Genomic DNA, 57,049 nt, shown 5'->3' with positions numbered 1-57,049 from the left:
CCTGATCACGGCAAGAGCTCGATAGCCCGGCCGGCAGCCGGAGACCCCGGAGAGCTCAGGTTCTACGACCGGGGCGCCGCCACACGAAGCGCGTCGGCGGCGGCATCCATCGTGTCGGCGTTGAGCGAGAAGTACGCCCACTTGCCGCGCTGCTCGCGGGTGACGAGGCCGGCGTCCGCCAGGAGCTTCATGTGGTGGGAGACCGTGCCCTGCGAGAGGCCGACGGGCTCGGTCAGGTCGCAGATGCAGGCCTCGCCGCCGGCGCCGGCGGCGATGAGGGACAGCAGCCGGACTCGCGTGGGATCACCGAGCGCCTTGAAGACCCGCGCGACGCGCTCCGCATCCTCGACCGTCGGCGCGGCCGTGACACGCGGCACGCAGCAGGCGGTCGCTTCGATGGTCGTCGGCAGGCTCATGCATCCATCCTGACACGTATTGACAAACTTCGATAGATCAGCGACAGTCATCGTATTGAAGATCATCGATCTGAGGAGATGTGATGTCCGAGCTTCCCGTCGTCGTCATCGGAGCGGGCCCGCAGGGTCTGGCAGCAGCGGCACACCTCGTCGAACGCGGCGAGCACGTGGTCGTAGTCGAGCGCGGGAATACGCCGGCCGCGGCCGTCTCGGAGTGGGGGCATGTGCGCCTGTTCTCGGCATGGCCGGAACTCACCGATGCAGCCGCCCGCCGCTTGCTCGAGCCGACGGGGTGGACTGCACCGGCGAAGGGCTATCCGACCGGCGCGGAGTGGGTGAACGAGTACCTCGCGCCGCTCGCGGATGCTCTGGGCGAGCAGATCCGCTACGCGACGACCGTGACCGGCGTCGCCCGGCAGGGTCGAGACAAGGTCGTCGACGGGGGACGCAGGAGCCAGCCCTTCGTCGTCCACACCGTCGATGGGGCAGGGCACGAAGCCCGCCTCCTCGCCCGCGCGGTCGTCGATGCCAGCGGCACCTGGGATGTTCCGAACCCTGCGGGGGCGGATGGCTTCCCGGCGCTCGGCGAGGCCGCGGCATCGGACCGGATCTCGTACCGCATCCCGGCCGACGTGTCCGAGCTCGCGGGCCGGCATGTGGTCGTCGTGGGCGCCGGGCATTCCGCCACGCACGCCGTGCTGCGCCTGAGCGAGCTGGCACGACGCACTCCGGGAACGCGCGTGACCTGGCTGCTGCGTCGAGGAAGCGCCGCCAACGTCTTCGGTGGCGGGATCGGGGACGAGCTTCCCGAGCGCGCCGCACTCGGTTCCCGCGCCCGGAAGGTCATCGACGAAGGGGTCGTGGAGCTGGTGACGGGGTTCCGCGTCGCCGAATTCCGGCAGGGCGGCGACGGGCTGACGATCGTCGCGGAAGACGGCCGGGAGGTGACCGACGTCGGGCACGTGTTCGCCCTCACCGGCTTCCGCCCCGACACCGGGATGCTGAGGGAACTGCGGATCGACCTCGATCCCGCACTCGAAGCGGTCGCGGGCATCGCCTCTGAGATCGACCCGAACATCCACTCCTGCGGCTCGGTGGGCGCGACAGGGGCGAGGGAGCTCGCCCAGCCCGAACCCGGGTTCTTCATCGTCGGCGCGAAGTCCTACGGGCGCGCCCCGACCTTCCTCGCCCTGACCGGATACGAGCAGGTCCGCAGCGTCGCCGCGCACCTCGTGGGCGATCACGAGGCCGCGGGCCGCAACGAGCTGAGCCTGCCCGACACCGGCGTGTGCGGCGGAGCCGGCGGGTTCGACGACTCGGCCGGCAGCTGCTGCGCTGCCCCGGCGACGATCCAGATCGGCGCGCGCCCGGCCGCCGTCGGCTGATCGCGGCCCGCCCACCGCGGGCATCCGACTGTCAAGATAGATGCAGGTCACCCACCCCCCTCTCAGGAGCACCCATGACCGACACGACCACCAAGCCCTCCGTGCTCTTCGTCTGCGTGCACAACGCCGGACGCTCGCAGATGGCGGCCGGATTCCTCCGCGACATCGCCGGCGACCGCATCGAGGTCCGCTCGGCCGGTTCGATGCCCGCTGATCAGATCAACCCGACCGCCGTCGCGGCGATGGGCGAGCTCGGCATCGACATCACCGCCGAGCAGCCCAAGGTGCTGACCACCGAGGCCGTGCAGGCCTCCGACGTCGTCATCACCATGGGCTGCGGCGACGCGTGCCCGTTCTTCCCCGGCAAGCGCTACGAGGACTGGACGCTCGACGACCCGGCCGGCCAGGGCATCGACGCGGTCCGGCCGATCCGCGACGAGATCCGTGCGCGCATCGAGCAGCTGGTGAGCGAACTGGTCTGAGGGTCCCCCGCGCCTGCATCGGCCGGCCAGCCTGCCTCCTCGCGGGCGGTAGAGGGTCATGCTGCCGCGCCTGGACGCGTCACCGGCGCCCGGGTGACGAACCGTTGACATCCGATGTTTGTCGCGCCATGATCAGAAAGGTCCGGTGGCCCTACCACTGGCTCCTGATCGACAGCGAAGACTGGAGAAGGTCATGACGAAGAAGTCACTGCAACCCCTCAGTTCCACCACACTCTCGCGCCGAACGTTGTTCAAGGCGGGCCTGATCGGTGGCGCCGCCATCGCGATGGGTACGAGTCTCACCGCGTGCGCGCCGGAGGTATCCACGAAGGGAGCCAAGACGCTGCGCATGGTCATGCCAGACGCCTACCCTTTCGAGGATGTCCTCACGACGACGACCGAACCGGCGGCGGACGGCACCGCCGACAGAGGGCTCTGGCGCCTTCTGCAGTCATGGAAGGAGACCCATCCCGACGTGACCCTCGAGATCGAGACCGTGCCCTGGGACACCATCACTCAGCGGGTCATCCTGATGGGCCAGGCCGGCACTCCCGCTGACCTGGTGCTGGTCAACGATCTCAACATCCCCAAGCTCGCGAAGGGAGGGTTCCTCGCGCCGCTCGATTCCCTGCCCGGCGAATGGGACGACTACAACCAGAACCTGCTCCGCGGCATCGCCTCCGATGCCGGGAAGATCTACGCACTCCCGTGGATGACCGACTGCCGTCACGAGATGTACTGGAAAGAGGACTGGGCGAAGGCCGGCATCACCGAGCCCCCCGAGACGTGGGCGGAGTTCGCCGAAGCGATGGCCGCGCTCAAGGATGCCGGCATCGCTGACCCCTACTCGTTCTGGGCAGGGAACACCGTGCACACGCCGACCCAGTCCCTCTTCTCCCAGACGTGGATGCTCGGCGGAGACGTGATCGACGCCGATGGTCGCGCGACCCTCAAGACCGACGAGATGCTCGAGGTCTTCGAGTTCTACAACTCGCTCATGAACGAGCAAGGCGTCTCGTCGACCGGGTTGCTGTCCGTCTCCAAGGACGACGAGTACGACGACATGCTGCTGTCGCATAAGACCGCGACGATGAAGGGCGGCTCGTGGGTGGGGCTCAAGCTCGACGACGGCGGCCTGGCGGACGAGATCGGCTACTTCCGCACGCCGCGTCCGACGAAAGAGGCGAAGGACGCCACCCTCTCGGGCTTCTGGGCATTCGAGCTTCCTGCGCAGAAGACGCCGGACGAGGCGAAGCAGGAGCTCGCGTTCGAGTTCGCGATGCACATCACCGGTTCGAAAGGACAGGCCGAGTACCTCGTCGATGCGCCGGGCAAGCTGCCCACACGCCCGTCGGCATCCGCAAGCCCTCAGGCGCAGGCTCAGAACGACGCGTGGAAGTTCCAGGCGGACTACGCATCCGACGCCGGCCGAGGCATGCCTGCCGCCGCTGATGCGGGACTGCTGTTCGACCAGCTGCGCATCGCATTCCAGTCGTACCTCACGGGCACCTCTCCCGCGAACGAGGCACTCGCGTCCGCCGAGAAGGCGTACAACGAGCAGGTCGCGTCGTAGGGGTCGGACCGATGCCCCCGGAAACGATGACCGTCTCGCCGGTTCCCTCCGCTCCTGATCCCGGCCCTGCTCGTCCTCGCGTCGCGGCATCCCCTCGAAAGGTCCGCCGCGACTTCCTGCCCTATGCGCTGATCGCCCCCGGCGCTCTGCTCGTCGTCGGGTTCACCGTCATCGCGCTGGGATTCACGCTCATCAGCAGCTTCACCGACTGGGATGTGGGGCGGCTCAACACCACTTTCATCGGAATCGACAACTATCTTCGCGCCTTCCGCGATCCGGAGATGGTCGCCAGTCTCTGGCGATCCGGGATCTTCGTGCTCAGCGTCGTCGCGCTGTCGACCGCGGCGGGCTTCCTCCTCGCGGTGGCACTGAACCGGCGTTTTCCGGGGCGGGGCGCGGTTCGCGCGCTCGTCGTCCTGCCGTGGGTCATCAGCGAGATGGCGTCAGGCGTGTTCTGGGCGCTGATCCTGAAGAACGACGGAATCCTCTCCGCCTTCGGCTTGGAGCAGAGCCCGCTGGAGTCTCCTGCGGGCGCAATGACCGCGCTGATCCTGGTCGAGTCCTGGCGGAGCATCGGCTTCGTGACGGTGATGGTTCTCGCGGGTCTGCAATCCATCGATCCCGGCCTCTACGAGGCCGCGAAGATCGACGGAGCGACCGCTGGGCGGATCACCTGGAGCATCACGCTTCCGCTCGTGAGCCCGACGGTGCTGATCGCGGCGATCCTCCTGATGATCGGAAACTTCAACCTGGTGACGATGATCATCGCGCTCACGGCGGGTGGCCCGATCACCGCGACCACGACGACGGCCCTCTACATGTACAACCAGTCGTTCACTTATTTCCACCTCGGATACGGTGCGGCGATCGCGATGATCATGTCCGTGTTCAACGTGATCGCGATGTTCGCCTTCATCCTGCTCCAGCGCGGACGGGGGGCTCGCTCATGAGCGTCCTCGCCGCCCCACCGCGCGCTCGGACGCGCGCTCCCCGCGTTGCTCTGCCACTCATCACGACGGTGATGGTGGTCATCGTGTTCGCCCTGCCGATGCTGTGGATCCTGCTGAAGTCGTTCGGACCGGAGGATGAGATCTTCTCGGCGGCTCTCCTCCCGTCTTCCTTCCACCCGGAGAACTACGCTCGCGCCGTCCAGACCGGCATGCTCGTCTCCTACACGCTCAGCACGATCGCGATCAGCTTCTTCACCTGCCTCATCGTGCTGCCACTCGGATTCATGGCCGGCTACGGGCTGGCACGGTTCTCCTTCCGCGGTCGGGGTCTGGTCCTCTTCCTCTTCATGTTCTCGCTGACGATCCCGGGGCTCGTGAACCTCCTCGCGATCTACCAGGTGTTCAGCCTGGCCCAGCTGATCAATAATCCGGCAGGCCTGGTGATCGTCTACGCGGCGTCGAATCTGCCCCTGGCGACCTGGCTGATGCGAGCATTCATCCAGTCGCTGCCGTCAGAGCTGGAGCAGGCCGCTCTCGTCGACGGCTGCACCCGCGGCGGAGCGATCCTCCGCATCGTGGTCCCCTTGACCTCCCCCGGACTCGCCGCCGTCGCCGTCCTGGTCGTCGTGAACGTGTTCCAGGAGTTCATCGTCGCCCAGACGCTCATCTCCACGCGGGGCATCGGTGTCGTCAGCCAGGGCCTGCGGGCGATGCAGGGGCAGTTCGATCTCGACTACACCTCACTCGCGGCGGGATCGGTTCTCGTGAGCGTCATTCCCGTTCTGCTCTTCCTTCTGCTGCAGAAGCAGTTCATCGCGGGCATGACGACGGGGGCGACGACAGGGTGAAGACGAACGGAGCCAGGTGCGGGATGCTGGGAACAGAATGCCACGAAGGGGAGGCAACATGATCGACACGGTCGCCGATGGACTCGACCACCCCGAGTGCGTCACGGTGGGACCTGACGGCACGATCTTCGCCGGAGGCGAAGCCGGTCAGCTCTATCGCCTGGATGGGGAGAGCTTCGAGGTGACGGAAGTCGGGAGCTCGGGAGGCTGGCTGCTCGGCCTGGCCGTCGACGGACACGGCAATGTCGTGGCGTGCGATCCTCAGCGCCGGCAACTCGTCCGGTTCGACGGCGACGGTGCGATGACGGTGCTCTCCTCGGGCACGCCCGAACGACCGATGATCACCCCGAACTTCCCGGTGTACGGTGCGAGCGGAGTCCTGTACGTCTCCGATTCAGGCACCTGGCCGGCCGGCGGTGGCTGCATCTACCGTGTGCTCCCCGGCGGATCCACAGAACTCTGGTCGTCCGACGTGCCCCATTTCACGAACGGGCTGGCGCTCGACCAGGACGAGAAGCACCTGTACGTGGTGGAGTCGACGCTGCCCGGCATCACACGGATCCCGATCCTCGAAGACGGATCGGCCGGCCGGCCAGAACTCGTCGTCTCGATGCCGGGAACCGTACCGGACGGCATCGCCTTCGACAGCGAGGGGCGACTCTACATCGGCTGTTACCGCCCTGACAGGCTCTACACCCTCGAGCCGGACGGCACGCTTCTCATCCTTCGGGACGATTTCCAGGGCACCGATCTGGCTGCCCCGACCAATATCGTGTTCTCCGGCGCCGACCGGAGAGATCTGCTCGTCGCGAGCCTCGGACGCTGGCACATCGCGCGCATCCGCACCGAGGTTCCGGGTGCTCCGCTCCACCACCCCACGGAGGTATGACCGTGCCGCAGGCAACGAACGAGAACAGCATGTACGCGTCGGTGGCGCGTCACAGGACGATCGACTCCGTCGTGGACGCGCTCCAGGCACTCATCCTCCAACGCAAGCTGAACCCCGGCGATGCGCTGCCCGCCGAGCGCGAACTGGCCGTGATGCTCTCCGTGAGCCGCAACGTCGTCCGCGAAGCGTTGGGAATCCTGGGCCAGCGCGGGCTCACCACCTCGCGTCACGGATACGGGACCTTCGTCGCCTTGCCGTCCGGCGAACAGGCGCGCGCCGCCTTGCAGCTCCTGCTCGAACTGGAGCGGGTCGGTCTGGTCGAACTGTGTGACGCCCGCCTCCTGATAGAACCGGAACTCGCCGCACTCGCCGCCGCGCGCGTGACGCCCGCCGGCGCCGCGAAACTGCGAGATGCGTTCGCCGCACTCGCCGCGGCGAGCGCAGATGGCGAGGCCCACGTCCAGGCTGACCTCGCGTTCCACGGAGCGATCGCGGAGATGGCCGACCACACGGTCCTCCGCGCCCTGGTCGATGCCGTCCGGGAGCCGGTGACCCGCGGCATGGTCTTCGGGACGAAGGTTCCCCGCGCGATCGATCACAGCGACGTCCAGCACGAGGAGATCATGCTCGCGATCCTCGCCGCAGAGCCGGAACTCGCGCGCGAGAGAATGCGCGAGCACCTCAGCTATGTGCGCGGCTACCTCATCGAACACGATGTCCGGATCACGCATTGGAGCGCAGATGACTAGCAGTCTCGTCACCCTGCGCGAGAAGGGGTCGTGGGTGCTGTCCGATGGAGTGCTGGAGGTCACTGTGGACCCGCTGCGCGGCGCCGACATCCGCAGCATCCGTTACCTGCCGCGCGCGGTCGAGATGCTGTGGTCGCCGGAGGGGATGCCGAATCCCGTCGCAGGAGCCGGGCTCCCGTCGGGGAGCGCGGCGTTCTACGACGACTACCGGGGCGGGATCCAGGAACTCTTCCCGAACGCGGGACCCGACTGCGTGGTGGAGGGGGCGCCGCTGGTGTTCCACGGTGAGAGCTGCCGCATCCCGTGGGTGGTCGATGCTCAGGAAGACGCTGACGGCGCGTTCCTCCGATGCCGTGCGGCGCTGCGGCGTTACCCGTTCATCGCCGAGCGACGGATCTCACTGCGCGAGGGCGCGATCGTCGTCATCGAGTCGACCGTCACCAATGCGTCTCCCCACGACCTGCCCGTGCACTGGGGCTTCCATCCGGTCTTCTCGGAAGCGCTCACCGAAGAGCCCGCCGTTCTGCTCGGCGACTTCTCCGGTCTCGTCGCCGACCCGTCGCCTTTCGGCCGCGTCCAGTCCTGGGACGTCGGGACCGCCGTCCCCACAGAGGAGCGCCACGGCGCGACGGCGCTCCTACTGGAACCCGGCGACCGTGGCTCTGCGGACCTCGGCTATGCGGCGGCACACGACGGGTGGTACGTCGTCGCATCCGAATCCGCCGGATTGGCCGTCGGAGTCACCTGGCCCGTCGACATCTTCCCGCGACTGTGGGTCTGGCAGGAATGCCGTGACCCCGCCGGGTATCCCTGGTGGGGTCGCCACCACATCGTCGGAGTCGAACCGCACACGGCGGCCCCCTCACGCGCCCTCACCGAGGATGTCGCGGCGGGTCAGGCTCTGATGATCGGGCCGGGCGAATCCCAACGGGCCGAGTTCCGGATTCAGATCGCCGACCTGGCCGAGAGGGCGATCGATGACTTCGTCCGCTCGACGGCCGATTCGAGCGGGAGCAGGAAGAAGGAGATCGCATGAGATTCGCTGAGCAGGTCGCCGTCGTCACCGGAGGCGCTTCGGGCATCGGGAGGGCGACGGCGGAGAGGCTGGCGAGCGAGGGAGCCCGCGTCGCGATCCTGGACATCGATGAGGCCGGCGCCGTCGCGACGGCCGATGCCATCACATCCACCGGGGCGATCGCCTTCCCCGTCGTCGTCGACATCGGCGACGAGTCGGCGGTCGAGGACGCACTCGATCGGGTGGAGGGTCTGATCGGGCTTCCGACGATCCTCGTCAACTGCGCGGGCGTGCTCCATGTCGCTCCGGCGCTGGAGACGAGCCCCGAAGCCTTCGATCGCATCGTCCGGGTGAATCTGCGCAGCGTGTTCGTCCTCTCGGTCTCCGTCGCACGGCGGCTCAGAGCCGCGGAAAGAGGAGGCGCGATAGTCAACGTGTCCTCCATCCACGCCGTGCTGTCGGAGCCGAACGCGTCCGCCTACACGGCGACGAAAGGCGGCATCGAAGCCATGTCGCGGACGTTCGCCTCGGAGTGGGCACCCCTCGGCATCCGAGTGAACTGCGTCCGCCCGGGGGCGACCGTGACCGCGCTCACCGCGACCCTCTACACGCCCGAGATCCTCGACGCCCTCGCCAGCCGGGTTCCGCTCCGGGTGCCCGCGCAACCCGAGCAGGTGGCGGCCGGAATCTGCTTCCTCGCATCAGCCGATGCGGACTACTGCACAGGCACGACTCTCGATGTCGACGGCGGCTACATCATGGACGGCAGTCTCCCCCGGACGGAGTATCGATGACTCGCCGGCTGGCCGTCTCCGACACCGCGCGGTGGGCGACGGCTGTGCTGCAGCGCGCAGGCCTCACCGACGAGGATGCAGATGTCGTCGCGCAGAACCTCGCCTACGCGGAGTCGCGCGGCACCGCGAGCCATGGGTTCATCCGTCTCCCCATCTACCTCGAACGGGTGGAGAAGGGCGGGATCAATGCGTCGCACGCACCGTCGACGCTCTGGGATCTGGGTTCGGTCGTCGCCCTCGACGGCGACGCGGGCCCGGGTGCGGCCACCGCCGTGCATGCGGTCCGTCTGGCCATCACGCGCGCCCGCGAGTCGGGAATCGGCTGCGTTCTCGTCAGCAATGCGAACCACTTCGGCGCGGCCGCCTTCTACTCGGAGATGATCGCGGACGAAGGGATGATCGGGATCGTGTGCTGCAACACCGATCGTGCGATGTGCGCGCCGGGCGGAGGCGAGGCGGTGCTCGGAACGAATCCGCTCACCATCGCGCTCCCGCTGAGCGCGGAAGATCGACCGATCCTGGACATGGCGACCTCGGAAGTCAGCTACGGGCGGGTGCTCGTCGCCGCCGCCGCGGGTCAGAGCATCCCCACGGGGTGGGCGGTGGACGACGCGGGCCGAGCGACGGAGTCGTCGTCGGATGCACTGCGCGGCGCACTGCTCCCTGCCGCAGGCCCGAAGGGGTTCGGACTCGCGTTCATGATCGACGCCCTCGTCGCACTGGGGGGCGCGAAGACGAGCCCCTTCGTGTCGCCGCTGCACGGTGATGCCTCCCTCCCCCAGGAACTCGGGCACTTCTTCCTCGCGTTGCGCGGTCCGGGCGACGCCGCCGCCGAATCCGACAGGGCCATCCGTTCACTGGTCGAGGAGCTGCGTCGCAGCCGACTCCCCTCGAGCCCCGCGGTCCTGTTCCCGGGGGAACCGGAGCTCATGAGACGACGCGACAACGACGGAACCTTCCCTGCCTCCACCGAGCTGGTCGAGTCGATCCAGAGCATCGCCGAGCGATATGCCGTACCCGCTCCGATGCTCCCGTAGCCCCTCCGAACCTCAAGAAAGCGCACCTGATGAGAATCACGCACGTCGAAACGCATCGCGTCCCCATTCCCGCTGCCGCGCCGGCCTTCTCGTGGCGATCCGGACTCGATGGCAGTCCGGGTGACGACCACGGAGCGATCCTGCATCTGCGCACCGATGAGGGCATCGAAGGGGTCGCGTTGCTGAAGCGCCCGGGAAGTGCGCCGCAGCTCGAGCAGGCCGTGGAAGCGCTGTTCCGTCGAGAGCTGGTCGGCCAGGACCCGCTCGATCGGGAGCACCTCTGGCATCGACTCTGGGAGCTCGATCGCATCCACGAACTGCCCCTGCCCTTGCTCGGAGTCGTCGACGTCGCACTGTGGGACCTCGCGGCACGGGCTGCGGGTCTGCCGCTCTGGCAGCTGCTCGGCGGTGCACGCCACTCCATTCCGGCCTACGCGTCGACGACCACTTTCGACAGCGTGGAGGAGTACCTCGACGTCGCCGATCAGTGCCTCGAGCTCGGGTACACCGCGGTGAAGCTGCACGCGTGGGGAGATGCCCGACGCGACGCGAAGTTGTGCGAAGCCCTGAGGTCGCACGTCGGCGACGACGTGCCGCTGATGTACGACGGGTCCGCCGGATTCGACCTTCCGGACGCCATCCATGTCGGGCGCGCCATGTCCGCGAACGGCTACCTCTGGTACGAGGAGCCGATGCGCGAGTTCAGCGTGCATGCCTATCGTCGACTGGCCGCATCGGTGGATGTGCCCCTGCTCGTCGCAGAGACCTCAGACGGGGCCCATATGAACACGGCTGATTTCATCGCGGCCGGAACCGCCACGTTCGGCGTGCGAGCGGACACGGTCCTCAAGGGCGGCATCACCGGAGCGATGCGCATCGCGCATCTCGCCGACGCCTTCCGGATCCGCGTCGAGATCCACGGGTCGGACGCCCCGAACCGACACCTGTGCATGGCCATCCCGAACACCACGTACTACGAGTCGCTCGTCACCAGCACTCGGGTGACCAGGGAGTCCTACGTCGACGCGAGCGGACTCGTGCATGCACCCAAGGGTCTCGGGATCGGGCTTCCGGCGGGTCTGGACTATCCACTCGAACTCGAGCAGTTCATCGAGTCATGAGGGGCACCGGGTCTCCGCGCATCGACGCGCACCATCACCTCTGGGATCTCGATCGGCGCGCTCAACCGTGGATCGACCATGACGTGCTGTCCCGCTCCTTCCGCCCGCAGGAGTACGAAGTTCAGCTGGCCGCCGCACGCTTCGACGGGTCGGTGCTCGTGCAGAACCTCTGCGAGGAAGACGAGACGGCGGAGCTGCTGATGCTCGCGGCGGAGAACCCATGGATCCGTGGCGTCGTCGGATGGGTGGATCTCACGGGGGACGTCGACGACAGCGTCGCACGGCTCCGCGAACTTCCCGGTGGTCACCGCCTCGTGGGGATCCGTCACCAGGTGCAGATGGAAGACGATCCCGACTGGCTGTGCCGTGTCGCTGTCCGGCGCGGACTCGAACGCCTCGCGGCGAACGGGCTCCCGTTCGATGCGGTGGTGCGACCGGACCAGCTCGACTCCGTCGTCAGGTCGGCGCAGCACGTCCCTGCGCTGCGCTGGATCCTCGACCACCTGGGCAACCCGCTCGATGGCAGGGGAAGCGATGAGTGGCGCACCTCCATCAGCGCTCTCGGCGATCTCCCGAATGTCGCGGTCAAGCTCTCCGGTCTCGGCAACCTCGCCGGGACCGGCTGGACCGCAGACATGGTGAGCCCCGTCGTCCAACACACGATCGCGGCCTTCGGAGTCGACCACACCATGTTCGGCTCCGATTGGCCCGTGTGCCTGATCACCGGCGACTTCGCGCAGGTACTCGCCGCTGCCGAACAATGGTGCGGATCTCTGGAAGAACACGAGAGGGCCGCGGTCTTCGGGGGTACGGCCGAAAGATGGTACGCGCTGTGATCGGTGGTTCAGGCCCCGCGTCCCTGGGGTTCGGCGCCGCGCCACTGGGAAACCTCTTCCGTCCGATCTCGGACGACGACGCCCGAGCGGCCGTGGACGCCGCCTGGCTGGCGGGCGTCAGGTACTTCGACACGGCTCCCTTCTACGGCCTGGGGTTGTCGGAGTCTCGCCTGGGTGAGGCGCTGGCCGATCGTCCGCGGGACTCCTTCGTCCTCTCCACCAAGGTGGGGCGCAGGCTGCTCGAAGACAGCCGCACGTCGGTCGACGGACTCATCGACGGGCAATGGGCGTTGCCGAGCGGCCGGAACTGGGTGCGGGACTACTCGCGCGACGGGGTCCTGAGGACTCTCGAGGAGAGCCTTCAGCGGCTCGGCTGCGATCGGATCGACGTCGTCTACCTCCACGACCCCGACGATCATCTGGATCAGGTGGAACGCGAAGCGGCGCCGATGCTCGCGGAGTTGCGCGATCAGGGCGTCATCTCCGCCTTCGGCGTGGGCACCTCCGACTGGCGCACGGCAGCCAGGCTCGTAGGATCGACCGACATCGACGGGGTGATGATCGCCGGCAGATGGACGCTCTTGGATCGTTCGGCCGCACCACTGCTCGAATGCGCGCGCGAGGCAGGGGTCTGGGTGGTGGCGGCAGGGCCCTTCAACTCCGGTCTGCTCTCACGGCCGTGGCCGGAGGACGGCGCTCGCTTCGAGTACTCGCCTGCCGGCTCCGCCCTCGTCGGTCTCGCTCGGGATCTGGCGTCGGCGTGCCGTCGATACGGCGTCGAGCTGCCCGACGCGGCGATCCAGTTCGCCACCCGCACCGAGGGAATCGTCGCTGTCGTGGCCGGCATCGCCTCTGCGGCGGAGGCGGTGGCCGACGAAGCGGCCTTCCGTCGCGAGATCCCGTCAGGGCTCTGGGACGAGCTGGACCGGATCGTCCGAGACCGACGCGGAGAGGCCGAGTGAGCCCCGCGTCGACCTAACGGAACGTTCCTTGGGACACCGAACCTTGGAGCTTGCGCTGGAAGAAGATGTACACGACGAGCACCGGCAGGATGGTCATCACCGCCGCGGCGAACAGCGCACCGAAGTCGATCGAGTACCCCGCGCTCGCTGCAAAGGTCGCCATGCCCTGGGAGATCACGTAGTTGTCCCGGTTCGTGTTGAGGACGACCGGCAGCAGGAACTGGTTCCACAGGCCGAGGAAGTTGAGGATCGCCACAGACGCGATCCCCGGGGTCGCCATCGGCAGCATGATCGCGAAGAACGTCCGCCAGTCACCGGCACCGTCGATGAGCGCCGCCTCATAGACATCATGTGGGAGCTGCTTGAAGAACGAGTAGAGGAAGAACATCGTGAAGGGCAGCGCGAACGCCACGTAGGTGAGGATCAGTCCCGGCCAGGTGTTGAGCAGGCCCATGTTCTGCAGGATGAAGAACAGGGGGACGATCGCCAGGAACACCGGGAACGCCATCGCGGCCAGCATGACGTTGTAGATGAGCCTGTTGCCACGGAAGCGGAATCGGGCGAGCACGTAGGCGAGCATCGACCCCAGCAGCATGACGAGGATCAGTGAACTGCCGACGACGAGCACGGTGTTGAAGAAGTACCGACCGATACCCGCGTCGCTCCACGCCTTCACATAGTTGTCGAAGGACAGCTGCGCGGGCAGGGTGAACGGCGATCCGAGGATCTCCTTCGTGGTCTTGAAGCTCGACATGACCGTCCACAGGAACGGCACGATGACGATGATCGTCCAGATGCCGAGCAGGAGATGCGAGGTGCTCGAGACGCCGAGGTCTCCCCTCCGCGCACGCGACGTCCGCTCGGTCCGTCTTTCCACGACCGTGCTGCTCATGCGTGGTCACCTCCATCTTTCCCACGGATCAGGCGGAACACACCGAAGACGAACGCCGCATACACGAGGGTGACCAGCGCGAGGACGATGCCGATCGCCGTCGCATAGCCGAACTTCCCCTGGAAGAACGCGACGTTGTAGAGGTACTGCGTCATGGTGAGCGTCGCGTAGTTCGGACCGCCCTGCGCGTTCAGCGCCGCCATGTAGACGAAGGAGTCGACTGCGACGAGACCGAGGTAGATGTACGCGGTCTGGAAGCTCGAGGCGATCTGGGGCAGGGTCACGGACACCGCGATGCGGAACCGTCCGGCGCCGTCGAGGCGCGCGGCCTCATACGTCTCCGCGGGGATCCCCTTGATCGCCGCGATGAAGAGGATCGTGTAGAAGCCGACCAGGCTCCAGACGATGACGAAGACGGATGCCGCCATCGCCGTCGACTCATCTCCGAGCCAGGGGAAGCTCGTGAACTGGTCGAGGCCGATCGCGGTGAGGAACCCGTTGAGGAGTCCCCTGGACGGGTCGTACACCTGCGCCCAGATGATGCCGATGACGATGGCCGGGACGCAGTAGGGGAAGAACGAGGCCACGCGGTAGAAAGCCGAGCCGCGAAGTCCCTGGATGTTGCCGATGCTCGGGCCGCCCGTCGTCACGACGCAGGCGATCGCGAAAGCGACGGTCAGCGTCAGCGTCGGCACGACGAGAGCGAGAACGACGGAGTTGCGCACCGCCTTCAGGAGCACCTCGTCGCCGAGCATCTGCGTGAAGTTCTGCAGTCCGACCCACTCGAGCTGATCCGAGTACCCGCCCCAACTCGTGAGCGCGTAATAGGTGGACTGGGCGAACGGCAGGAGCACGAAGATGGCGAACAGGATGAGAGGGGCGACCAGGAACACCAGCATGAAGCTGATCCGGTCGAGGTTGGGCCGCCGACGCGGCCGGGGAGGCGCTGTGCGCTCCCCCGGCCCCGCCGCAGTCAGGAGAGCAGTCATTTGCCGTAGTCGTATTCTTTCTTGGGCTTCGACGTGTCGGCGGCGGCCGCCGCGCTGAGCTTCTCCTGCGCGTCGATGAGGTCCTGCGCAGTGATGTCACCGGCCAGGAACGACACCCAGTACGGCGCATCCTGGATCCCGTAGTACCCGGAGTAGCTGTTCGACACCCAGCTGAAGAGGTCGTCGCCGGCGTCCTCCATGACGCCCATGGTCGACGCCAGGGCCGTCGAGCCGAAGCCGTCAGCGGGGACCGTGCCCTCGACGACGGTCGGAGCGAGCGTCAGCTCGGAGAACTTCGACGCGGCTTCCTTCGAGAAGAGAGCACGAAGGAACTCCTTGCCGCCTGCCGTGCTCGCGGCCGCCTTCGGCACGGCCCACGGGATCGCCGGTCCTGCCTGTACGGCCTCGAAGGGGAGGGCCGCGTCTGCGGCGTCGAGCAGCGGCGCCGGCCACGCGGTCATCTCGAAGCCGTCGGCCGTCGCATCCTTCATCTCCGACTCGATCCAGGAGCCCGAGTAATAGAAGAGCGCCTCCTGGTCGTTGGACCACTGCGCCTGAGCTTGCGTGAACTGCGTTCCCGCGCCTCCGGGGACGAAGCAGTCGTCATCGATGAGGCTCTCCATCTGGTCGAGCACGTCCTTCACGGCCGGGTTCGACCATGCCCCCGGCTCGAGGTTCGAGATGTCGTTGATGACGTCGACGCCGCCCTGCTTGATCGCCGAGTCGAGCACCAGCCACTGGTAGTAGACGGCCGCCTCTTTGCCGAAGGCGAAGAGGTACTTGTCCTTCGCTCTCGCCTCGGTGCAGAGGTCAGCCATCTCCGACCAGGTCGTGGGCGGTTCCCAGCCGTTCTCCTCGAACAGGGAGTGGGAGTACCACAGGGAGAAGAGCGTCATGACGTAGTTCGCGTTGAGGTAGCCGTCGTCGTATTCGCCGACCTCCTTCACCCCGGGGAAGACCGCATCGGAGACCTTCACGCCGTCGTAGTTCTTCGTGTCCCAGAAGTCGCCGAGATCCTCGAGCTGATCCTGGATGCTGGTGATGGGGATCGCATCCGCCCCATCGTTGGTGAACGAGTCCGGCGGCGTGCCGCCGACGAAGCGCGGTTGCAGCGACTGCGAGAGGTTGTTGGACGGCGTGATCTGGACGCTGATCCCGTCGCCGAGCTGCTTCTCGACGAGGCCCGCGGCGAACTCCGCATACTCGGTTCCGTATCCGCCGTCGAACACCACGATGTCGATCTTGGTGTTCGCCGCGACACCGAAAGGGTTGTCCGCGGAGGCGGTGCCGCCCTCCGATTCGGACGAGGAGCCGGGACCGGCGCAACCTGCGAGAACGAGACAGAGTGCGGCAGCGGCGGCGCTGGCGTTCAACGCCATTCGGCGTGAGGAGCGGGGCATGAGTGACCTTCCTTCATTGGGGGTAACTTGCGGGTGTGTAGCTAGCGCGTCGAGCGCTCATCGAGGTGCGCGTACGGGAGGATGCGAGCACCGAAGCGGCCCTGAAGCCCGATGTTGTGCTGGTCGCCGCCGGGGATGTTCGCGGAGATGTACATCGGCGGCAGCTCCGCATCGAGCCGCAGCCGGTCTGCGGTGCCGAGCGTGAGGAGCTGCGCGATGTACGCCGCCGTGATCGACGACACGGCGCCGGCCCGCAGGCCGTCCGCCACTTCGATCGTGGCGTCGCCGAACGGCGCGAGGTTGTCGATCACGACATCGGCCGCCTCGAAAAGCCGTTTGCCGCTCGGGTGCTTCGTCTCCACGGCGCGGGAGTGCTCGAGGCTGGTGACGGCGATGACCGGAAGCCCCTCCGCCTTGGCGCGCAGCGCGAGCCCCACGGTGGAGCCGTTCGCGCCGGAGTTCGAGGCGATGATGAACGCGTCCTCCTGGCGGATGTCGTAGAGATCGAACAGCTCATCGGCGACCGTGTGGTCGCGCTCGAACTCGGGCCTGCCCATCTCGGCCAGTTCCCGGGAGCCGAGGAGCACCAGGTCGCGCAGAGCGATCTGATGGGTCGGGATGAAGCCGCCGGCGCGACCGGCGATCTCCATGGCGAAGGCCTCGGAGTGCCCCGTGCCGAAGGCGTGTATGACGCCGCCGCGCTGCAGCGACGAGCTCAGGATCTCGATCGCGGCGTCGAGGCCGCCGGACGCGGCCGAGCGGTCGAGAGCCTCGATGCGGTGCCGTACCTCATCGGCGAATGCGGGGAAGAGCTGGGACATCGGTGGTACTCCTTCAGGACTTCGGCGGCGACGGTTCTGCCGCGCGAGGGGAGGGGCGGGCAGACCGCGAGTTCAGTCGGCGACCGGAGATCGCATTCATGGCCGCTGCCGCGTTGCGTTCCTTCTTCTCCTCGCGGTTCCAGGAGGCGAGCAGGTAGAGCAGGTCGGCGGCGAACGTCTGGACATGCGAGGAGGTGAGGCTCCCGAGGTCGAGGTAGTCGTTCGGCGGCGCGGTCTGGATCACGACCTCGACGTCTTCGGCGATGGTCGTGTGCGGGTTGCTGGTGATCGCGACCGTCCACGCTCCGCTCGCCCGGGCCTCGGCGAGCATCTCGATCGTGTCGCTCGTCTCTCCGGAGCTCGAGATGCCGATCGCGACCGCACCCTCGGGGAGGATGGCTCCGCTCATCAGACCCAGGTGGGCGTCGGTCCATGCGCGCGCGTTGACGCCGACGAGGTACAGACGGTCCACCAGCGAGTGGGCGACGGTGCCGGAGCCGCCGACGCCGTAGACGTCGACCTGCGGAGCGTCGGAGATCATCCGCGCGACCCGGCGCATGTCGCCGAGGTTCACGAGATCGGCCGACGCGCGCAGCGCCTGCACATGGCTGGCGAGGAAGGTGCGCAGCACATCCTCGTCGCTCATCTCGGGGTGCGCGGATGCGCCCGGCTCACCGACGATGCTGTCCTCTCCCACGGAGCGGCCGAGCTCGGCCGCCGCGCCGACGCGCAGTCCGGTGTAACCGCTGTACCCGATGAACTTGCAGAAGCGGGTGACCGTCGGCGCCGAAACCCCGGCTCGCTCGGCGAACTCGAAGATCGACAGGGAGATCGGGAGGTCCGGGTTCTCCAGCAGGAGACGTGCCGTCCTCGCCATGGATGCCGACATCGTCGGAACGGTGCCCTGCAGCCGGGCGCGAAGCCCGAACTCTGCGGTGACCGGAGTGGAGCCTGTTGCCACTATGAGATTTCCGTTCTCTAAATGCTGTTGATTGTGAAAGATAGTTTTATGCTTCCGGAATGTCAACCGCGAATTACCCACCGGAGACAATGCGTCCTGCGGGTGCCAAGATGAATCCCGTGCTGCTCGCGATCGACGCCGGAGGAACGAGTACCCGCTGCGCGGCGATCACAGAAGACGCCCGATGCCTGGGCGTCGCGCGCCACGGTGCCGGCAACCCGATCTCGGCGGGAGCCCCGATCGCCATCGCCTCCCTCGCGTCCGCGGCCGCCGACGCCCTGTCAGCGGCGCAGACCGCGCCGCAGGACGTGCACGCCGTCACCATCGCGATGGCGGGGATCAGTTCGGGCACCTCTTTCGAGCAGTCCCTGCAGACAGCCTTCGCATCGTTCGGCGTGCACGCCATCGTCCGATTCGACTCGGACGCGATGGCCGGCTTCTGCTCCGGAACCGCCGCCGAGAACGGGAGCGTGCTCATCAGCGGCACCGGAGCGGCCGCCGTACGGATGCACGCCGGGCAGGCGGTGGCGACAGCCGACGGCCTCGGGTGGCTCCTCGGCGATGTCGGCTCCGGATTCTGGATCGGCCACCGGGTCGCGCGCGCAGCCCTCGCGAACCTGGACCGTCGCGGACCGGAGACGACGCTGAGCGCGCTCCTGGTCGCCGGCATGCCGGCATCGGCGGCAGCAGCATCCCGCGCGGATGACGGCCGCCCGCCCGAGATCATGCAGATCCTGACATCGACATACGCCGCGCGTCCGGTGGAGCTCGCCCGACTGGCACCACTCGCCTTCGACGCTGCAGCCGACGGCGACGCCGTCGCGCTGTCCATCATCGACGAGGCCGCGGAGGGGCTCCACGCCACGCTGCGCGCCGTGCAGGGGTCGGCGACGGATCCCGTCGTGGCGACGGGCGGGATCCTCGCGCAGCAGCCGACGCTCCGACGGCGCATCGAAGAGCGCCTGCGTGCGGACGGATATCCCGCGGAGCTGATCCCCGTCGACGACGGGCTCACGGGAGCTGCGGTGCTGGCTCTGCGGGGCGCCGGCGTCAGAGTCGACGAACGAGTGCGAATGGCGCTGAGCAGGAGCATCGACGAGGCCCGCCGCACCGTCACCTCCTGAACCGCGTCGAGAATCGAGCAGGGCATCGCAGTCGGACCCCGATCCCGACGAATCCTTGACACCGCCCAGGATGATCGTTACTTTCACTCCTGAAGCGGCTTCGTGAAATTGTATTCCACCGTGAGTCGCCCCGACAAAGGGAGCCATCCATGGAACGTGTACGCGCGCTGGACGCTGAATCGACAGTCCCTCTGCGACGCCCGCATCGACGGCGGCTACTCGCCGGCATCGTCGCGGCCGTCGTCACGGCGACGGCTCTCGCCGTCCCCCTCGTCGCCGAACCGGCGTCGGCCGCCGGCACCCCGGAGTTCACCGACAGCTTCAACGATGCGAGGGACGCCGATCCCACGTACGGACTGAACGACTCGATCTCGACGCGCCAGAGCGGGCCCGGCAAGGGCGTGACCTACACGAGGGTCCACGGCAACTGGTCGACTCCTGCGGCGACCCCGCCCAGCTATGCCAGCCAGGTGAACCACCCCGACTTCGCAGGCAAGCTCTCGTTCTGGGCGCAGCACTCGGCCGTGCGCCTCGATGCGCCGGCGATGACCGACGCGGCCGATTCCTACACGCTGACGGCCAAGGTCAACCCGAACGCGAACGCACGGGGCAACGACGCGGACTGGGTCTCGCTGATGCTCGCGAAGACGGGCGGATCGACCGGCTACGTGACGGCGACGACCGTGGACGCCGGGCTCACCGTGAGCCGCAACGGCAAGGTCATGCTCTATCAGCGCGGCACAGCCCTGTGGTCGTCCGAGCTTCTGGCGACGAGAACGGCCACGGGTTTCGACGTCAGCGTCACGGTGTCCAACGCGTCGACGGCGAGTCCCAGCCTCGCCGTGGCCGTGAACGGCGCCACTCGAACGGCGACGCTCACCGGGGCGCTCGTGCAGCCGTACGTCCTCCTCGGCGCCTACCTCAGCAACGGTTCCGCGACGACGACAGCGGAGGTCAGCACAGTCGACGACCTCACCGTCAGCCGAGTCGCGCAGTTCGCGGACAACTTCGATGGGGCCAACGTCTACGCGTCCGACTACGGGTTGAACCAGAACCTCGGAGCGCGCGAGCCCGGTCTGGCGATGCCGCTGACGTACTCGCGTGTGCCCGGCCATTGGAGCAACACGGCGACGCCGCCCGCCACGCATTCGCAGGTGAACAACCCGAGCTTCCCGAATCAGCTTTCGTTCTGGGTCGCCCCCTCAGCAGTGAAGTTGGACATGCCCGTCTCGGCCGACAGCGCCGGCGCCTTCGAGATCCGCGCGACGGTCAAGCCTGACCCCGGATCGTTCGGAAGCGCCACGGACTGGGTCTCGATCATGCTCTCGTCGTCGAGCACCGGAAAGGGCTACGTCACAGACTCCCAGAACCAGTTCAGCATGACGGTCGCTCGCGACGGCACCGTCGCGCTCTATCGCGGCGGAGTCCTGGTGGGACCGACCTTCAGCGCCCCCATCCGCCCGAGCGGCTTCGCCGTGTCCATTCGCGCGACCGACGCCGGCGCGACTCCGGATCTCGAGGTGACCGTCAATGGCGCCACCCGGACGACCTCGCTGACCGCCGCCCTGAAGAAGCCCTACCTCTACCTGGGCGCCTACATCAGCAACGGAAGTGCGACTCAGCTGCGCGAGGTGAGCGCGATCGACGATCTGACGATCAGTCGTGTCGATCCGTTCCCCACGCTGAAGTACTTCGGCACATACGGAACGCGGAACGACGACCTCGCGGGGAATCACGTTCCCGACATGAAGGGGATCTCGAACCTGCACTGGATCAACGTCTCTCCGACTCTCGACGCCAGCCCGCTCTCCTACGACACCGGAGAGTTCGCCGCGTGCCCGCCGAAGGGATGCATCGTCTACCTCGGGAGCGAGTTCTTCACGCCGCAGAGCCACCAGCAGCAGCCGAACCTCAACCGCTGGAACGGATTCGTGCAGATGCTGCAGCCATACAAGGACAAGATCGCGGCGTACTACCTGGAGGACGAGGCCTACCTCAAGGGCGTGACCTACCAGCAGCTCGACTGGTCGGCCAAGGCGGTGCAGGCGAGCATCAACGCGGGCGACATCCCCGATCTTCCGATCATGTTCACGATGACCTACATCGACATCGCGAACTCCGTCGCCGTGCCGCCCGACGTCGATTGGTACGGCATGGATGCCTACAACATGACGGAGACCGAGCTGGAGTGGTCGGCGAACCGCCTCGAGCAGATGGCCAGCGATCAGAACGACAAGATCTATCTGTTCCCGCCGAACGTGCCCGACACCTGGAACACGTGGACGACCGAGGCGCAGATCCTCGACCGGCAGTACGAGTATCTGCGGGTCGCGAACCGTCATCCACGCGTGATCGCGCTGCTCAACTTCGGGTTGTGGGTCGACACGGGTGCGGGGGGCAGCTCTCCTCGACCGCAGACCTACGTCCCGCGCGTGTTCGCACTGCAGGAGCGCGTCGGCGCCGCCATCATGTCTCGACCCTGAGGAGGTTCCGTGAATGGATGCGCCCTGCGGGGCGCATCCATTTCGGTGTGTCTGCGGACTTCACGGTCGTTGCCGCACCGGCACGAATCGGGGGACGAGGCGCACGAAGATCACCATGGCGATCAGCTCGACGAGTGTCTGCGTCACGACGGCGAGCGGTGCGAGCGCGAAGGCCGCCGGCAGCGCGAGGGCGAGCGGAAGCACGACCAGCGAGTTGCGGGTGGCGCCTGAGAACACGACAGCGCGCGTGCGGGCGACATCGAGGCGCGCTGCTCTGCCGGCGATGACGCCGACCGGAATCATGATCGCGGCGAAGGCGGCATAGAGCGGAATCGTCGCGAGCAGTGCGGGGAGCTGCCGGCCGACGCCGGCGATCTGCGAGGCGACGACGACCGCGAGCGTGAGCATCATCAGCGGCACCATCGCGCTCTGGACCGTATCGCTCAGGGCTCGGCCCGCGCGCGTGCGCGAGGCTGCGTACTGGGTGAGCCCTGCAGCCGCGAGGGGAAGCACGATCAGCAGGAGGAACGCGTCGAGGAACGGGGCGAGGTCGATGGCGTCGATCAGCTCCGGTCCGACGAAGAGCCACAGATACAGGGGCAGGAGCAGCATCTGACCCAGCATCAGGAGGGGCGCGGCCGCGAGCAGTCGCTCCTTCGCCCCGCCGGCGAGCCCGGTGAACACGATGACGTAGTCGACGCACGGCGTGAGCAGGACGAGCAGCACGCCGACCAGCAGCGCCTGATCGTGAGCGACGAAGCGCGACAGGCCGAACACGATCACGGGCACGATCACGAAGTTCACGACCAGCAGCACGGCGAGGAAGCGGATGTCGCGGAATGCGCGCCCGATCGCCGAGAACGGGACGCCGAGGAACGTCGCGTACAGCAGCAGCCCGAGGACGGGAGTGATGGCGAGCTCCAGCGGATGCGCGACGGCGGGCGCCCAGAGGCCCACCACGGCACCGATCACGATCGCCGCGAGATAGAGGGCGACCTGGTGTCGCTCCCCCCAGGCGACGATCAGGTCGTCTCCCCGCGCACCAGCTCGAGCACACGGTCGAGGTCGAACTCGTATCGCTCCGGATCCGCGTCTGCGCGGCGCGCTGCCAGGGCGGCCAGGTCCTGCACGAACGCGTCCATGAGGAGAGGCTGGTCGATGGCCACCGTGCTGAGCCGCGGGCTGACGAGTTGGCCGACGGCCGTCTTGTCGACGCCGATGACGGCGACATCCTCGGGGATCCGCAGGCCGAGCGCGCGACCGGCGGCGACCACCGCGATCGCAACGTCATCGTTGTAGGCGCAGATGCCGAGAGGAGCAGGACCCGCCTCGTCGCGTGCCTCCTTCAGCGCTCTCACGGCGCCCCCGACGTCGAGCGGGATGCGCGGGGTGAGCGGCGCGTCGAGGCCGCGGTCGCGCGCCTCTCGCCGGATCCCCTCGAGGCGCGGTGGCCCGAACGGGTCCAGGCGCTTGTCCGCGAGCGCCGCATAGACGAGCCGCCGGGGGCCGCTCCGCAGCAGTTCGCGCACCTGGATCCGCCCGATCTCGATGTCGATCGGGTCGGGATCGGCGCCGTCGGCGACGTACGCCCGCCGGGGAACGATGAACGTCCCGGATGCCTGGATCCGCTCGCGCTGCGCCGAGGTGAAGACTCCGAAGTCGACGACGGCAGCCGGCCGCAGATCGAGCACGGAGGTCAGCGTCGTCTCGTCCTGCATCCTCGCGAACCGCACGACGACACTCATTCCGGCGGTCGCGCTGGCTCCCGTGATCCGGTCGACCGAGTCCTGCAGGTGAGGGCCGAAGGTCGCGTGGGGGACGACGACCACGACGATGTCGCTGAGACCGGTGACCAGCGCTCGCCCTGCCCGCGACGGGCGGTAGTTCAGAGCGTCGGCGGCAGCCCGCACGCGCGCGCGGGTCTCTTCGGGAAACCGCTCGTCACCGTTGAGGATCTGGCTCACGGTCGAGCGGGACACTCCCGCGCTCGCGGCCACGTCTTTGCTCGTAGCTCGTCGAGAAGGCTGCACATCCACCGTCATGGCCCCAGTCTCGCACATCGCTATTGACACGTGACACCTCACCGATCTACCGTGGTGTCGCGTGTCACTGACACGTGACACCAGCGGTCACTGTGACCGGTCCCATTCATGACGAAGGAGTCAGCCATGGCGAAGGATTCGACCCGGACCTCGGCGGAACAGCAACGCGCCGCCGTAGCCGTGAGCGCAGAGGAATCGGTGACGGCATCGCTGGCCGCCGTCGCGGTCGGCGAGACGATCAGCGACCCGAGCGGTCAGAAACTGAAGGTCCGCGAACGGCTCGCGTACGGCGTCGGAGACATCGGCGGCAACCTGATCTTCGCGCCGATCTCCGCGTTCCTGCTCTTCTACTTCACCGACACCGTCGGCATCGGCGCAGCGATCGCCGGAACCCTCCTGCTCTTCGGCCGCGTGCTCGACGGCACCATGGACCTCATCCTCGGCACGTTCATCGACCGCACCTCCACCCGCTGGGGGAAGGCGCGACCCTGGATCCTGTTCTCGACCCCGGTCGTGGTCATCTCATTCATCCTGCTCTTCAACGTGCCCGCCGGACTCGGCGCCGGGGCCAAGGAGTTCTACGCCTTCGCCATGTACTTCCTGTGCCTCGGCGTCGGCTTCGTCGGGTCCAACCTGGCGTACCACACGCTGCTCTCGGTGATCACGAGCAACTCGAAGATGCGCGTCTCCCTCACCGTCATCCGCACGTTCTTCGCCCTGGTCACCACGCTGGTCGTGAACTTCGTCACGATCCCGGTCGTCACCGCGAACGGCGGAGGCCAGGCCGGCTGGACGATGATCTCGGTCGTCTACGGCATCATCGCCGCCGTCACGTTCCTCATCGTGTTCTTCGGCACGAAGGAGCGCGTGAAGTCGACGATCAAGCAGGACGACGGGGTCAAGCTCCCCCTCGGCAAGTCCCTCCGCATCCTCACCGGCAACCCGTACTTCTTCCTCGCGTTCGGCTTCTTCCTGCTCAACTACCTGCTCTCGGGCACGGCCGGCGTGGGCATCTACTTCGCCAAGGACGTGCTCGGCGACCCGAACATCTACAGCTTCCTCGGCCTCGTCCAGCTCCTCCCCCTGATCATCGGCCTCTGGTTCATGCCCGCGTTCATCGCCCGCTTCGGCAAGCGCAAGCTCATTCTGGTCGGCGTCATCGTCACGGTCATCGGCATCCTCATCTCGCTCATCGACCCGAGCAACATCACCCTCGTGATCGCCGGCGGACTCGTCCGCTCCATCGGCGGCATCCCCGCCGCGGCCGGACTCTTCGCGCTCGTCGCCGACGTGGTCGACTACGGCGAGTGGAAGAGCGGCTACCGACTCGACGGCATGACGTATGCCGCCGCGACCGCGGGCCAGAACTTCGGTGCCGGCCTCGGCGTCGCCCTCGTCGGCTGGCTGCTGGCCGCGGGCAACTACGACGGCCAGGCGGCCTCGCAGCCGGCGAGCGCGGTCAGCATGGAGATCTTCCTCTACCTGTGGCTTCCGCTCATCGTCGCCGTGCTCATGGGCATCATCATCTGGTTCCTGAACATCGACAAGCACCTCTCCCAGATCCAGCGCGACCTCGCCGCCCGACGGGCCGCGGTGGATTCCGCCTCGGCCTCCTGAGCGCTGACATGAGCACGCACGGCGCCGAGGTGAACTGGGCGGTCATCGGCACCGGCTTCATCTCCCAGTCCATCTCGGACGACCTCCGCCTCACCCCGGGAGCACGCCGCCACGCGGTGTGCTCCCGTGATCCGGAACGGGCCCGCAGGTTCGCGGCGGACCAGGGGTTCGCCGTCGCCCACGGGAGCGTGTCCGCCCTGCTCGACGACCCGACGGTCGATGCGGTCTACATCGCCACCCCACATGCCACCCATGCAGCGATCGCGATCGCCGCTCTCGAGTCCGGCAAGCACGTCCTCATCGAGAAGCCGATGGCCGTGAACGCCGACCAGGGCCGGCAGATCGCGAGCGCCGCAGCGGCGAGCGGATGCTTCGCGATGGAGGCGATGTGGATGCGGTTCAACCCCGCGTACCGTGATCTGGTCGCGGCGGCGCGAGCCGGGGCGATCGGCGAGGTCCGGAGCGTGCGCGCCTCGTTCGGACTGCCGTTCGGCCCGGCCGACTCCCCCCGTTGGACCGCCGAGCGCGCCAGCAGCACGCTGCTCGACCAGGGGATCTATCCGATCACCCTCGCCCTCGATGTGCTCGGACGGCCCTCGCGGATACACGCGACGGGTCGCCTCTGGGACGACGGTGTCGACCTCACCGTCCACACCACCTTCGAGTACGACGACGGACGATTCGCGCAGCTGAGCGCGTCGATGGTCGAGTACATCGAGCCGACGGCATCCGTCAGCGGCACCGACGGGTGGATGACCGCGCCCGCACCCTTCTGGGCCGCGGATGAGTTCACGACCCAGAAGGGTCCGATCTCCCGCGCCCTGACCGAGCCGCATCGCACGCAGCACGAACGCCGAGGCAACGGGTACGTCCCGATGCTCGAGGCAGTCACCCTCGCGATCGCCGAGCACCGGACCGAGCACCCCACCCACCCCCTCGCGGACAGCATCGCCACCCTCGAGGTGCTCGATGCCGTCCGCGATTCCCTGAGCAGCCCCACCGCACGACCGAAGGAGACCCGATGAAGCGCACGGCATTCAACGATGGCTGGCAGTTTCGACCGAAGCAGAACCCGTTCGCCGAACTCGGCGGAGTTAGCACGCCGTACACCGACGTCACGCTCCCGCACGATGCGCTGATCCACGAACAGCGCGATCCCGACGGAGACGGCGCCGTCGCCTACTTCCCCGCCGGCGCGTACCAGTACCGCACGACGTTCACCCCCGCGGCCGACCTCGCCGGCCAGCGGATCGTCCTCGAGTTCGAGGGCGTCTACCGCGACGCGACCGTGCACATCAACGGCGCTTTCGCGGGGCAGCGTCCGTACGGCTACTCCGGGTTCACGATCGACGCCGACCGGTTCCTGCGCCCCGGCGAAGAGAACCTCATCGAGGTCGAATCACGGCACGGCGGAGACTCCCGGTGGTACACCGGCGCGGGCATCTACCGCGACGTCTGGCTCCACGTCGGACCGGCCGTCCACATCCCGATCGACGGGGTGCGGGTCAGCGCATCCGACATCGAACCGGATGGCGCCGTCGTCGAAGTCGACGTGATCGTGGCGAGCACGAGCAACCGTCGCGAGACGGTCGACGTCGCCGTGACCCTTACCGACCCGGCAGGGACCACCGTCGCACGGGGAACCGTCCCGGTGACGGTCGAGGCGAACGGACGCTCCCGCAGCCGGCAGCGCCTCTACGTGCGCGCACCGCAGCTGTGGAGCGCCGAGAGCCCCGCCCTCTACTCCGCCGCCGTGGAACTGGTCGTCGACGGCGCGGCCATCGACGACGCCTCGGCAGCCTTCGGCATCCGCTCACTCCAGGTCGACCCCGTGCACGGACTGCGCGTCAACGGCGAGGTCGTGAAGCTCCGCGGGGCCTGCGTCCACCACGACAACGGAATCCTCGGGGCGGCGACGTTCGCGGACGCCGAGGAGCGCCGCGTACGACTGCTGAAGGAGGCCGGCTTCAATGCGATCCGCTCCTCGCACAACCCGATGAGCGTCGCCATGATCGAGGCGTGCGACCGGTTGGGCGTCTACGTCATGGACGAGACCTTCGACATGTGGACCTCGAACAAGATGCCCCACGACTACTCGCTCCACTTCACCGAGTGGTGGGAGCGCGACGTCGAATCGATGGTGACGAAGGACTTCAACCACCCGTCCGTGATCATGTACTCCATCGGCAACGAGATCCCCGAGACCGGCTCGCCGGCCGGAGGTCTCACGGGTCGCGCACTCGCCGAGAAGGTGCGCGAACTCGACCCGACGCGGTATGTCACCAACGCGGTCAACGGGATGCTCGCCGTCATGGACGACATCAAGAAGCTCGCCGCGCAGCGCGGACAGGGCGACGGTGACGCCGCGGGGATCAACACCCTCATGGCCGGGCCAGGAGAGTTCATGAACCAGATCGGCACCTCCCCGATGGTCACGGAGAAGACCGCCGAGTCCTTCGGCGTGCTCGACATCGCCGGCATGAACTACCTCGACGGCCGTTACGAGATGGACAAGGAGCTGTTCCCGAACCGCGTGATCGTCGGCACCGAGACGTTCCCCACGCGCATCGACCACAACTGGGCGCTCGTCACCGAGAACGCGCACGTCATCGGCGACTTCACCTGGACCGGCTTCGACTACCTGGGAGAGGCGGGAATCGGACGCGCCCATCACCTCGCCGAAGGAGAGACACCCAGTCTCAGCGGCCCGTATCCCTGGATCGCCGCCTGGTGCGGCGACCTGGATCTGATCGGCTCCCGCCGCCCCGCCTCGTTCTATCGGGAGATCGTCTTCGGGCTCCGCACGACCCCCTACATCGCCGTGTCGCGCCCCGGCAACGAGGACAAGACCTTCTATGCGGGGCCCTGGACCTGGAGCGACAGCATCGGCAGTTGGACCTGGACCGGTCACGAGGGCGCACCGCTCGCGGTCGAGGTCTACAGCGACGCGGAGCAGGTCGAGCTCGCCCTCGACGGAGAGGCGATCGGCACGGTCGCTGCGGGCGCCGACAACCGCTACAGAGCCGAGTTCACCGTCGCCTACCGCCCGGGCGAGCTGACCGCCACGGCGATTCGACAGGGCGCACGCGCCGAATCCTTCTCCCTGTCCAGCGCCGGCGACGCCACCCAGCTCGTCACGAGAGTGGAGAACGGCCCGTCAGGAGAGCTGGCCTTCATCGAGATCGCGGTCACCGACGCCGACGGTCGGGTCGACACCGGAGCGGACCGACTCATCGACGTGCGCGTGGACGGCGACGGCGTGCTCGCGGCCGTGGGCAGCGGGGACCCCGCTCCGACGGACACCTACGACGGGCCTGCGCATCAGACGTTCGACGGGCTGGCCCTGGCCGTCGTCCGCCGCACGGGCCCCGGCGCGGTGACGGTCACGGTCTCTGCCGGCGACGGAATCGCCCCGGCGACCGTGGTGCTCGAAGCGGACTCCCGCCCGGCTCCGACTGCCTCATCCTGAGAGCGGGTCAGACCTCGGCGGTGGCGGTCTCGGGGTCGCGGGCGTACGCGCGCGGCCCCGCCTCCACCACGACGACCTCGGCCTCGCGGCGGAAGATGATCTTGAAGATCGGGAAGAACACGGCGCACGAGATCAGCGCGTTGATGAGCATCGTGACCACGTCGGCGACCGTCTCCCCGGCCGCTCCCATCCCCCACGTGACCATCAGCAGCTCGTAGATCGGCGTCTTGTAGAGCGTCTGCAGAGCCGCGGCACCGAAGGTGAGCACGACGTAGGCCACGGTGTACCAGGCGGCCGCCCGCCACACGTTGGTGTTGGACTTGAAGGTGACGTTGCGCTGCAGGAAGAAGTTGATCACGGTCGCGATGAGCAGCGTGATCTGCACGGCGAGGAAGTACGCGAGCCCGCCCCCGCCCTCCGGCAGCGCGCCGGCCGTGTAGTCGAAGACGAAGCCGCCGCCCACCGGCACGGCCTGGAAGTCGACGTCGACGAGCGAGGTGCCGCTGAACATCAGCTTGAACACCGGCATGATCACGAGCTGCAGCACCGTGAGTGCCACGTTGAGCGCACTGAACACGAGGAGCTCGGCGAGCGTCGGCTTCGCCTCGGCGAAGGCCGACCAGGCGGCGGACAGCGGGTTGCGGGTTCTGACGGCGTCACTCACGCCATTCAGTACACCAATCGGATGCCGAGCGCCGGTCGCCGCTGACACGATCGGTCGGTTCCGGCGCATGAACGGTAGCCGTGCGGGCGGGGCAGCCCGTCAGACGGCGTCGCCCTCGCCATCATCCGCGCCGTCGGTGCCGCCGTGCGCCGGGAACAGGACCCGCAGCGAGAACCACCGGTCGTCGGCCGTGATGGCGACCGCGCCGCCGTACGCCGCCGCGGCGGTCTCGATGTTGCGCAGCCCGTAGCCGTGGCCCCTGCCGCGCTGGCGGGTCACGATGCGATCCCCGTCGCGCAGGACCACCCCGTCGAAGGTGTTCTCGATGCGCACCATCGCGAAGTCGTCCTGCGCGAAGACCGCGAACCGGATCACCCGCAGATCCTCCGCCGACACCCGCGCCGCACCCTCGATGGCGTTGTCGAGCGCGTTGCCGACGAGAGAGGTGAGCTCGAGCGGGCGCATGAACGAGAGGAGGGCGCCGTCGGCCACGACCGACACCTCGATCCCCCGCTCACCGGCGCGCGCGAGCTTCGCCGTCACGATCGCGTCGAGCACGTGGTTGCCGGTGCGCACCACGGCACCGTACCGGCGGATCGACTCCTCGAGACCGTCGAGCATCCGCGCACGGGTCGTGGCATCCTGCTCCGACCGGATCGCATCCAGGTGGTGCTTCATGTCGTGGTGCTTCCGGTTCACCTCGTCGATCGACCGTCGGGTGATCTCGTACTGGTCGTGCTGACTGCGCAGCAGCTGCGCCATCGCCTCGGCATCCCGCCGCGCCGCGGATTCGCGATGGATACGCAGCTGGACGTGCAGCGCGATGAAGCCACTGAGGTCGACGAGGGTGCGGATGTAGAGGATCTCGGTGCCGAAGCGGCCGCTGAAAGGCGTGTCCGTGGTCACGAAGCTGAGGTTGGAGATCGCGAAAGTGGCGACCGCAATCGCCATCGCGCCGACCAGCTGCGTGCCCCCGACGTCGAAGCGCTCCGCCCGGCTGAACTGGCGGCGCTCCGCATACCCGACGACCCCGAGACCTGCGGTGTAGACGACCGCCGCCGCGGCCAGCTGCGAATACGGATCGCCGAGTCCGTCGTAGAACCGGTTGAGCTGCCAGAAGCCGGAAGCCACGAGCTCCGCGAGCACGAAGGTGCGCGCGAGCACGAAGCCCGCTCCCCGCGCCGAGGTGTCCAGCCCGAGATACACGAAGCCGAACATGGTCGCCGCGGCGAGCAGCATCCCCGGGATCCACCATGCGATCGGCAGCGTGCCCGCCCACAGCTGCACCGCCAGCAGCATCCCCAGCGCGAGGATGCAGAGGCCGATCGTCGCCAGCCACCCGAACCGTCGTCGGGCGACGAAGATGTACACGAGGCAGGCGCCCCATTCCGCGATGGCGGTCAGGTAGCGGGGGATCTCGGCGAGGACCGGCCCCTCGACGCCGTTCACGCCGAGATTCCGCGCGAACCGACGTACTCGGCGAGGGCGGCGTAGAACTCCCGTTTCCGAGGTCGGCTGATGGGGAGGCTGCCGCCCCCGCGGATGCGGCAGTCGTTGCCGTCGATGCCGGTCACGTGTCGCAGGTTCACGAGCAGGCCGCTGTGGCAGCGCAGGAACCCCTTGTCGGCCAGCTGCGCCTCCATCGCCTTCAACGTCGTCGCGATGCTGAACGTGCCGTCGAGCGTGTACAGCTCGACGCGGTGACGGATCGATTCGATGTAGCGGATGTCGTCCACGGCGACGCGGTGGTGCACACCGTCGGTCGCGGTGAAGAGCAGCTCCCGCCGCGACCGCCGCTGCAGCCGCGTGAGGATCCGCGACATCTCCTGCTCGAACGACGCATAGGCCACCGGCTTCAGGAGGTAGCTGAGGGCGTCGACCTCGTACCCGCCCACCGCGTAGTGCGGCGAGCTCGTGATGAAGACGATGATGACCTCGGAGTCGACCTCGCGGATGCGGCGGGCGGCCGCCATGCCGTCGACCCGGGGCATCTGCACGTCGAGGAACAGCACGTCCCAGTCGGGACGGTAGTCGGCGAGGACGTCAGCCCCGTCGTGGAAGGCGGCGATATGGAACCGCTCGCCCTGGTCGCGCTGGAAGCGATCCAGGTGCGAGAGCAGTCGCTCGATGGCGGCACCGTCGTCCTCGACGATTCCGATGCGGATCATTCCGCCTCCGTTCTCCGATCAGCTGAAGCCGACGACTCGCCGTGCCACATGGTAGGCGAGGTTCGTCGCCCGTCGTCCCGCCTGCCCCGGCAGATTACTGGTCGCCCCGAGCAGGCTCCGGCGCATGCGCGTGTACAGCCACGGGTTCTCCGCCCTGACCTCATGCCAGAACAGATCCCGCTGCTGCAGGTGCGCGGCCGTGCCACCGCGGGCGAGGGTGGCGCTGGTCACCGCGCAGACGCCCTCGAGGTGATGGAGCATCGCCCGATGCAGCTGCCGCGGCACCCCGCCAGCGGCGAGGTCGGCGTGGGACGGGAGGGTGGCGAGAGCGAGCCGGTTCACGCGCAGCTGCTGATCGACGCGGCGCACCATGACCTCGGGCGCGACCGACTGCCCCTCGCGCCCGATGAAGTAGCGGTACAGCGGCACCGGCAGGTAGCTCATGCGCCGGAGCCGGGCGAACGGCTGCAGCACGAAGAGGTTGTCGACGTAGAAGGTGTGCTCCGGGAGGGCGAGCCCGACGTCGCGCAGCAGCTGCGTGCGGTAGACGATGGCGTGCATCATCAGCACCTGGCGTCGACCGAAACGCTCGGTGTCGGACCACTCGAACACGCGCCCCTCGGGAAAGACTGAGTCGAAGCGGGCGGCCTTCGGCGACTTGCCCAGGCGCTCGTGGACGAAGTCCGTGAAGACGGCGTCGACCTCGGTGCCCGTCTCGCGCAGCACGTCGAGGTGGGCGACGAGCAGTCGCAGCGACCGGATGTCGAGCCAGTCATCGGCGTCGAGCACCTTGAAGTAGTCGCCGCGGGCAGAGGCCAACCCGGTGTTGATCGCCCCGCCGTGGCCGCGGTTCTCCTGGCTCACCACGCGGATGCTCTCGGGGCTGCGTGCCGCCCACGCCTCGGCGACCTCACGCGTGCCGTCGGTGGAGCCGTCGTCCACGACGACGACCTCGATGCCGCGCACGGCACCCAGTCCGTCGAGCGCGCGCCCGAGGTAGGCCGCCGCGTTGTAGGCAGGGACGATCACGGACAGCGCGGGCACACGGTCCATTCTCCCGGATGCGGTGATCACTTCACGGCACCGTCCGCCGTCGCCTCGGCGGCCGCGGCTTCCGTCTCGGCCTCGACCGGCACCTGACGGAAGATCACGCGGAAGATCGGGTAGAAGACCCAGAAGCTGATCGCCGAGTTAATGATCATCGTGAGCACGTCGGCGACGACCGAGCCGGTGGAGCCCCAGCCGAGCGTGACCATGAAGAAGTCGTAGATCGGCGCCTTGTAGAACCCCTGCGCGGCGGCCGCGACGAAGGTGATGACGATGTACGCGAGCGTGTACCAGCCGGCCGCGATCCACACCGAGGTGTTCGACTTGAACGTGATGTTGCGCTGCAGGAAGAAGTTGATCACCTGGGCGATGAGCAGGGTGATCTGCACGGCGAGGAAGTAGGCGAGCCCGCCGCCTCCGCCGGGCAGGGCACCCGCCGCGTAGTCGAACATGTAGTACTGGCTGCCGTCGACATTGGAGCCGACGGGCAGAGCCTGGAAGCCGACGTCCGTGAGACCGGTGAAGGTCGCGAAGCCCCAGCGGAAGATCGGCATGAGCGCGAGCTGCAGGACGGTGACGCCGTTGGAGAGCACGAGGAACATCAGGAACTTCGACAGCTCGGGGCGGCCGTCCTGAAAACCGGTCCACCAGTTCTTGATCGCGGTGAACATCAGATACTCCTCTTCGTGGCTGCGGCGTCGAACGCCTTCTTCGTCGCCTTCTCGTCGCGGCGGCCGCCGAAGTACGCGGCGATCACCCGCCCCAGCCCTCGGATCGTCTGCCCGTTCACCAGCGTGAGGACGGCGGCGGTGAGGCGGCGCGTCGCCAGTCCCCCGCTCATCTTCGAGATGACCCGGAACGGCCCGTTCAGCAGGAACAGGATGTTCAGGTCGGGTTTGCCCGCCGCCTCCGCCTTGCGGCGACGGCTGTCGAGGAGGCGGAAGCCGGCGCGGGCCAGAGGGCTCTTCGCCGTCGCGAGTCGGTCCATCGGATCGTTCTCGGCGAGCGGTCCCGTGCCCCAGGCGGAATCCGGGAGCGCGCGGCCGAGCATCGCGGCGAACGTGTTGTCGTCGACGCGCGCGGTCGGCAGCGCAGCGGGCAGCGTGGCCGGCTCAGAGGCGGTGACGCCTTCGCGCGTGATCGTCGCCCGCACCGGGAGGTCGCGCACGTGGGAGCCCACGGCGACCTCGTACTCGCCCGCCTCGACCTGCCACGCGTTCGCGGCGGCGTCGAAGTACCGGAAGGTGCGCGGTCCGAAGGGGATGCGGATGCTCCGCGACTCCCCGGCCGCGAGGCGCACCTTCGCGTAGCCCTTGAGCTCGCGCACGGGCCGGGTCACCCCGGAGGCGCCGAGCCGCGCCACGTAGAGCTGGGCGACGTCGCTGCCGTCGCGGTCGCCGGTGTTGGTGACCGTGACCTCGACGCCCTCGGCATCCGCCACGAGCTCGGAGTACGAGAAGGTCGTGTACCCCAGGCCGAAGCCGAACGGGAAGGCCACGGGAACCTCGGCGGTCTCGTAGTAGCGGTAGCCGACGAACGGCCCCTCGCGGTACTCGGCCGTGCGCCCCGCACTCGGGAACATCCCGGCGGTCGGGGTGTCGGCGAGGCGGAGCGGCATCGTCTCGGCGAGGCGTCCGCCCGGTTCCACGACGCCGGTGAGCACGTCGGCGATGGCCTCGGCGCCCGCCTGTCCGCCGAGGTAGGCGTGCAGCAGCGCGGCCGCATCCTCCGCCCACGGCGTCTCCACGACACCACCGGCGCTGAGCACGACGACCGTGCGCGGGTTCGCCGCCCGCACCTCGCGGAGGAGGCGCACCTGCTCGGCCGGCAGCTGCAGGGTGGAGCGGTCGAGCCCCTCGGACTCGGCGATCTCGGGCAGGCCGAGCGCGAGGACCACGACCTCGGCGCGGCAGGCGAGCGCGACGGCCTCGCGGTGGAGCTCGTCGTCGCGGATGCCGTCGCGGCGGAAGCCCTCGGCGACGCCCTCCAGCTTCAGCGTCGATGCGCCGACCGCGTCGACGAGTGTGGGGACCCGCGTCGCGTTGACGAGCGAGGAGCCGGCGCCCTGATAGCGGGGCGCGGTCGCGAAGGCGCCGATCAGCCCGACCGAGGTGCCACCCGCGAGGGGCAGCAGTGCGTCGTCGTTGCGCAGGAGCACGGCCGACTCGGCGGCGGCCCGGCGGGCGAGCGCGTGGTGGGCGTCGAGGTCGACCGAGGCGCGCGGCTGCGCGGTGACCCGGCGCACGAGGTCGATGACCTCGGCTGCGCGGGCATCCACATCGGACTCCGACAGCTCGCCGGAGTCGACGGCCGCGACGATCTGCCGCACCGAGTCGAATCCGGGCGAGGGCATCTCGATCGTGCCGCCGGCCGCGGCAGCCGCCACGGCGTCGTTGCTGCCACCCCAGTCGGAGACGACCGCACCGGAGAAGCCCCACTCCTGGCGGAGGATGTCGACCAGCAGGTGCGCGTTCTCGTGCGCGTACGCCCCGTTGACCAGGTTGTACGACGACATGAGGCCCCACGGGGAGGCCTCGCGCACGACGATCTCGAACGCGGTCAGGTAGATCTCACGGAGCGTGCGCTCGTCGATGACGGAGTCGCTGACCATGCGGCGCAGCTCCTGGCTGTTCACCGCGAAGTGCTTGGGCGTCGCCGCCACGCCCTCGGACTGGATGCCGCGGACGTAGGCCGCCGCGAGGCGCCCCGACAGCTCGGGGTCCTCGGAGAAGTACTCGAAGCTGCGGCCACCGAGGGGACTGCGCTTGATGTTGAGCCCGGGGCCGAGCAGCACTCCGACGCCCTGCGACGAGGCCTCGCGGCCCAGAGCCGTGCCGATCTCCTCGGCGAGCTCGTCGTCCCAGCTGCCGGCCACGGTCGCGGCGGTGGGGAAGCAGGTCGCGGGCTCGGAGCCGTTGATGCCGAGGTGGTCTGCCGAGCCGACCTGCCGGCGCACGCCGTGGGGGCCGTCGGCCATCCAGACCGCGGGGATGCCGGCGCGTTCGATGGCACGCGTCTGCCAGGTGTTCGCCCCGCTGAGCAGCGCGGCCTTCTCGAGAAGGCTCAGGCTCGCGACGAGTGCGGTGGTTTCTTTCACGATGGGTCTTTCTGTGTCGATCAGGGCATCGCCGGGGCGGGCGAGCACACGCCCGCCCCGGCGATCACGGTCTAGCGAACGGTGACCGTGGTGCGCGCGTTGTGCCGCCGCACGCGGAGGATCACCATCACCACACCGGCGAGGATCAGCAGTCCGAGCACCGACGAGATGACGATCTGCCACACCACCCAGGCGGGCGGGGTGTAGGCGACCGTCGCGCCCGGCGCCAGTCCGTCCATCGCGTTGGAGTTCGCGACGGTGAACAGGATGTTGTGCGTCGAGTCACGGATGTCGGCGACCGCCTTGGCGGAGCTGGCGTCGTTGAACGACTTCGACGGCTGGAAGGTCAGCATCAGGTCGGACCCGGCATGGATGCCCTCGTTGGGGTTCATGTACGGGTACAGGTTGAAGTCCGTGATGGCGAAGCCCTCGAACCCCCACTCGCCGCGCAACACCGTGTCCATGAGCGCGACCGAGCCGCCGGCCCACGTGGCGCCGATGCGGTTGAACGAGCTCATGATGCCGGCTGCACCGATCGTGGTCTCCGACACGGTGCCCTCGTGATCCGAGAGGTACTTCACGTCCATCGAGATGTTCTTGATCCCGATCTCGAACGGCTTGAGGTAGACCTCGCGGATCGCCTGCTCGGTGGCCCAGGTCGCGATGCCGTTGTTGACGCGGTTCGTCTCCTGCTCGTTCATCGCGTAGTGCTTGATCGTCGTGTAGACGCCCTTGGTGCCGACGCCGTTCGCGACGGCGGTGAGCATCTGACCGGACAGCAGCGGGTCCTCCGAGTAGTACTCGAAGTTGCGGCCCGCGAACGGCGAGCGGTGCAGGTTGACCGCGGGTGCGTACCAGCCGTTGATGTCCTTGAACAGCGCCTCGTTGCCGAGCATGACGCCCATGGCCGTGCCGAGGTCGACATCCCACGTCTGCGCGATGAGCACCTCCGACGGGTAGGCGGTGCCGTTGATGGCCGAGTTGATGAACGACGAGAACCCGGCGGGTCCGTCCGGCTCCAGCGTCTGCGGCTTGCCGATCGAGCCGATCGCGGCCGTCTGGTAAGCGCCGTTGAGGAGCATCGCCGTCATGTCGTTCACGCTCAGCGAGTCGAGCAGCTCGTCCCACTTCGGGTCGTCCTTGGCGAGGCCGCGCATGTCGATCAGCGAGAGGTCGCTGCCCGCGCCGGTCGTGGGCATGTCGCCCTCGAAGGCTTCGGCCGCACCCTCGTGATCCCAGACGGCGAAGCCGTCGGCGACCGCGTCGTCGGCGACCAGCATGTCGCCGGTCGGAGCCGTCGGGAAGGTGCCGGCGAAGTCCGCGCGGGACATCACCGGGATCTTGCCGGCCTCACCGGTGGTGGTGAACTGCGCCGACACGTCGTCGAACTGGTTCGTGACGGCCTCGAGGTCGGATGCGCGGTGGTCTTCGCCGGTGTAGACGACGTCTTCGCTCACGGTGTACGCGATCGGCTGGGTGCCGGCGGCGACCGTGTGCGAGTCCTCGCGGACGCTGAGGACGTAGTCGCCCGCATCCAGGACGTAGGCCTTCTCGTCGAGGTAGTCGTACGAGGCCATGTCCTCGACGGCGAGCTCGATCGTCACCGACTCGGTCGCGCCGGGCGCGATGTCACCGGTCTTGGCGAAGCCGCCGAGCACGACGGCCGACTTCTCGACGCCACCGGGCGTGTACGGGGCCGAGTAGTACAGCTGCACCACATCGCGTCCCGCGACCGCACCCGTGTTGGTCACGTCGACCGTCACCGCGATGGTGCCGTCGACCTCGCCGAGCTCGGTGTTCGACACCGCCCAGGAGAAGTCCGTGTAGCTGAGGCCGTGTCCGAAGGGGTAGACGACGGCGGCGTCGTAGTCGATGAAGCCCTCGACCGCCGCGGTCTCGTAGTAGCGGTAGCCGACGTAGATGCCCTCGGCGTAGTTGACGAACGGCGCCTCGTCGGTGACGGTCGCGTTCGACGTCGCGCTCTCGGTGACGGGCACCGGGTAGTTCGGGGCGACGTTGTCGTAGAGGAAGTTGCCGAAGTTGACGAAGGTCGGGTCGGCGGTGAAGTCGGCAGCCCACAGGTCGACCGTGCGACCGGAGGGGTTGACCTCGCCGTTCAGGATGCGCCCGAGCGCGTTGAACGCGGTCGATCCGGGCGAGCCGGCGAGGAGGATCGCGTCGACACCCTGGTCGTTCTGCAGATCGCCGAGCTCGAGCGTGGTCGAGGCGTTGATGACGACGACGACCTTGTCGAAGCTCTGCTTGGCAAGGTCGAGCAGGTCGCGCTCGTCCTTGTTGAGCTCGAGCTGGTGCTGGCCGGGCTGGGCGTTGTCGTCCCAGTCGGTCATGTCCTGCGTGAGGTCGCCGCCCTCGCCGCCGGGGCGTCCGATGAAGACGACGGCCGCGTCGCCGAACTGGGCGAACGTCGAGGCCTGCTCCTGGTAACCCGCGATCGGCATCTCGCCGATGTTGTAGGTCGAGATGTCGGGGCGGTCCATCTCGATGTAGCCGCGCGGGTTCTCGGCCGCGTAGGCCTCGATGGCCGCGTAGGCGAGGTCGTTGACGGCGAATCCGGCGTTCTCGAGACCCATGCGCGCCGTGACGGCGGAGTTGGTGTCGACCGAGCCGGAACCGGAGCCGCCGTACACGGGGTCGGCCGCGGCACGGCCCAGCATGGTGAGCTGCGCGCCGGAGGCGAGCGGGAGGGCTGCGCCGTCGTTCTTCGCGAGGACGATACCGCCGGCACCGATCTCTTCGACGAGCCCGAGGGCTGCGGCATCCACCGCCTCGAGGTCGGGGTAGTCGGCCTCGTAGTACTCGGTGTCCCAGTCTTCGGAATCTTCGGAGTTCGTGAACGTGTAGGTGCCCGAACCGAGCTGCGAGGCGATCCATCCGGTCGCCACGTTCATGGCGACGTTGGCGACCACGACCACGACGGTCACGAGCGCGAGCAGGGGTACCCAGATCCACAGGTACTTCTTGTTGGACATCGGCATCGCGCTCGCCTTGTCCTTGGCCGTTCGGGCGTTCACTTCGGTTCTCCTTCGGTACTGCGATTACGGGTTGTGGAGGGAGGGCCGCCGACGCCGGTGACGCCCGGAGGCGTACGGGTCGGCGGCCGCTCCGTCACTCCGAGGCCTGAGTGATGTTGCCGTCCTGGTCGATCTGCCAAGTCTCACCCGTCTCGGCGGACTCCGCCTCGATGACGTACTTGCCGTCGGCGATGTCGACCGTTCCGGTCACGCGCTTCGCCGCCTCGCTCTTGACGAACGGCATCACCAGGAGGCCGTACTTCTGCGTCGGCTGCTTGACGTCACCGGCGAGCATGACCTGCTTCCAGTCCGGGTTCTCGGCGAGCGCGTCGACGATCGCCTGACGGGCGGTCTCGAGGTCGGTCGCGACATCGGCGGTCTCGGACTTCGAGCCGCTCTCGCTGCTCTCGCTGTTCGAGCTGTTCGATCCACCCGTCGTGGTGCCCGCGTCGCCCGCGCACCCGGCCAGGCCGAAGGTGCCGGTGGCGAGGATGACCGCCGCGAGGACTCCCGCGCGCAGCTTGGTGCTGTTCATTTCTGCTCCTTTTCCTGTCCGACGGGGCGCCCCGTCGGTTTCTGCATCGACGGCATGGCCGGCGTGATCAGGCGCCGGCCATGCCTGTGGCGATCTCCGCCTACTTCTTGATCACGCCCGAGTAGTTCAGGCCGAAGCCGAACTTCCAGTCGTTGCCCTCGGCGTCGACATAGGTGTCCATGTCTTCCGGCACGTCTTCGAGCTGTCCTTCGACCGCATCCATGTCGAGCGGGAAGCCGATCGGCAGACGGCCCTGGGGCTCGTGCTCACCGGCCGCGACCGTCAGGGTCGCCTCGTCGCTCACGCCGAATCCGACGAGGACGACGTTCGACTTCTCCTCGAACTCCGCCGGGACGACGGGGTTGTTGGCCTTGACGACGGTGACGACGGGGATGTCGGCACCGCTCGCCTCGACCGCGGCGACCGCACGGTTGAACGCGTCGATGTCGGCGGCGTTCGAGATGCGCGAGGTGTTACCGAAGTACGAACGGTTCTCCTTCGATCCGTCGGCGAGCACGTCGCCGCTGATCGAGGTCTTGCGCACGTTGTCACCGTCGGCCGTGTACGGCGCCCACTGCAGCGAGAAGGGGTACCACTCGCCCGATTCGGCGTCGTGGCCGGCGGCCGAGAAGTTGTTGCCGTTGTTCGGCGAGCGCAGGCCCACGAACACGGCATCCACGTCGCTCAGGTCGGGCGCGGTCATGGAGATGACCTTGCCGTCGGCGTCGAGCTCGACGGTGTCGGTGACGACCTTGCCGAAGATGCCCTCGGCCGCTTCGATGCTCAGCGTCGCGCCCTCGGTGTACTCAGGCGGGCCGAAGAGACCGGGGCTGCCCACGTCGAACGTGTGCGGGATGTACACGGTCTTGTCCGACCAGTCGGCGTCCTCCGCCACGGTGCCGTCGTTCTTCAGCATCACGACCGAGTCGAGCTGGGCGTCGAAGCCGGCCTCGACGTTGGCCTTGCTGCCGACCGTCTTCTCGGACTTCTCGAGGTCGACGAACGGGCTGTCGAACAGTCCGGGCGCGAAGTAGGCGGTGAGGATGCGGGCACCGGACTCCGCCCAGCGGGCGTCGGCGTCCTGGTCGACCTCGCCGGCCTCGAACCGCTCGTTCCAGAGGTCGTACGCCTGGAGGAGGAAGGTGGCGTCGTTGACGCCGCCGAACATGTCGACGCCGTTCTGGAGCACCGTGAAGTACCGCTCGACCGGGTCCATGTCCTCGGCACCCCACGCGGTGGCGATGAACGCGTCGGGGTCGTTCGCGCCGGTCATGACGCCCCAGTCGGTGACGATCGCACCGGTGAAGCCGACCTCGTCGCGGATCATCTTCAGCGCCTCGGCGTTGTACGCCGTGCCGACGGCCTCGTCGCCGAGCAGCGGGTTGCCCTCGCCGTCGAGCATGATCGAGTAGTTCGTCATCATGCCGAGCGAGTCCGACGCCGCGGCGAACACGGAGGCGTGCTCTTCGAGGTTGTCGCCGGGGAAGACCTCGTACTTGCCCACCGCGGTGTGCGACTCACGGCCGCCCTCGCCCGCGCCGTCACCCGGTGCGTGCTTGATGGTGGTCGGCACGGAGTCGGTGCCCCATCCGATGTTCTCGCCGTCTTCGTCGTAGGTGCTCTGGAAGCCCGTGACGTAGGCCGCGGCCAGCTCCTTCGCGAGCTCCGAGTCCTCGCCGAGGGTGCCCGAGACGCGCAGCCAGCGCGGCTCGGTGGCGAGGTCGATCTGCGGGCTGAGGGCGTTCGAGATGCCCAGCGCGCGGTACTCCGAAGAGACCACGCGGCCGAACTCCTCCATGGTCTCGGCCGAGAAGGTCGACGCGAGGCCCAGGACCGACGGCCAGAGCGAGACGCCGGATCCGGTCTCGGTGTAGGTCGAGTTGGACTGCGCCTCCGAGCGGGGGTCGGACGAGAAGTTCGCCGGGATGTACGGCAGCTCGGGGGTGGCGAGGCTCTCGACGTGGGCCTGGATCGCGTTGACCCAGGTCACGTTCTCCTCGACGTCCGAGCCGCCGGCGTTGAGCACGTTGCGCAGGTTGTCCTCGGAGAGGTAGGTCTTCTGCGCGTCGGTCAGACCGTCGCCCGGCGACCGCTCGTGCGAGCTGAAGAGCATGAGGCCCGAGATCTGCTCGGCGGTGAGCGTCTCGGCGTAGGCGGCGGCGCGCTCGGCCGGCTTGACGCGCCAGTCCTCGAACGTGTCCAGCTTGTCATTGCCGTTCAGGTCCTTGAACGCGTAGGTCGAGCCGTTCTCCTCCACCTCGAGGATCTCGATCGAGCTGTCTGCGGAGTACGACAGCGTGGCGCCGCCGTGGGGGTTCTCGATGACCACGAAGTCCGTGGTGCCGTCCGTCGCATCGCGCGACGTGTACGCTGCTGGTTCTTCGGATCCGGACGTGCATCCGGCGAGGGTGAGCGCGAGGCCGAAGCCCGTGACCAGCGCGATCCCCTTCTTTGGCATGGCCTTCATTGGCCGTTCCTTTCGTCATCGACAGACATCCGCACGCGCCGTGCGCGAGGATGCTGGCCCCGCCTCTGGGGCCGTAGCCGTGACCGTCGCACTGCGAAGCCGCCGGGCATGCCGGTGATCGCACAGTCGGGACGGTTGTGCTGAATCGATCGTTCTACGGGCGGCTCATCGGGCGAGAGCGGAACGCACGATCGGTCGTTTCCGTCACATGTTCTGTCATCCGGGCCCGGAAAACCGCGGATTTCGTGACGTTTCCGTGACCTGATCCGCATCCTGATCCGCATCCTCGCGGAGCGCTCTCCGATTCATTCACGTGAATCCATCACCGATATTCAGGCGTAGGCTGGAGAGAAGGACGGACCGTCCGAGAAGATCTCCCGGCCCCGTGCCCGCCCGGAAGTGGAGTCCCTCGTGGCTCAGTACGACGTCTCGAACCGCTCGGCGATCGTGACGGGAGCAGGCAGCGGAATCGGACGCTCGACCGCTCTCCTGCTGGCGAAGAACGGCGCATCGGTCGTGGTCAACGACCTGAACGCCGAGCACGCGAACGCGGTCGTCGAAGAGATCCGCGCGGCCGGCGGCATCGCCGAGGCCTCGATCGGCGACGCGACGGATGCGGCGTGGATCGCCTCCTCGATCGAGCTCGCGAACTCCCTCGCCCCGCTGCGCATCGGCGTCAACAACGCCGGCATCGGTGGCGCATCCGCTCCCACCGCGGAGTACGAGGACGAGGCCTGGGACAAGGTCATCGCCATCAACCTCAACGCGGTGTTCCGCAACATGAAGGCGCAGATCCCGTCGATCCTCGCGAACGGCGGCGGATCGGTCGTGAACATCGCGTCGATCCTCGGCAGCGTCGGCTTCGCCGGATCCCCCGCGTACGTCGCCGCGAAGCACGCGGTCGTCGGCATGACGAAGTCCGCCGCGCTCGAGTACTCGGCGCAGGGCGTGCGCGTGAACTCGGTGGGCCCCGGCTTCATCGACACCCCGCTGCTGGCGAACATGGGTGACGAGGCGAAGGACTTCCTCGTGTCGAAGCACCCGATCGGACGCCTGGGCCAGGCCGACGAGGTCGCGAACCTCATCGTGTTCCTCGCCAGCGACGCCGCCAGCTTCGTCACCGGCAGCTACCACCTGGTCGACGGCGGATACACCGCCCTCTGATCGAATGGCATCCGGTCCCGGGACCCGATTCCCGGTGACCGGATGCCATCCACAGCGACGTACCCCCCGAAACGTCGCTGTGCACCTCCCGCCCGCGGGCCGCACCGCTTTGCCCAGGATGCGCCGGCGAGGGAGGCGAGTCTGCAGTCAGGCGACCGCGTGCATGGTCGGGAGCGCGGACCACAGCGGCGCGAAGTCGATGTCTGTGAGGTCCAGCCCCCCGGCCGTGCTCGCCGCGGCCATCATCTTGACCAGCATCGGCCGCTCGAGCTCGACGTCCTCATCGAGCGTGAAGCGCACCGGGATCGACGCGTGCATCCACAGCGTCTCGGTGGCCGCACCCGCCGTGCGCAGCGTGAGCGGAAACGACTCGCCGCGGCGCAGCTTGGTGACGGTGACGAGCCTCAGGTGCGCGAGCACCCGATCGTCCACCTCCACGATCTGCGAATCACCGGCGTAGCTGAGCTGACCCATGGCACCCCCTCGAGAAATATCTTCATCAATTAGTTTACTAGTTTAACTAGCTAAATGGTAACCGACGTATCGGGGGCCTCTCCGACCGTCATCGATCGCCACAGACCGTCACCGACGGAGGCGGCGCGGGGCGAGGAGCCGAAGCTAGCTCCGGGACGACTCTGCGAGCTCGGAGATCTCCTCCGTGAGGCGACGGAGGAACCGGGAGATCACGGAGAGCTGCTCCGGCGTGAATTCGCTCTCGATGTCGGCGACCCGCCGGGAGATCTCGTCTGCGGGCGAGTGCAGGTCGCGCAACGACGGGCGGAGGATCTTCGACCGTGCGTCATCCGGGTGCACGGAGACGACGATGTGCCCGCGTGCGGTGAGCCGACGGATCAAGGCGGTGACCGCTGCGGTGCTCACCCCCAGATGCTGGGCGAGATCGCCGGGCGTGACCGGCCGGTCAAGGGGCGCATCCGCGATGAAGCCCATGGCAGCACGGTCGGTCTCATTGGGCTGACGCTCGGCCGCGAGACGGCGTCCGAGCCTGGCGTCGACGCGGCGCAGAGCCTCGACTTCGCGCGCGAGTTCCCGCGTCGCGATCTCCAGCTTCGCCCCCATCACACCCTCGCCTTCCCCTGGCGGCCCATGTTACCTCGATCGCCTGATTACCGGTTCGTCTAGCGAAATCGGTCGATCATCAGGGGCTTCCGACGATGAGAGGATGGAATCACGACGAGAAGGGACGTCATGGTCGAGCCCATAGACCTCACGGACGAGCGGTACATCGGCTTCGCCGACCTGCTCGATCACCTCCACGCGCAGTTCCCCACCGTCGCCCGGGATCGCATCGCGCGCATCATCGAGGCCGAGAACGACGCCATCACCGGCGGCTTCCTCCTCGTCGTCCCCGCCGAGGTGGCGACCGGCGCGATCGAGATGCTCGAACTCAGCACGGCACGCACCCTCGACGACGGAGAGGGGGTGGCGTGATGGCCGAACCTCAGGACCACGCCCGCTCCGGATACTGGTACCCCGACGGCGAGAGCACGAGCACCATCGACGTGCTGAACATGCTGCGCCGCTACCGCGCAGCGGAGACCGCGATGCGTGAGCGCACCCGCATCTCCATGGGCATGAACGAGACCGACCTCATGGCCCTGCGATTCCTCCTGCGGGAGCAGCGGGCCGGCAGGATCGTGCGCGCGATCGACATCGCCCGGATGCTCAACATTTCGACCGCATCGACCACGACGCTCATCGACCGCCTCGAGAAGGGCGGTCATGTCCGCCGTGAGGCGCACCCCACCGACCGCCGGGCAGGGGTCGTCGTCCCGACCGTCAGCAGTGATGAAGAGGTGCGCGCCACGCTGGGGGCGATGCACCACCGCATGCTCACGCTCGTCGACGAGCTCTCCGACCAGGAGCGGGCCGTCGTCACCCGGTTCCTCGCCGGGATGACGGCTGCGATCGAAGAGGCATCCGACCTCGACGAGGAGCTGCGCGACGTGATCCGCGACCAGGCGGGGCCCGAAGCGGAGTGACGGCTACAGGCCTTCCGCGATCTCCTTGATCGCGGCGAGGCGGCGGTCCCACTCGCGGCCGATCACGTCGAGCTTCGCCGCGGTGGCGGAGAGCTCGGCGCCGACGACGCGGAAGCGCACCTCACGACCGACGCGCACCGGCTCGACCAGACCGACCTCCTGCAGCACGGCCAGGTGCTTCGCGATCGCCTGTCGCGACACCGGAAGGCGCCCGGCGAGGGCGGATGCCGAGGCATCCCCCTCGCCGAGAGCCGTCAGGATGCTCCAGCGCGTCTCGTCCGCGAGCGCCGCGAACATGGGCAGCAGCGTCTCTGTGGTCACGCTTCGCCTTCCACCAGGGCGACCATCTTGTCGAGCTCCAGGTCCCAGCCCGTGCGGTGCGACTCGAGGTTGCCGCGCGGGTCGGACGTGCGCTCGAAACCGCTCTCGACGACCGTCAGGCGGGTGCCGCCGTCGGATTCCTCGAGCGTGAAGGTGAAGACGGTCGAGGTCGCCTCGTCGATGCTGTCGGGGAGCTTCCCGAGGGCGTCGTCGTTGTTCCAGCGGTACGTGATGCGCCGCGGCTCGTCGTACTCGTCGACCCGCAGCGGGATCACGTCGTAGTCGGGGAACGTCATCGTTCCGGTCGCGCCGACGCCCGTGCCGGCGAGCACGGTGCGCCCGAACCAGCGGGAGATGTGCTCGGGTTCGGCGACGGCTCGCCACACCTTCTCGACGGGTGCCGCGATCTGGATGCTGCGCCGAACGGAGAAGGTCTCCTCATCGACGACGGATGCCTCGTTGTGGGTCATGTTCACCATGATGGATCCTTTCGGGGTCTCGCGCTGGCCGGTCGACCAACTGCAACTCCAGAGTTGCACACGGGTTCCGACTGCGCAACCCCCGAGTTGCAGTTTCCAGGGTCACGGCATCCGCACCCGGGCTCCGACCCACCTCCGTCCCGCGCCACTTGCAGGACCGATTCACGGATGCAGGACGAAACACCGCGGATCCGTCCTGCATCCGTGCATTCGTCCGACATCTGCGCCGGAGTCGGGGACGGACAGGGCGGATGCCGGATGCCGCATGCCACTACCCCCGCGGGCGGCGCTTCTCCAGGAACCCGGCGAGCAGCACGGCGACGAGGGCGGCGACCGGGGCGACGAGCAGCCCGGCACGCAGGCTCTCGGTCTCGGCGATGTACCCCACGAACGGGGGCGACAGCAGGAACCCGAGGCGCAGCAGCCATGACACGACCGTGAGTCCGACGCCCGGCCGCAGCCCCGGCAACTCGTCGGCGGCGTGCATCGCCGCGGGGATGAGGGTCGCGATGCCGAAGCCGACGGCCGCGAAGCCGAGGATCGTGCCCGGCACGGTCGGGAAGGCGAGCGCGAGCGTCATGCCCACCGCCGCGATGACGCCGCCCACTCGCGCGACCCAGCGCTGCCCGAACCGGTCGGTGAGCGGGTCGCCGAGCATCCGCCCGATGAACTGCGCGCCGACCAGGGCGATGAAGCCGAGCGGGGCGATCGCCGCCGCGGCCCCGAGCGAGTCGGCGAGGTACAGGGTCGCCCACGAGTTCCCGGCATCCTCGGCGACGGCGCCGGCCATCGCGATGAGGGTGAGCGCGATGATCGCGATCACGGTGCGCGGGGTCACGTGGCGACGCAGCGCCCCCGTCACCTCGGCCGGGGCGGCGGCGGCATCCGTCTCGGTCTCGTCGTCGCGGCCGGGGAGGCAGAACCGCAGGGCCACGAGGGCGACGGTCGCGAACACGGCGGTCGAGATGCCGAGGTGCACGCCCAGCGGCAACTGCAGGGCGATCGCGACCGCGGCCATCGCCCCACCGATCACGGCGCCGATCGACCAGATCGCATGGAAGCCGTTGATGATCGAGCGTCCGTAGCGCCGCTGCACGCGGAGGCCGTGGGCGTTCTGCGCCACATCCGTGATGGCGTCGGATGCTCCGCCGAGGAACAGCGCGACGGCGAACAGCACGCCCGAGGGGGCGAGGGCGGCGGAGAGCAGGCCGAGGCTCGTGAGCACGGTGCCGATCACGGCGATGCGCGCCGAGCCGAACCGGCGGATCAGCACGGCGGCCAGGAGCCCGGCGGCGATGGCCCCCGCGGGGAAAGCGGCGATCGCGAAGCCGTAGCCGAGGTTGTCGAGTCCGAGTCCCGCCTTGATCTCCGGGTAGCGCGGCAGGATGTTCGCGAACAGCGCCCCGTTGGTCAGGAACAGGGCGGAGACGGCGATGCGGGCGCGCCGGGACGCCCGGTCCGGAGCCGTTCGTCGAATCGATTCGATTGAAGCCATGCCTACGATCGTAACGGTCTGGCGCGCGCTCCTTATCCGCACCGGCTCATCGCCACAACCCCGTACCCGCCACCCGCTGCCGGACATACGCTCGACCCATGACCGCACTCACCCAGCCCACCGGCGACGAAGAGGCGCTGCGCGCCCTCCCCCGAGACGACGGTTCGGCGCCGCGGGCGCTCGTGCTGGGCGCGACCGGATACGTCGGGGGGCGACTGACCCCGCGGCTGCTCAACGCCGGCTACCGGGTGCGGGTGCTGGCGCGCGACGCCGCCCGCGCGGCATCCTTCCCCTGGGGCCCCGACTGCGAGATCGTCGAAGGGTCGGCCGACGATGCGGATGCTGTCGCCGCGGCCATGGACGACGTCGACGTCGTGTACTACCTGATCCACTCGATGACCGCCGGCAAGGGGTTCGAGGAGAGCGACGAGCGCGCGGCGACGACCGTGGCCGAAGCCGCCGCCCGCGCGGGGGTGCGGCGCCTCGTCTACCTCGGCGGGCTGCATCCGGACGACGTGAAGCTGTCGCCCCATCTGCGCTCGCGCGTGCGCGTGGGCGACATCTTCCTGCAGTCGGGCGTGCCGACGCTCGTGCTGCAGGCGGGCGTCGTGATCGGGTCGGGGTCGGCGTCGTTCGAGATGATCCGGCACCTCACCGACGTGCTGCCGTACATGCCGGCGCCGAAGTGGGTGCGCAACCGCATCCAGCCGATCGCCGTGCGCGACGTGCTGCACTATCTGCTCGGCGCCGCCCGGGTCGACGCCGACGTGAACCGCGCGGTCGACATCGGCGGACCCGACGTGCTGCGCTACGGACAGATGATGAACGGCTACGCGGTCGAGGCCGGTCTGCCGCAGCGCGCGATCGCCGCGCTGCCCGTGCTGACTCCCGGTCTCGCTTCGCACTGGGTCAACCTCGTGACGCCCGTTCCCCGCTCGATCGCCCGCCCGCTCGTGGCGTCGCTGCAGAACGAGTGCATCATGAAGGACCACGCGGTCGACGAGTTGATCCCGCAGCCGGAGGGCGGCCTGACGCCGTATCGACGAGCCGTCGACCTCGCTCTCGGCCGGGTCGACGCCGACGCGATCGAGACGAGCTGGCAGGATTCCGAGGTCTCGGGCGCTCCCAGCGATCCGCTGCCGAGCGACCCGGACTGGGCGGGCCGTACCGTCTTCACCGACGCGCGCACGCTCGTCACCTCGGCATCCGTCGACCGGTTGTGGTCGGTGGTGCTGGGCATCGGCGGGACGAACGGCTGGTACTCGTCACGGTTCCTCTGGGCGGTGCGCGGGTTGATGGATCGCGTGGTCGGCGGGGTGGGCCTGCGCCGGGGTCGCCGCAGCCAGACGATCGCCCGCGTGGGCGACGCGATCGACTTCTGGCGCGTCGAAGCCGTCGAGGAACCAGGCGCGGCGACCGAATCATCGGCGGCGAGCGGTGGGCTGCTGCGGCTCCGTGCCGAGATGAAGGTGCCCGGCGAGGCCTGGCTCGAGCTGCGTGCGCTCCCCGACGCCGCCGGCGCCCGCTACGAGCAGCGGGCGATCTTCTTCCCGCGCGGGCTCAGTGGGCGCCTGTACTGGCTCGCGGTGCTGCCCTTCCACGGGCTGATCTTCGCCAGCATGGCCTCGCGGATCACCGCTGCGGCCGAGAGCGCCTGACGCCGGGAATCACGCCTCCCGCGGTCGCTCCGCATCCGCATCCGCCGCTGCATCCGGCGCCGCATCCGGCGCTGCCGAACCGTCGAGCGCCGCGTCGACCACGGCATCCACCTCGGCGGGCGGGATGATGTCGATCGCCTCGGTGGCCGCCTCGTAGACCTCGGCCAGCGTCTCATCGACGGTCGACTCATCGATCCAGGCGAGGTCGTCCTCCGAGTGGTCGTACTCGACGGGCACGAGCGCGAAGTCGTCGCCGTACTCTTCGAGCCCCGCCATCACGCTGTGGCGCACGGCGGCGCGGGCGTAGCGGTCGCGCAGGATCAGCGGATCGCGCCGCAGATCCTTCATGAACGCGATCATCATGAAGCCCATGATGATCGCGAACGGCAGCGCCGCGATGATCGTCACATTCTGCAGCGACTTCAGCCCGCTCCCCTCCTCGCCGGTGACGAGCAGCACGGCCGCGATCACGCCGACCAGGACACCCCAGACGACCGCGACCCAGCGCGCCGGCTCGGGGCGGCCCTGCTGCGAGAGGGTGCCCATCACGAGCGACGCGGAATCCGCGCCGGTGACGAAGAAGATCGCGATCAGCAGGATGAGCACGATGCTCGTGATCAGCGGGAACGGCAGGTTCTCGAGCACGCCGAACAGCACTTCCTCCGGCGGGTCGACGGCGAGGTTCGCGCCGTCCATCTGCTGCTGGATCGCCGTGGTGCCGAAGATCGCGAACCAGATGAGCGAGATGACCGAGGGCACCACGATGACGACCGACACGAACTGGCGCAGGCTCCGACCGCGCGAGATCTTCGCGATGAACATGCCGACGAACGGCGACCACGAGATCCACCATGCCCAGTAGAAGATGGTCCAGCTCGACAGGAACGTCTGCGCGGCCTCGCCCTGCGATGCCGACCGGCCGATCATCTGCGGCAGGTCGCCGATGAACTGCACGGCGACCGAGGGGATCACGTTGAGGATGAGCAGCGTCGGTCCGACGAAGAACACGAAGAACGCCAGCAGCAGCGCGACGACGGCGTTGATGTTCGACAGCGCCCGGATGCCCTTGGAGACGCCCGACACCGCCGAGGCGATGAAGCACGCGGTGAGCACGGCGATGACCGCGATGAGGATGCCGTTGCCGAGCGGACCGGCGCCGCTGACGATCTCGACGCCGTGCCCGATCTGCAGGGCGCCGAGGCCGAGGGATGCTGCGGTTCCGAAGAGCGTGACGATGATCGAGAAGATGTCGATCGTGCGGCCGAGGGGTCCGGCCGTGCGGCCCTCGCCCAGCAGCGGCGCGAAGATCGACGAGATCAGCGGGGTGCGTCCGCGACGGTAGGCGCCGTAGGCGATCGCGCCGCCGACGAGCGCGTAGAACGCCCAGGCCTGGGGACCCCAGTGGTAGAGCACCTGCGTCTGCGCGGTGTGCATCGCGTCGAGGGTGCTCGCCTCGACCGTGCCGGGCGGCGGGCTCTCGAAGAAGGTGAGCGGCTCGGCCGCGCCCCAGAACACCAGGCCGATGCCCATCCCGGCGGCGAACAGCATCGAGATCCACGAGAACATCGAGTACTCGGGCTCTTCGTCGTCGCGGCCGAGCGGGATGCGTCCATAGCGGCTGAAGCCGACGAACAGCATGAACACGAGGATGATCGTGGCGATGGTCGTGAAGAAGAACCCGAAGTACTCCACCACCCAGGCGAGCACGGCCGATGTCGTACCCGAGAGGTTGTCGCCGGCGAAGACGCCCCACGCGATGAAGGCGACCGTGAGCGCCACCGCGACGCCGAACACGAGTGCGTCGGTGCGGTAGGTGCGGCCGGTCTCCTCGACCGAGACGCCGGGCACGAGGGCCGGATGCACGCTGCGCGGCGGGACGGCCGCGATGTCGCGGACGATCTTCTTCGCGGCCTCGGTGGCCTTGGCCGGGAGGCGGTTCACGCCCGTGCCGACGACATCCGTGCGGGGGCGCGGCGGGGTGCTTCCTGCGGAGCGTGCGGGCGGCTTCTCGTCAGGGGTCTCCATGGCACACCATCCTGTCACGCGATATACCGATCGCGTGCCCCGCAGCTACCGCGGGCCGCGCCTACCGCGGGCCGCGGCGACCGACGCCGGCGAATACGGAGTGCAGCAGCGGCAGAGCCGAGACGCAGATCAGCGTGATGCCCAGCGGAGGCAGCGAGGGGACGAGCAGGGCACCGCCGACGAGCAGTGCCGCGAACAGCACTCCCGAGGCGATGCGGCGCGCGATGCCCTCGAGCCGATCGAGGCGGCGTTCGAGCCGCGAGGTGTCGAACGACACGTTGCCGTCGTCGATGCGGGTGATGATCCGGTCGATGCGGCCGGGCAGACGCCAGGTCGTCGCCATCGTGTCCATCGCCTGGCCCGCGAAGGCCTGCACGATGTTGCCGCTCTCGTCGCGCAGCAGGCGTCCGGCGTAGGGCTCGGCGGCATCCCACACGTTGAACGCCGGGTCGAGTCCGCTGCACATGCCCGACGTCAGCGAGACCGCGCGGATGAGCAGCAGCATGTTCTCGGGCAGCTGCAGCGGGAGCGAGCGCACCATGTCGCCGAACTCCTCGGCGAAGTCGCGGAACTCCCGGGGGTCGACCTTGCTGAGCTCGGCGAAGCCCATGCCGCCGAAGCGGGCGAACAGCGCGCTCAGAGCACGTTCGAGCTCGTTGGTGTCGGCCGACGGCAGCAGGACGCCGATCTCCTGGGCGGCCGCCACGAGACCGCGACTGTCGCGCCCGGCGACCGCGATCAGGAGTGTGCGCAGCCCGTCGCGGAGGCTGTCGGGAACCTCGGCCATCATCCCGAAGTCGATGAACGTGAGCTGGAAGTTCCGCCCCGACTCGCCTGCGCCCGCGGGGACCGGTGTCACGAAGATGTTGCCGGGGTGCGGGTCGGCGTGCACGAAGCTGTGCGTGAACACCTGGTCGAACATGACCTCGGCGAACACCGCGGCGACCTCGGACGGGTCGATGCCGGCGGCGCGCAGCGCATCCGTGTCATTGATCTTGATCGCGGTGACGTCGGAGAGCGTGAGCACCCGACGGGTCGACCGCTCCCACACGATCTCGGGGGCGGCCACGCGCGGGTCGTCGGCGAAGTTCTCGCGGAACCGCTCGGCGCTCGCGGCTTCGTGCAGGTAGTCGATCTCCTCGAGGCTGGTCGCGGCGAACTCCTCGACGAGCGCGGGCGCATCGACCCGGTCGGCGACGAGGCGCACGCGGGTCAGCCAGCGGGCAACCCGGCGGAGCGCGGCGAGGTCGACCGCGACGATGCCGTCGATGCCCGGCCGCTGCACCTTGACGACGACGTGGCCGAGTCCGGTGTCGGCCGCGTCGAGTGCCGAGAGCCGGGCCCGGTGCACCTGACCGAGGGATGCCGCCGCGACCGGAGTGTCGTCGAACCACGCGTAGGCGCGCTCGAGCGGGATGCCGAGTTCGGCCTCGGCGAGCGCGCGGATGGCCGCGGTGGGCACCGCCGGAACCTCGTCCTGCAGCCCCTCGAGCTCTTTCGTGATCTCGGGCGGCAGCACGTCGAGGCGCGACGACATGAACTGTCCGACCTTGATCATGAGACCGCCGAGTTCGACCGCGAGCACATGGAAGCGACGCGCGAACGTCTGCATCCGCTGCCCTCGTGTGCGCTCGGCGACCCGGCTCATGCCGAGCCGCGGGAGCACCAGCTCGAACCACCAGATCTTCAGGAACTCCCGGCCCGCGAACGACACGATGCGGCGGTACCTGGCGCGGTGGGCGCCCTGTGCCGCGGCATCCGTCATCGTGTGGTCCTCTCGCAGGCCCTCACCCGATGCCGCACTGCGCGGTCAGTCCTGCGCGAGGATCGAGTACAGCCTACGGCGGGCTTCGTCGAGGATCTCGATGGTCTGCTGCACCTGCTCGGGCGAACCGCTGCGACCGACCTGGGCTGCGGCGGCGGCGAGGTCGACGCCCGCCTTGGGCAGCGCGCTGAAGCGGGCGCTGTCGCGGTTGCTGTCCTTGCCGGACGACTCCCACGGAGCCGGAGTCTCGGAGCTCTCGTCGGCGACGGCGCGGCCGGCCTCGGTGAGCGAGTAGGTCTTGCGGCCGTTCTGCTCCTCGGCCTCGATGAGTCCTTCATCGGCGAGCAGCTGCAGCGTCGGGTACACGGAGCCGGCGCTGGGCTTCCAGGTGCCGCCGCTGCGCTCGGCGATCTCGTTGATGATCTGGTAGCCGTGCATCGGCTTCTCGGCGAGCAGGGAGAGCACGGCGGTGCGGACATCGCCGCGGGCCATGCGCGAGCCGCCGGACGGGCGGGGCTCGAACGACTTGCGGAGCTGGTCCATCGCCTCGAAGATCGCGGATGCCGGACCGCCGGGGCCCGTGCCGAAGCCGGCGCCGCCGAAGAGCCCGCCGGGGCCGCCGTTGTTCCCGGAGCCGCTGTTGCCGCCGAACGGGTTGGAGGGGAATGCGTTGTTCATGATGACCTCCTGCTGGGGTGAACGATACTCAACGATATATCGTTCATCCTGAGGATGGGGTGGGAGTTTCCGGAGGGAGGGCGGCGCTCCTGATTCAGTCCGAGCGCTCAACCAGGCGCGCCCCGAGGAGCGCGGCACCAGTGAGAGCCGCATCGACTCCGAGCTCCGCCGGGACCACACGAGCCGCCGCTGGCCCAGCCATCGCCGCCTCGCGATAGGCCCGCCGCACCTCGGCCAGATAGGTCTCGCCGATCTCGGCGACCCCGCCGCCGACGACGATCACCTCGACATCGAGCGCCGCATTGGCGCTCGCGAGAGCGCGCCCGAGGTAGCGGGCACCGTCGCGGATCACCCCTTCCGCCCGGGCGTCTCCGCGCAGAGCCGCCGCATGCACCTCGCGCAGCGGAAGGCGCACCCCGGTCCCCTCGAGGTAAGTCTGCTCCAGACCCGGACCGGAGGCCACGGCCTCCACATGGCCGAAGCCACCACAGGGGCAGCGGCGCTCGGCGAGGTTCGGGGGCAGCGAGATCTCCATGTGCCCGATCGAGCCCGCGGTGCCGGTGACGCCGCGACGCAGTCCGTCCGCGAGAACGACGGCTCCCCCGATCCCGGTGCCGACCGCCACCATGAGCATCGCCTGCGCGCCCGCTCCGGCGCCCCGCTCGGCCTCGGCCACCGCGGCCGCGTGCACGTCGTTGACCACCGCGACCGGGGCGCCGACCGCATCCGCGAGGGCACTCCGCAGGGGGAATCCGACCCATCCGGCGATCGCATCCGTGGCCGAGGTGATCGTGCCGTCGGGCCCGACCACACCCGCGGTGCCGACTCCGACCGCCTCCACCGGGTCGCCACCGCGCACGTCGCGCACGGCATCCGCCACCGCCTGCACGATGGCCGGACCACCCGCGCGGGACGGGGTCGCGAGGGTGCGCACCTCGGTGGCCCTCTCGAGCCGGTCGCCGTCGCGCGCGAACCCGGCGACCGCGATCTTCGTGCCGCCGATGTCGATGCCGATGATCATGCCGGGCTCCGCACCGCCGGCGTCACCGCGACGAAGCGCCGGGTGATCGCGATCGGGTCGGTGATCGCTCCGCCGACCACCACGGCGAGCGCGCCGGCATCGAACGCCTGGCGCACCTGCTCGGGTGTCTGGTACCGCCCCTCGGCGATGGTGGGGATGCCGGCGGCGACGAGGTCCGCGACCAGCTGCAGATCCGGCCCCTCCCCGCGCACCGAGTGCGGCGTGTATCCCGACAGGGTCGTACCGACCACGGCCGCTCCGGCCTCCCGGGCGCGCAGCCCCTCGTCGAGGGTCGAGACGTCGGCCATCACCGGACGCCCGGTCGCCGCCGCGATCTCGCGCAGCAGGTCGAACCTGTCGCCGAGCTGCTCGACGGTGGCGTCCACCGCGATGATGTCGGCTCCCGCCTCCGCGAGGCCGAGCGCCAGCGCGACGTCGGGGGTGATCACGTTGCGGACCCCGTTGTGCACCTTGTGCAGGCCGATGATCGGCGCATCCGTCGCCGACCGCAGCCGGCGGATGTCGTCGGGACCGTTCAGGCGCAGGCCGCTGGCGCCTCCGAGCAGCGCGGATTCGGCGAGCGCGGCGATCACCTCCGTGTCGCGCACCGGGCTTCCCGACTGCGCCTGCACCGAGGCGATCAGACGGCCGGTGATGAGTTCGAGGGGGTCGTGGATCATTTGAGAGCTCCTGCGCTGGCGCCGCCGATGAAGAACTTCTGACCGATGAGGAAGATCACCACGGCCGGAAGGGTGAACATGACGCAGGCGGCCATCAGCGGACCCCAGGCCACGTCGTTCTCACCGAAGAAGGCGTACAGACCGATCGAAAGCGTATAGGTGGACTCGTCGTTCAGATAGATGAGCGGGTTGAGGAAGTCGGTCCACGCCCACACGAACTGGAAGATCGCCGCCGTCACGATGGCGGGCCGCGCCAACGGCAGCACGATCGTCGCGTAGGTGCGGAACTCGGAGGCGCCGTCCAGGCGGGCGGCCTCGATCAGCTCGTCCGGCACCGCGAGCAGGAACTGCCGGATCATGAAGATGAAGAACGGCGTGCCGAGGAACGCGGGGACGATCAGAGGCAGGTAGGTGTTGGTCGCCTCCAACCCGTTCCACACCAGGAACAGCGGGATGAGGGTGACCTGCGGCGGGAGCATCATGGTGGCCAGCACCAGGATGAGCAGTGGGCGGGAACCACGCCAGCGCACCTTGGCCAGCGCATACGCCACGAGCGGGCACGAGATGACCGTGCCGAGGATGCTCATCCCCGACACGAACAGGGTGTTCCCGAGATAGCGCCACACCGGGATCTGGTCGAACGCCTCGGCGAAGTTGTCCAGCGTCCAGTCGGTCGGCAGCAGCGAGGGCGGCGAGGAGAACACGTCGCCCGGGGTCTTGAACGCGGTCGACAGCATCACGAGCAGCGGGAACAGGAACAGCAGCGCGAGCAGCGCGACCGAGACCTGCTGCCGGACACGGCGCATCGTCCGGCGTACCCGCCGGGGACGCTTGCGGGTGACGGCGACGTCAGCGTGTGCCATCGTGCACCCACTTCCTCGAGGTCGCGAGCACGATCAGGCTCACGACCAGCGTGATGATGAACAGGGTCCAGGCCATGGCCGACGCGTAGCCCATCTTCAGGAACACGAACGCGTTCTGATACAGGTACATCGCGTACGACAGCATCGACTGCCCCGGCCCGGAGCCGGCCTGATTCAGCCGTTCCTGGGAGAGGATGTACGGCTGCGTGAAGATCTGCAGGAATCCGATGATGCTCACGATCACCTGGAACAGGGTGACCGGCGAGACGGTCGGCCAGGTCACGCTGGTGAAGCGGCGCCACATGCCCGCGCCATCCAGTTCGGCCGCCTCGTACAGCTCCTTCGGCACCTCCTGGAGAGCGGCGAGGTAGATGATCATGGTGCCGCCGACGGTCCACAGCGACATCAGGATGATGGCGGGCTTGGTCCACTCGGGCTCCTGCAGCCAGGCCGGTCCCTCGATGCCGAACCAGGACAGGAAGTAGTTCACGAAGCCGTACTGGGCGTTGAGCAGCCAGCGCCACAGGTAGCCGCCGACGACGACGGGCACGATCGAGGGCAGGTAGACGAGCGCGCGGTAGAGCGGCTGGCCCCGCACCGGGGTGTTCAGCAGGTGCGCACCCGCGAGGGCGATGCCGATCGCGAGCGGAACGCCGAAGACCGTGAGGACGGCGGTATTCGCGAGCGACTTCCAGAAGACGCCGTCGTTGAACATCTGCACGTAGTTCGCCAGCCCCACCCACTCCGGGGACTGGAACAGGTTGAAGTCGGTGAAGCTGTAGTACGCGGACGCCGCGATCGGGTAGGCGAAGAGGAACAGGAACCCGACGATGAACGGCGACGCGAACGCGAGGCCGATCAGGGTCGACCGGCGGGTGCGACGCCGCCGCGGGGCGCGCCCGCCGGGTCCGGCAGGAGCATTCTCCTGCCGGACCCGGCGCGCTGTTGCAGTGGTCACGGAGCCTCGATCACTTCGTGGAGTAGTTGGCCATGCGCTCCTCGACCGTCGCGATCGCCTCTTCGGGGGTCGCCGTG

Annotated in this window: 53 protein-coding genes (2 of these 53 cut by a window edge); 23 read left to right on the top strand and 30 right to left on the bottom strand. The window is 68.5% G+C overall.

Annotated features, from left to right (window positions below):
• A protein-coding gene (locus HCX50_RS08525; protein ID WP_167633805.1) for a hypothetical protein crosses the window boundary here: on the top strand, window positions 1–25 show its end. The gene continues 419 nt to the left of window position 1, outside the view; 25 of the gene's 444 nt are visible here — the last part of the coding sequence; the start codon falls outside the window, past its left edge; its stop codon occupies window positions 23–25.
• Between the two features lie 37 nt (window positions 26–62).
• Here HCX50_RS08525 and HCX50_RS08520 read toward each other — a convergent pair whose 3' ends face one another.
• The gene (locus tag HCX50_RS08520) at window positions 63–416 is read right to left on the bottom strand and encodes an ArsR/SmtB family transcription factor (protein ID WP_167633803.1); all 354 of its coding nucleotides are present in this window, start codon (window positions 414–416) and stop codon (window positions 63–65) included.
• 83 nt (window positions 417–499) lie between these two features.
• Here HCX50_RS08520 and HCX50_RS08515 point away from each other — a divergent pair, with 83 nt between their 5' ends.
• From HCX50_RS08515 to HCX50_RS08455, 13 genes are all read left to right on the top strand, one after another.
• Window positions 500–1,801, top strand: a complete 1,302-nt coding sequence (locus tag HCX50_RS08515; protein WP_205828939.1) for an FAD-dependent oxidoreductase — start codon at window positions 500–502, stop codon at window positions 1,799–1,801.
• Window positions 1,802–1,875: 74 nt separating this feature from the next.
• Window positions 1,876–2,283 carry an arsenate reductase ArsC gene (locus tag HCX50_RS08510; RefSeq protein ID WP_167633799.1) on the top strand — a complete coding sequence of 136 codons (408 nt, stop codon included), beginning with the start codon at window positions 1,876–1,878 and terminating at the stop codon, window positions 2,281–2,283.
• Window positions 2,284–2,476: 193 nt separating this feature from the next.
• Window positions 2,477–3,856, top strand: a complete 1,380-nt coding sequence (locus HCX50_RS08505; protein WP_167633797.1) for an extracellular solute-binding protein — start codon at window positions 2,477–2,479, stop codon at window positions 3,854–3,856.
• Window positions 3,857–3,867: 11 nt separating this feature from the next.
• Window positions 3,868–4,806, top strand: coding sequence for a carbohydrate ABC transporter permease (locus HCX50_RS08500; protein ID WP_091032954.1), 939 nt, complete (start codon window positions 3,868–3,870; stop codon window positions 4,804–4,806).
• Window positions 4,803–5,654, top strand: a complete 852-nt coding sequence (locus tag HCX50_RS08495) for a carbohydrate ABC transporter permease (protein ID WP_091032956.1) — start codon at window positions 4,803–4,805, stop codon at window positions 5,652–5,654. Before HCX50_RS08500 ends, HCX50_RS08495 begins: the two co-directional genes overlap by 4 nt.
• 58 nt (window positions 5,655–5,712) lie before the next feature.
• Window positions 5,713–6,543 carry an SMP-30/gluconolactonase/LRE family protein gene (locus tag HCX50_RS08490; protein WP_167633795.1) on the top strand — a complete coding sequence of 277 codons (831 nt, stop codon included), beginning with the start codon at window positions 5,713–5,715 and terminating at the stop codon, window positions 6,541–6,543.
• Window positions 6,540–7,292 (top strand): FadR/GntR family transcriptional regulator, encoded by a 753-nt coding sequence (locus tag HCX50_RS08485; protein WP_167633793.1) that lies wholly within the window; start codon window positions 6,540–6,542, stop codon window positions 7,290–7,292. Before HCX50_RS08490 ends, HCX50_RS08485 begins: the two co-directional genes overlap by 4 nt.
• Complete coding sequence (locus HCX50_RS08480) at window positions 7,285–8,328, top strand: hypothetical protein (RefSeq protein WP_167633791.1); 1,044 nt, start codon at window positions 7,285–7,287, stop codon at window positions 8,326–8,328. The genes HCX50_RS08485 and HCX50_RS08480 overlap by 8 nt, the downstream gene beginning before the upstream one ends.
• Window positions 8,325–9,101, top strand: a complete 777-nt coding sequence (locus HCX50_RS08475; protein ID WP_167633789.1) for an SDR family NAD(P)-dependent oxidoreductase — start codon at window positions 8,325–8,327, stop codon at window positions 9,099–9,101. The genes HCX50_RS08480 and HCX50_RS08475 overlap by 4 nt, the downstream gene beginning before the upstream one ends.
• A complete protein-coding gene (locus tag HCX50_RS08470; RefSeq protein WP_167633787.1) occupies window positions 9,098–10,138 on the top strand; it encodes an Ldh family oxidoreductase in 1,041 nt (346 codons plus the stop codon). Before HCX50_RS08475 ends, HCX50_RS08470 begins: the two co-directional genes overlap by 4 nt.
• A 29-nt stretch (window positions 10,139–10,167) precedes the next feature.
• The gene (locus tag HCX50_RS08465; RefSeq protein ID WP_167633785.1) at window positions 10,168–11,259 is read left to right on the top strand and encodes an enolase C-terminal domain-like protein; all 1,092 of its coding nucleotides are present in this window, start codon (window positions 10,168–10,170) and stop codon (window positions 11,257–11,259) included.
• On the top strand, window positions 11,256–12,095 hold the full coding sequence (locus HCX50_RS08460; RefSeq protein ID WP_167633783.1) for an amidohydrolase family protein: 840 nt from the start codon (window positions 11,256–11,258) through the stop codon (window positions 12,093–12,095). The genes HCX50_RS08465 and HCX50_RS08460 overlap by 4 nt, the downstream gene beginning before the upstream one ends.
• Entirely contained in the window at window positions 12,092–13,057 is a 966-nt protein-coding gene (locus HCX50_RS08455) for an aldo/keto reductase (protein WP_337749359.1), read from the top strand. Before HCX50_RS08460 ends, HCX50_RS08455 begins: the two co-directional genes overlap by 4 nt.
• 13 nt (window positions 13,058–13,070) lie before the next feature.
• Here HCX50_RS08455 and HCX50_RS08450 read toward each other — a convergent pair whose 3' ends face one another.
• From HCX50_RS08450 to HCX50_RS08430, 5 genes are read right to left on the bottom strand one after another with little or no spacing between them, the layout of a single operon-like run.
• A complete protein-coding gene (locus tag HCX50_RS08450; protein ID WP_091032977.1) occupies window positions 13,071–13,949 on the bottom strand; it encodes a carbohydrate ABC transporter permease in 879 nt (292 codons plus the stop codon).
• Window positions 13,946–14,938, bottom strand: a complete 993-nt coding sequence (locus tag HCX50_RS08445; protein ID WP_091032980.1) for a carbohydrate ABC transporter permease — start codon at window positions 14,936–14,938, stop codon at window positions 13,946–13,948. Before HCX50_RS08445 ends, HCX50_RS08450 begins: the two co-directional genes overlap by 4 nt.
• The gene (gene ngcE / locus HCX50_RS08440; protein ID WP_091032982.1) at window positions 14,935–16,338 is read right to left on the bottom strand and encodes an N-acetylglucosamine/diacetylchitobiose ABC transporter substrate-binding protein; all 1,404 of its coding nucleotides are present in this window, start codon (window positions 16,336–16,338) and stop codon (window positions 14,935–14,937) included. Before ngcE ends, HCX50_RS08445 begins: the two co-directional genes overlap by 4 nt.
• 41 nt (window positions 16,339–16,379) lie before the next feature.
• The gene (locus tag HCX50_RS08435) at window positions 16,380–17,159 is read right to left on the bottom strand and encodes a sugar isomerase domain-containing protein (protein WP_167633779.1); all 780 of its coding nucleotides are present in this window, start codon (window positions 17,157–17,159) and stop codon (window positions 16,380–16,382) included.
• A 13-nt stretch (window positions 17,160–17,172) separates the two neighbouring features.
• Window positions 17,173–18,120, bottom strand: a complete 948-nt coding sequence (locus tag HCX50_RS08430; protein ID WP_091032988.1) for a MurR/RpiR family transcriptional regulator — start codon at window positions 18,118–18,120, stop codon at window positions 17,173–17,175.
• Window positions 18,121–18,179: 59 nt separating this feature from the next.
• On the opposite strand from HCX50_RS08430, the gene HCX50_RS08425 reads away from it, so the two are divergent.
• Together HCX50_RS08425 and HCX50_RS08420 are read left to right on the top strand one after the other, a co-directional pair.
• Complete coding sequence (locus HCX50_RS08425) at window positions 18,180–19,244, top strand: N-acetylglucosamine kinase (RefSeq protein WP_091032991.1); 1,065 nt, start codon at window positions 18,180–18,182, stop codon at window positions 19,242–19,244.
• A 149-nt stretch (window positions 19,245–19,393) separates the two neighbouring features.
• Entirely contained in the window at window positions 19,394–21,727 is a 2,334-nt protein-coding gene (locus tag HCX50_RS08420) for a hypothetical protein (RefSeq protein ID WP_167633778.1), read from the top strand.
• A gap of 60 nt (window positions 21,728–21,787) precedes the next feature.
• On the opposite strand, the gene HCX50_RS08415 is transcribed toward HCX50_RS08420, so the two are convergent.
• Together HCX50_RS08415 and HCX50_RS08410 are read right to left on the bottom strand one after the other, a co-directional pair.
• Window positions 21,788–22,699, bottom strand: coding sequence for an arsenic resistance protein (locus HCX50_RS08415; RefSeq protein ID WP_337749354.1), 912 nt, complete (start codon window positions 22,697–22,699; stop codon window positions 21,788–21,790).
• Window positions 22,700–22,749: 50 nt separating this feature from the next.
• Window positions 22,750–23,769 carry a LacI family DNA-binding transcriptional regulator gene (locus tag HCX50_RS08410; protein ID WP_167633776.1) on the bottom strand — a complete coding sequence of 340 codons (1,020 nt, stop codon included), beginning with the start codon at window positions 23,767–23,769 and terminating at the stop codon, window positions 22,750–22,752.
• Window positions 23,770–23,895: 126 nt separating this feature from the next.
• On the opposite strand from HCX50_RS08410, the gene HCX50_RS08405 reads away from it, so the two are divergent.
• Genes HCX50_RS08405 through HCX50_RS08395 form a run of 3 tightly spaced genes read left to right on the top strand, consistent with a single transcriptional unit; the run spans window position 23,896 to window position 28,855 of the window.
• Window positions 23,896–25,386, top strand: coding sequence for an MFS transporter (locus HCX50_RS08405; protein WP_167633774.1), 1,491 nt, complete (start codon window positions 23,896–23,898; stop codon window positions 25,384–25,386).
• 8 nt (window positions 25,387–25,394) lie between these two features.
• Window positions 25,395–26,411, top strand: coding sequence for a Gfo/Idh/MocA family protein (locus HCX50_RS08400; protein WP_167633772.1), 1,017 nt, complete (start codon window positions 25,395–25,397; stop codon window positions 26,409–26,411).
• Window positions 26,408–28,855, top strand: a complete 2,448-nt coding sequence (locus HCX50_RS08395; protein ID WP_167633770.1) for a glycoside hydrolase family 2 TIM barrel-domain containing protein — start codon at window positions 26,408–26,410, stop codon at window positions 28,853–28,855. The genes HCX50_RS08400 and HCX50_RS08395 overlap by 4 nt, the downstream gene beginning before the upstream one ends.
• Window positions 28,856–28,862: 7 nt before the next feature.
• On the opposite strand, the gene HCX50_RS08390 is transcribed toward HCX50_RS08395, so the two are convergent.
• The 9 genes from HCX50_RS08390 to HCX50_RS08350 all read right to left on the bottom strand — a co-directional run bounded on the left by HCX50_RS08390 (window position 28,863) and on the right by HCX50_RS08350 (window position 41,865).
• A complete protein-coding gene (locus HCX50_RS08390; protein WP_205828938.1) occupies window positions 28,863–29,519 on the bottom strand; it encodes a hypothetical protein in 657 nt (218 codons plus the stop codon).
• Between the two features lie 99 nt (window positions 29,520–29,618).
• On the bottom strand, window positions 29,619–30,968 hold the full coding sequence (locus HCX50_RS20170) for a GHKL domain-containing protein (RefSeq protein WP_167633768.1): 1,350 nt from the start codon (window positions 30,966–30,968) through the stop codon (window positions 29,619–29,621).
• The gene (locus HCX50_RS08380) at window positions 30,965–31,687 is read right to left on the bottom strand and encodes a LytR/AlgR family response regulator transcription factor (protein WP_029264036.1); all 723 of its coding nucleotides are present in this window, start codon (window positions 31,685–31,687) and stop codon (window positions 30,965–30,967) included. The genes HCX50_RS20170 and HCX50_RS08380 overlap by 4 nt, the downstream gene beginning before the upstream one ends.
• Before the next feature lie 18 nt (window positions 31,688–31,705).
• Window positions 31,706–32,731 (bottom strand): glycosyltransferase family 2 protein, encoded by a 1,026-nt coding sequence (locus HCX50_RS08375; RefSeq protein ID WP_244175966.1) that lies wholly within the window; start codon window positions 32,729–32,731, stop codon window positions 31,706–31,708.
• Window positions 32,732–32,757: 26 nt separating this feature from the next.
• Window positions 32,758–33,405 (bottom strand): hypothetical protein, encoded by a 648-nt coding sequence (locus HCX50_RS08370; protein ID WP_091033018.1) that lies wholly within the window; start codon window positions 33,403–33,405, stop codon window positions 32,758–32,760.
• Window positions 33,405–35,831: a glycoside hydrolase family 3 C-terminal domain-containing protein gene (locus HCX50_RS08365; RefSeq protein WP_337749352.1), complete on the bottom strand. Its 2,427-nt coding sequence runs from the start codon at window positions 35,829–35,831 to the stop codon at window positions 33,405–33,407. Before HCX50_RS08365 ends, HCX50_RS08370 begins: the two co-directional genes overlap by 1 nt.
• Window positions 35,832–35,902: 71 nt before the next feature.
• Entirely contained in the window at window positions 35,903–38,863 is a 2,961-nt protein-coding gene (locus HCX50_RS08360) for a glycoside hydrolase family 3 protein (protein ID WP_337749351.1), read from the bottom strand.
• A gap of 94 nt (window positions 38,864–38,957) precedes the next feature.
• Window positions 38,958–39,398, bottom strand: coding sequence for a hypothetical protein (locus HCX50_RS08355; RefSeq protein ID WP_091033020.1), 441 nt, complete (start codon window positions 39,396–39,398; stop codon window positions 38,958–38,960).
• 100 nt (window positions 39,399–39,498) lie between these two features.
• On the bottom strand, window positions 39,499–41,865 hold the full coding sequence (locus HCX50_RS08350) for a glycoside hydrolase family 3 N-terminal domain-containing protein (RefSeq protein ID WP_091033024.1): 2,367 nt from the start codon (window positions 41,863–41,865) through the stop codon (window positions 39,499–39,501).
• 411 nt (window positions 41,866–42,276) lie between these two features.
• Between HCX50_RS08350 and HCX50_RS08345 the strand changes: the two genes are divergently transcribed.
• On the top strand, window positions 42,277–43,029 hold the full coding sequence (locus HCX50_RS08345) for an SDR family oxidoreductase (protein WP_167633764.1): 753 nt from the start codon (window positions 42,277–42,279) through the stop codon (window positions 43,027–43,029).
• Window positions 43,030–43,176: 147 nt separating this feature from the next.
• Here HCX50_RS08345 and HCX50_RS08340 read toward each other — a convergent pair whose 3' ends face one another.
• Together HCX50_RS08340 and HCX50_RS08335 are read right to left on the bottom strand one after the other, a co-directional pair.
• Window positions 43,177–43,503 carry a DUF7882 family protein gene (locus HCX50_RS08340; protein WP_029264028.1) on the bottom strand — a complete coding sequence of 109 codons (327 nt, stop codon included), beginning with the start codon at window positions 43,501–43,503 and terminating at the stop codon, window positions 43,177–43,179.
• 144 nt (window positions 43,504–43,647) lie between these two features.
• The gene (locus HCX50_RS08335; protein WP_029264027.1) at window positions 43,648–44,106 is read right to left on the bottom strand and encodes a MarR family winged helix-turn-helix transcriptional regulator; all 459 of its coding nucleotides are present in this window, start codon (window positions 44,104–44,106) and stop codon (window positions 43,648–43,650) included.
• A gap of 129 nt (window positions 44,107–44,235) precedes the next feature.
• On the opposite strand from HCX50_RS08335, the gene HCX50_RS08330 reads away from it, so the two are divergent.
• Entirely contained in the window at window positions 44,236–44,478 is a 243-nt protein-coding gene (locus HCX50_RS08330; RefSeq protein WP_091033026.1) for a hypothetical protein, read from the top strand.
• Entirely contained in the window at window positions 44,478–45,029 is a 552-nt protein-coding gene (locus HCX50_RS08325) for a MarR family winged helix-turn-helix transcriptional regulator (protein WP_029264025.1), read from the top strand. The genes HCX50_RS08330 and HCX50_RS08325 overlap by 1 nt, the downstream gene beginning before the upstream one ends.
• A 3-nt stretch (window positions 45,030–45,032) precedes the next feature.
• Here the strand turns inward: HCX50_RS08325 and HCX50_RS08320 are convergent, their stop codons facing one another.
• The 3 genes from HCX50_RS08320 to HCX50_RS08310 form a co-directional block, all read right to left on the bottom strand.
• Complete coding sequence (locus HCX50_RS08320) at window positions 45,033–45,350, bottom strand: ArsR/SmtB family transcription factor (protein ID WP_308737263.1); 318 nt, start codon at window positions 45,348–45,350, stop codon at window positions 45,033–45,035.
• Entirely contained in the window at window positions 45,347–45,829 is a 483-nt protein-coding gene (locus tag HCX50_RS08315) for an SRPBCC domain-containing protein (protein ID WP_167633762.1), read from the bottom strand. The genes HCX50_RS08320 and HCX50_RS08315 overlap by 4 nt, the downstream gene beginning before the upstream one ends.
• 271 nt (window positions 45,830–46,100) lie before the next feature.
• Window positions 46,101–47,324, bottom strand: coding sequence for an MFS transporter (locus HCX50_RS08310; RefSeq protein ID WP_167633760.1), 1,224 nt, complete (start codon window positions 47,322–47,324; stop codon window positions 46,101–46,103).
• 98 nt (window positions 47,325–47,422) lie between these two features.
• Here HCX50_RS08310 and HCX50_RS08305 point away from each other — a divergent pair, with 98 nt between their 5' ends.
• A complete protein-coding gene (locus HCX50_RS08305; RefSeq protein ID WP_167633758.1) occupies window positions 47,423–48,982 on the top strand; it encodes an SDR family oxidoreductase in 1,560 nt (519 codons plus the stop codon).
• A gap of 9 nt (window positions 48,983–48,991) precedes the next feature.
• On the opposite strand, the gene HCX50_RS08300 is transcribed toward HCX50_RS08305, so the two are convergent.
• The 8 genes from HCX50_RS08300 to HCX50_RS08265 form a co-directional block, all read right to left on the bottom strand.
• Window positions 48,992–51,007, bottom strand: a complete 2,016-nt coding sequence (locus tag HCX50_RS08300; RefSeq protein WP_167633756.1) for a BCCT family transporter — start codon at window positions 51,005–51,007, stop codon at window positions 48,992–48,994.
• 61 nt (window positions 51,008–51,068) lie between these two features.
• A complete protein-coding gene (locus HCX50_RS08295) occupies window positions 51,069–52,772 on the bottom strand; it encodes an ABC1 kinase family protein (protein ID WP_167633754.1) in 1,704 nt (567 codons plus the stop codon).
• A gap of 45 nt (window positions 52,773–52,817) precedes the next feature.
• Complete coding sequence (locus tag HCX50_RS08290; RefSeq protein WP_167633752.1) at window positions 52,818–53,450, bottom strand: PadR family transcriptional regulator; 633 nt, start codon at window positions 53,448–53,450, stop codon at window positions 52,818–52,820.
• Between the two features lie 94 nt (window positions 53,451–53,544).
• Entirely contained in the window at window positions 53,545–54,471 is a 927-nt protein-coding gene (locus HCX50_RS08285; RefSeq protein WP_167633750.1) for an ROK family protein, read from the bottom strand.
• Window positions 54,468–55,151, bottom strand: coding sequence for an N-acetylmannosamine-6-phosphate 2-epimerase (locus tag HCX50_RS08280; RefSeq protein ID WP_091033050.1), 684 nt, complete (start codon window positions 55,149–55,151; stop codon window positions 54,468–54,470). Before HCX50_RS08280 ends, HCX50_RS08285 begins: the two co-directional genes overlap by 4 nt.
• Window positions 55,148–56,014 carry a carbohydrate ABC transporter permease gene (locus HCX50_RS08275; RefSeq protein ID WP_167633748.1) on the bottom strand — a complete coding sequence of 289 codons (867 nt, stop codon included), beginning with the start codon at window positions 56,012–56,014 and terminating at the stop codon, window positions 55,148–55,150. Before HCX50_RS08275 ends, HCX50_RS08280 begins: the two co-directional genes overlap by 4 nt.
• Entirely contained in the window at window positions 56,001–56,972 is a 972-nt protein-coding gene (locus tag HCX50_RS08270; RefSeq protein WP_231481774.1) for a carbohydrate ABC transporter permease, read from the bottom strand. Before HCX50_RS08270 ends, HCX50_RS08275 begins: the two co-directional genes overlap by 14 nt.
• 10 nt (window positions 56,973–56,982) lie before the next feature.
• Window positions 56,983–57,049, bottom strand: the final stretch of a protein-coding gene (locus HCX50_RS08265) for an ABC transporter substrate-binding protein (RefSeq protein ID WP_167633746.1). The gene runs 1,223 nt beyond the window's last position; only the last 67 of its 1,290 coding nucleotides appear in the window; the start codon falls outside the window, past its right edge; it ends in the stop codon at window positions 56,983–56,985.

The organism is Microbacterium sp. B19(2022) (assembly GCF_012030385.1).
GTDB classification, from domain to species: Bacteria; Actinomycetota; Actinomycetes; order Actinomycetales; family Microbacteriaceae; genus Microbacterium; species Microbacterium oxydans_B.
This window is presented reverse-complemented; position numbering and strand designations above follow the sequence as displayed.

Excerpts from the sequence above, each read along its gene's own strand:
- HCX50_RS08520 (WP_167633803.1), bottom strand. The coding sequence starts at position 416 with ATGAGCCTGCCGACGACCATCGAAGCGACCGCCTGCTGCGTGCCGCGT.
- HCX50_RS08515 (WP_205828939.1), top strand. The coding sequence starts at position 500 with ATGTCCGAGCTTCCCGTCGTCGTCATCGGAGCGGGCCCGCAGGGTCTG.
- HCX50_RS08510 (WP_167633799.1), top strand. The coding sequence starts at position 1,876 with ATGACCGACACGACCACCAAGCCCTCCGTGCTCTTCGTCTGCGTGCAC.
- HCX50_RS08505 (WP_167633797.1), top strand. The coding sequence starts at position 2,477 with ATGACGAAGAAGTCACTGCAACCCCTCAGTTCCACCACACTCTCGCGC.
- HCX50_RS08500 (WP_091032954.1), top strand. The coding sequence starts at position 3,868 with ATGCCCCCGGAAACGATGACCGTCTCGCCGGTTCCCTCCGCTCCTGAT.
- HCX50_RS08495 (WP_091032956.1), top strand. The coding sequence starts at position 4,803 with ATGAGCGTCCTCGCCGCCCCACCGCGCGCTCGGACGCGCGCTCCCCGC.
- HCX50_RS08490 (WP_167633795.1), top strand. The coding sequence starts at position 5,713 with ATGATCGACACGGTCGCCGATGGACTCGACCACCCCGAGTGCGTCACG.
- HCX50_RS08485 (WP_167633793.1), top strand. The coding sequence starts at position 6,540 with ATGACCGTGCCGCAGGCAACGAACGAGAACAGCATGTACGCGTCGGTG.
- HCX50_RS08480 (WP_167633791.1), top strand. The coding sequence starts at position 7,285 with ATGACTAGCAGTCTCGTCACCCTGCGCGAGAAGGGGTCGTGGGTGCTG.
- HCX50_RS08475 (WP_167633789.1), top strand. The coding sequence starts at position 8,325 with ATGAGATTCGCTGAGCAGGTCGCCGTCGTCACCGGAGGCGCTTCGGGC.
- HCX50_RS08470 (WP_167633787.1), top strand. The coding sequence starts at position 9,098 with ATGACTCGCCGGCTGGCCGTCTCCGACACCGCGCGGTGGGCGACGGCT.
- HCX50_RS08465 (WP_167633785.1), top strand. The coding sequence starts at position 10,168 with ATGAGAATCACGCACGTCGAAACGCATCGCGTCCCCATTCCCGCTGCC.
- HCX50_RS08460 (WP_167633783.1), top strand. The coding sequence starts at position 11,256 with ATGAGGGGCACCGGGTCTCCGCGCATCGACGCGCACCATCACCTCTGG.
- HCX50_RS08450 (WP_091032977.1), bottom strand. The coding sequence starts at position 13,949 with ATGAGCAGCACGGTCGTGGAAAGACGGACCGAGCGGACGTCGCGTGCG.
- HCX50_RS08445 (WP_091032980.1), bottom strand. The coding sequence starts at position 14,938 with ATGACTGCTCTCCTGACTGCGGCGGGGCCGGGGGAGCGCACAGCGCCT.
- ngcE (WP_091032982.1), bottom strand. The coding sequence starts at position 16,338 with ATGCCCCGCTCCTCACGCCGAATGGCGTTGAACGCCAGCGCCGCCGCT.
- HCX50_RS08435 (WP_167633779.1), bottom strand. The coding sequence starts at position 17,159 with ATGTCCCAGCTCTTCCCCGCATTCGCCGATGAGGTACGGCACCGCATC.
- HCX50_RS08425 (WP_091032991.1), top strand. The coding sequence starts at position 18,180 with ATGTCAACCGCGAATTACCCACCGGAGACAATGCGTCCTGCGGGTGCC.
- HCX50_RS08420 (WP_167633778.1), top strand. The coding sequence starts at position 19,394 with ATGGAACGTGTACGCGCGCTGGACGCTGAATCGACAGTCCCTCTGCGA.
- HCX50_RS08410 (WP_167633776.1), bottom strand. The coding sequence starts at position 23,769 with ATGACGGTGGATGTGCAGCCTTCTCGACGAGCTACGAGCAAAGACGTG.
- HCX50_RS08405 (WP_167633774.1), top strand. The coding sequence starts at position 23,896 with ATGGCGAAGGATTCGACCCGGACCTCGGCGGAACAGCAACGCGCCGCC.
- HCX50_RS08400 (WP_167633772.1), top strand. The coding sequence starts at position 25,395 with ATGAGCACGCACGGCGCCGAGGTGAACTGGGCGGTCATCGGCACCGGC.
- HCX50_RS08395 (WP_167633770.1), top strand. The coding sequence starts at position 26,408 with ATGAAGCGCACGGCATTCAACGATGGCTGGCAGTTTCGACCGAAGCAG.
- HCX50_RS08380 (WP_029264036.1), bottom strand. The coding sequence starts at position 31,687 with ATGATCCGCATCGGAATCGTCGAGGACGACGGTGCCGCCATCGAGCGA.
- HCX50_RS08370 (WP_091033018.1), bottom strand. The coding sequence starts at position 33,405 with ATGTTCACCGCGATCAAGAACTGGTGGACCGGTTTTCAGGACGGCCGC.
- HCX50_RS08355 (WP_091033020.1), bottom strand. The coding sequence starts at position 39,398 with ATGAACAGCACCAAGCTGCGCGCGGGAGTCCTCGCGGCGGTCATCCTC.
- HCX50_RS08350 (WP_091033024.1), bottom strand. The coding sequence starts at position 41,865 with ATGAAGGCCATGCCAAAGAAGGGGATCGCGCTGGTCACGGGCTTCGGC.
- HCX50_RS08340 (WP_029264028.1), bottom strand. The coding sequence starts at position 43,503 with ATGGGTCAGCTCAGCTACGCCGGTGATTCGCAGATCGTGGAGGTGGAC.
- HCX50_RS08335 (WP_029264027.1), bottom strand. The coding sequence starts at position 44,106 with ATGGGGGCGAAGCTGGAGATCGCGACGCGGGAACTCGCGCGCGAAGTC.
- HCX50_RS08330 (WP_091033026.1), top strand. The coding sequence starts at position 44,236 with ATGGTCGAGCCCATAGACCTCACGGACGAGCGGTACATCGGCTTCGCC.
- HCX50_RS08325 (WP_029264025.1), top strand. The coding sequence starts at position 44,478 with ATGGCCGAACCTCAGGACCACGCCCGCTCCGGATACTGGTACCCCGAC.
- HCX50_RS08315 (WP_167633762.1), bottom strand. The coding sequence starts at position 45,829 with ATGGTGAACATGACCCACAACGAGGCATCCGTCGTCGATGAGGAGACC.
- HCX50_RS08310 (WP_167633760.1), bottom strand. The coding sequence starts at position 47,324 with ATGGCTTCAATCGAATCGATTCGACGAACGGCTCCGGACCGGGCGTCC.
- HCX50_RS08305 (WP_167633758.1), top strand. The coding sequence starts at position 47,423 with ATGACCGCACTCACCCAGCCCACCGGCGACGAAGAGGCGCTGCGCGCC.
- HCX50_RS08300 (WP_167633756.1), bottom strand. The coding sequence starts at position 51,007 with ATGGAGACCCCTGACGAGAAGCCGCCCGCACGCTCCGCAGGAAGCACC.
- HCX50_RS08295 (WP_167633754.1), bottom strand. The coding sequence starts at position 52,772 with ATGACGGATGCCGCGGCACAGGGCGCCCACCGCGCCAGGTACCGCCGC.
- HCX50_RS08290 (WP_167633752.1), bottom strand. The coding sequence starts at position 53,450 with ATGAACAACGCATTCCCCTCCAACCCGTTCGGCGGCAACAGCGGCTCC.
- HCX50_RS08285 (WP_167633750.1), bottom strand. The coding sequence starts at position 54,471 with ATGATCATCGGCATCGACATCGGCGGCACGAAGATCGCGGTCGCCGGG.
- HCX50_RS08280 (WP_091033050.1), bottom strand. The coding sequence starts at position 55,151 with ATGATCCACGACCCCCTCGAACTCATCACCGGCCGTCTGATCGCCTCG.
- HCX50_RS08275 (WP_167633748.1), bottom strand. The coding sequence starts at position 56,014 with ATGGCACACGCTGACGTCGCCGTCACCCGCAAGCGTCCCCGGCGGGTA.